Source organism: Brevundimonas denitrificans, assembly GCF_030160755.1.
Classification (GTDB): Bacteria; Pseudomonadota; Alphaproteobacteria; order Caulobacterales; family Caulobacteraceae; genus Brevundimonas; species Brevundimonas denitrificans.
The window spans coordinates 1-53666 of record NZ_BSOY01000008.1; the positions used below are offsets into that span (position 1 = coordinate 1).

The window sequence follows — 53666 nt, forward strand, 5'->3', positions numbered from 1 at the left end:
GGCGGCGGCGTCAGCGACGGCCCCGGCGGCGCGGACGCGGCTGGGCTTGCGCGACGGATCGGAGAGGGCCGAGCCCGAGGCGCCCTTGTGGATCGGGGCCGAGGTGCGGCGGCCCGGGATCGGCGCGGGCGTCGACACCGTATTGCCCGTCGGCAGATTCTCGGGCCGGATATGCTCGGCCAGCATCTCGCGGATGACGCGGGGACCGACCTCCTCGACCGAGCCGACCGGCAGGGTGCCGAGCTGGAACGGTCCATAGGCCAGGCGGATCAGGCGGTTCACGGTCAGGCCGAGATGCTCCAGCACCTTGCGGACCTCCCGGTTCTTGCCCTCGGTGATCGAGACGCTGATCCACAGATTGGCGGGGGCGTTGCCCTCGGTCTCCTTGGCCTTGTCCAGCGTGGCTTCGATCGGGCCGTAGCGGACGCCGTCGACAGTCACCCCGTCCTTCAGCGAATCCAGCTGCAGCTGGCTGACCCGGCCGCGAGCCCGGGCGCGGTACTGTCGGACCAGTTCGGTCGAGGGCAGTTCCAGCGCGCGGCTCAGCTCGCCGTCATTGGTCAGCAGCAGCAGGCCCTCGGTGTTCAGATCGAGCCGGCCCACCGACAACACCCGCGGCAGGCCGCTGGGCAGGGCGTCGAAGACGGTCGGCCGTCCGGCCGGATCGGTGTGCGAGGTCAGCAGACCGGCGGGCTTGTGATAGCGCCAGACGCGGGTCGCCTCGGCCGAGCCGATCGGCTTGCCGTCGACGGTGATGACGTCGTCGCGCGTCACCAGCACGGCGGGCGTGTCGAGGATCTTGCCGTTGACCGCCACCTTGCCGAGGCCGATCAGCCGCTCGACCTCACGGCGCGAGGCGATGCCGGCCCGGGCCATGACCTTGGCGATACGCTCGCTGCGTTTCGGACCTTCATCAACCTTCGGACCGGCCTTGCCGTCCTTCACGAACGGCTTGCCGCCCGGCTTGCCAAAGGATTTGCCGCCTTTCGGCGGGCCGCGATCGTCGCTGGTCTCGACGCGCTTGACGTAGGGTTTGCGGGGGCCGTCGCGGCTGTCGTCTTGACGCGGGCGCGGCTTCTTGTCGTTGTCTCGGGGATGGCTGGCCATGATGAGCGGTTCATGCACATGGCCTTGGCGTGTGCGCAAGCGGCGGCGGACGCGGGAGAGACTCCCGTAGGCTGTTTGATCGTCGACGAATCGACCGGCGAGGTCGTCGCCGAAGGCCGCAACGGCCCCATCGGCGCCCACGATCCGACCGCCCATGCCGAGATCGTCGCCATGCGGGCGGCGGCCGCGAGACTGGGAAACTACCGACTGACAGGCCTTACCCTCTATGTGACGCTCGAGCCCTGCGCCATGTGCGCCGGGGCTATCAGCCACGCCCGCATCGGCCGGCTGGTCTGGGGCGCCGACGATCCCAAGGGCGGGGCGGTGGCGCACGGCCCGCGCTTCTTTGACCAGCCGACCTGCCACTGGCGGCCCGCGACCGAGGGCGGGGTCCTGGCCGCCGAGGGCGGCGAGCTGCTGCGCGCCTTCTTCCGCGCCCGCCGCAAGGGAACGGCGGCGCCTGATGTACGTTAATCCGCCGGGCCGCACGGCTCAGCTTGTTCGAGAGTCCGTATGAAGTCCCTGGTCCTGGTCGCCGCCCTCACCTGCCTCGCGACCGCCGCCTGCGGTCAGAAGCCGCAGGATGCGCCGACAGACGGGGATTCCGTGCGCGAGCGGGCGCAGGAGGCCCAGACCGCGCGCCGCCGCACCGGCGCCGAGGCGCAGGACCGGGCCCTCAACCGGGTCATCCGCACCGTCTATCTGTGCAACAACAGCGAGCGCCTGTCCGTCGATTTCGACAACCCGCGCCAGATGGCGACGGTGCGCAACTCCAGCGGCGAGGCCGTGGACCTGTACCAGGAGCGGGCCGCCGAAGGCATCTGGTACAAGGCCTCGGGCTATGAACTGCGCGGCGAGGGCGTCATGGCGACCTGGACCTCGGACGGCCGTCCCCCGACCGATTGCCGGGCCGTCGACTAGCCGAACGCCGCCAGCCTCGCATCCAGCCGCGCCCGGACCGCGGGCCAGTCGTCGTCGAGAACGGCGAACTGGGCGGTGTCGCGAATCCGGCCCTTGAAGGTGATCTTGTGCTTGCGCAGCACGCCCTCGTCGCGCGCGCCCAGCTTGCGGATCGCGGCCTGGCTGCCCGGATTGATGGCGTCGGTGAGGATCTCGACCCGGACCGCGCCGCCGTCGAAGGCATGGCCCAGCAGCAGTCGCTTGCAGGACGGATTGACCGGCCCACCGCGCGCCTCCGGCCTGTAGAAGGTCGAGCCGATCTCGCAGCGGCGATAGTCGGGCTTGATCTCGTAGAGGCTGGTCGTGCCGACGATCGCGCCGTCCTCCCGCCGCCGCACGGCCCAGGCGATGCGCGTCCCCTGCGCCATCGCCCGTAGCGCCGACGCCCACCAGCCGCCGAAATGCGGGCCGTAGCCGGCGGCGACCATGATGTCCCAGGACGCCGCGTCGCAATCCAGCGCGGCGCACACCTCGCCTTCCAGCGAAGCTGTCAGGGGCTCCAGCCGCACGAAGCGGTTTTCCAGCGGGACGACGGCCAGCACCATCGGAGTGTGGCTCATGACGCGCCTTCGGTCTTCAGAAACGCCGCGACGGCGGCGCGATGGACGGCCTTGTCGACAAAGGCCTCCCCGATGCCGCGGGCCAGGATCAGGGTCAGACCTCCGCCCTCCGCCTTCTTGTCGCCAGCCATGCGGGTCACCAGCGCCTCCGCCGAAAAGGCCCCGACGGCGTCCAGTCGGGTCGGCAGGCCCGCCGCCGCCATGACCGCCTCGACCCGCACCGCATCCTCGCCCGAACACAGACCGTTGGTCGCGGCAAACCGGAACGCCAGCGCACAGCCCAGGGCCACCGCCTCGCCATGGGTCAGTTTCGTCTCGTCAAAGCCAAGCTCGGCCTCGATGGCGTGCCCGAAGGTATGGCCGAGGTTGAGCAGGGCGCGCCGCCCGACTTCCTTCTCGTCCTCGCCGACGATGGCGCTCTTGATCTCGATCGACCGGACCACCGCGCGGGTCAGGGCGGCGGGATCCCCTCCGGCGCCGACGGCTCCCTCTCCAGCCAGCCAGTCGAAGAAGGCCGGATCGCAGATCAGGCCGTGCTTCAGCACCTCGGCCCAGCCTGAGCGCAGCTGGCGCGGCGGCAGGGTGGCCAGCAGGTCGATGTCGGCGACCACCAGCCTTGGCTGATGAAAGGCGCCGACCAGGTTCTTGCCGCGCGGGGTGTCGATCGCCGTCTTGCCGCCGACCGAGGAATCGACCTGGGCCAGCAGGGTCGTGGGAACCTGCACGAAGTCGATGCCGCGCATGAACAGGGCCGCCGCCAGACCCGCGAGGTCGCCCACGACGCCGCCGCCCAGGGCCACGATCAGGTCGCGCCGGTCGAGGCCGAAGGCCAGCAGCCGGTCGATCACCCGCTCCAGCTCGGCGAAGGATTTCGAGGCTTCGCCGGGCGGCACGGTCAGCAGCCGGGCACGGACCCCGGCGGCCTCCAGCGCCGCCAGCACGGCCGGTCCGTGCAGGGCGGCGACGGTCTCGTCCGTGATAATGACGGTCCGGCCCTGCGCGAGGGCGGCGATCCGTCGGCCCAGATCGGGCAGCAATCCCCGGCCGATGACGACGTCATAGGCCCGGAAACCGCCACCGGAGACGGTGATGACCGTGCTCATGCCGCCGCCTCGGTCCAATAGGCTTCGAGGGCGCGGACGATGCCGTCGACCGCCTCTCCATGGGCGCCGCTGGCGACGTCCACGATCACGTCGGCGCAGGCGTAGAAGGGATAACGCACCTCGGCCATGGCTTTCAGCGCCTCCATCGGATCCCGGCCGCGCAGCAGCGGACGGGTGTCGCGCCGTTGCACCCGGCTGGCCACAGTCTCGAGGTCGGCCCGCATCCAGACCGTGACGGCGCGCGCCTTGAGCTCGGCCCGGGTTTCCGGATTGAGCACCGCCCCGCCGCCGGTCGCCAGCACCATGCGCGGCGCATGCAGCAGGCGCTTCAGCACCCGCGCCTCCCCGGCCCGGAATTCGGATTCACCGAGCTGTGCGAAGATGTCGGAGACGGTCATGCCCGCCGCCGCTTCAATCTCGATATCGCCGTCCGCGAAAGGCAGGCCCAGCCGTTTGGCCAGCCGGCGCCCGACCGTCGATTTGCCCACCCCCATCAGCCCGACCAAGGCTATGGTGCGGTCATGAACGGGAATCGGTTCGTCATCGCTCGCCACGGGGCTCATGACCGGCCTCGCGAGAGGCGGCTGGACGGCGACGGAACGGGCGGCGGCAGGCACGGCATCACCCCACCACCCTCTACACCAAGCGCCGCTGTCGCAAAGCGCTCCCGCGCATGAGCACGCCGCAGGTCGAGGCCTTTCTGGAAATGATGGCCGTCGAGCGTGACGCCTCGCCCCACACCCTGTCCGCCTATGGCCGGGATCTGGCCGACGCCGAAGCGGGGATCGCGGGCGGTCTGATGCGCGGCGACGAGGTCGGGGTCGAGGCCTGGTTCGCCGATCTGGGCCGCCGCGGCCTGTCCCCGGCCACCCAGGCGCGGCGACGCTCGGCGGTGCGGCAGTTCTATCGCTTCGCTCTCGGCGAGGGTTGGCGGGCCGATGATCCCTCGCGAAGACTGGATGCGCCGAAGCAGGGGCGGAGCCTGCCCCGGACGCTGGACGGCGAGGAAATCGAGCGACTCCTCAAGGCGGCGGCGCAGCATGACGGCGCGGCAGGGGTGCGCATGGTTGCGCTGGTGGAGCTGGCCTACGCCTCGGGGCTGCGCGTCTCGGAACTGCTGGGGCTGAAGGTCGAGGCCGTCCGGCGCGACCCTGCCTTCCTGATCGTGCGCGGCAAGGGCGGCAAGGAGCGGCTGGCCCCGCTGAACGCCTCGGCGCGGGCGGCGGTCAGGACCTGGCTGGTCGCCCGCGACGCCGCCCGCCCGGAGAAGGCTCCGGACAGCCCGTGGCTGTTCCCCTCGGCCTCGGCCAACGGCCATCTGACCCCGCGCCGCTTCGCCCAGTTGCTGGATCAGGCCGCCGTCGACGCCGGCATCGACCCGGCCCGGGTCAGCCCCCACGTCCTGCGCCACGCCTTCGCCACCCATCTGCTCGAAGGCGGGGCCGACCTGCGGGTGGTCCAGACCCTGCTGGGCCACGCCGACATCGCCACGACGCAGATCTACACCCACGTCGCGACGGACCGCCTGGCCCAGGTGGTGCGCGACAAGCACCCCTTGGCGCGGGATGAGTGAACCGCGATGTCCGTCCGTTCAAACTATCTGACAGCCCTCACCCTGCATGTCTTTGCGGTGCTCGCCTACGCCTTGGTCCCGGCGTTCCCGCTTGTCCTGAAGGGCTGGTACTTCCCCGGTTTCATCCTGCTGGCGCTAGCGGGCCTCTGGATCAGCTTCGCCTTTGCCTGCCCGGCGTGCGGCTTGTCGGTGGCCTGGCGCAAGATTCCATTCAACGGCAAGACCCTGTATGGCCACGTTCCATGGCCGCCCCGGCGCTGCAGCGGCTGCGACGAACCGTTTAAGGACTGAACCCGTGCTTGCTCCCCGGCGTTGACCTGACTAGGTTCCGCCGCCTTCCGATGCGCCACGCGGCGCGCCTGTTCCGGACGCCTGATGGCCGTGCACTACCTCGAGTTTGAAAAGCCGATCGCCGATCTGGAGGCGAAGATCGAGGAGCTGAACCTGCTCTCCTCGACCTCCGGCTCGTTCGACGCCGAGGTCGAACAGCTGCGCAAGAAGGCCGAGCAACTGCGCCGGAAGACCTACGCCAGCCTCGATCCCTGGATGAAGACACAGGTCGCGCGCCACCCGCAGCGGCCGCATTTCGTGGACTATGTCGAGGGGCTTTTCACCGACTTCGTCGAGCTGAAGGGCGACCGTCAGTTCGGCGACGACCAGGCCATCATCGGCGGCCTCGCCCGGTTCCGCGGCGCGCCCGTCGTGCTGATGGGCCATGAGAAGGGCCACGACACCCAGACCCGCGTCGTCCACAATTTCGGCATGGCCCGGCCGGAAGGCTACCGCAAGGCGGTGCGGCTGATGGATCTGGCCGAGCGTTACGGCCTGCCGGTCCTGACCTTCGTCGACACCGCCGGCGCCTATCCGGGTCTCGGCGCCGAGGAGCGCGGCCAGGCCGAGGCCATCGCCCGCTCCACCGAACGCTGCCTGACCCTGGGCGTGCCCTCCATAGCCACCATCACCGGCGAGGGCGGCTCCGGCGGGGCCATCGCCATCGCCGCCGCCGGCCGGGTGCTGATGCTCGAACATTCGATCTATTCGGTCATCTCGCCCGAGGGCGCGGCCGGCATCCTGTGGCGCGACGGCGCCCGGGCGCGCGACGCCGCCATGGCCATGAAGATCACCGCCCCCGACCTGGTCGAGCTGAAGATCGTCGACCGGATCATTCCCGAGCCTGTGGGCGGGGCGCATGCCGACCGAGAAGCCGCCGTCGCCGCCGTCGGCGACGTCCTGGCCGAGGAGTTGGCGGCCCTTTCGGGCCTGACGCCGGACCAGTTGCGCAAGGCCCGGGCGGACCGCTTCTACGCCATCGGCCGCGCAATCTAGCGAGGTCGGTCGCACCGTCGCGGATCCATTAACCACTCCGCCACTCTGACGTGTCAGCCTCTTCGTCATGTACGCGTTCTGGTCTTTCCCCGCTCGACTCCCTTCGCCATGAGCGATCTTGGTGAAACACTGCGCGACAGCGCCGTGATCAATCTCGCCGCCGCGGTGACCATGGTGGTGGACGATTCGGGCTTCGCGCTCGACCTGACGGCCCAGGCCCTGCTCGGGTTCGGAATCCGGACACGCTATGCATGCCGCAGCGCGGCGGAAGCGATCGAGATACTGCAGGACAATCCCGTCGATCTGCTGGTCGTTGACTGCGAGATGCCGGACATGGACGGTTACGAGCTGGTTCGCTGGCTGCGCCGTTCAGGACTGGATCCGAACACCTTCGTGCCGGTGATCATGACCGCCCCGCACCTTCGGCGCTCCCGCGTAACCGAGGCCCGGGATTGCGGCGCGAGTTTCGTCATCACCAAGCCGTTCAGCGCCACAACCCTGCTGGAACGGATCGTCTGGGTCGCGCGCGACAGCCGGCCCTTTCTTGAGGTCGGCGACTATTTCGGCCCCGACCGCCGGTTCCGTGAGATGAAACCTCCCGGCGAGGAGCGCCGCGCCTCCGTGATCCGCAAGGCCCAGTTCGAGGCGGCCAGGAACGAGACAGGCGCTCGGGAGACCCAGGCATGACGGTCATCACCCACGCGCGGCGCAAGTCCAATCTGGCGAAGATGATCGACTCGGCCGGCGGCGTCAGCGTCGGCGTGGCCCTGGCCGCCGCGCGCGCGAACATCGAAAAGAAGCGCGCCGAAGCGATGGAGATCGTCGAGGCCCAGGTGACGGCGCTGGAGGCCGTTCCGGTTCCCGCAACGCCCGGCGAGGCGCCGTCCCGACTCGAGCAGGCCTACCACACCGCCACCGGCGTCATAGACGCGGCCGGGCCGTTTGAGCTCCGGGATATTTGCCAGGCCGCCGCGGGTCTGTGCGATCTGATCGACGCCGCGCCGGCGGGCGGCAAGTTCGACTGGCGAATCGTCACCGTCCACGCGCAGTCGCTTCGGCTGTTGCTGACCTTGCCGCCTGAGGCGATCGAGGCGCGGGTTCGGGTGCTGGACAGCCTGCGTCAGGTGGTCAATCGCAAGACGGCTCAGACCGGCTGACGCTCCGTCCGCGCGCCGCGCGTCTGTTTGCGCCACAGGGCCGCATACTCCCCGCCCAGATGCGCCACCAGTTCGTGGTGGGCGCCGCGCTCGACGATCCGTCCGGCCTTCAACACCAGTATCTGGTCGGCGTCGGCGATGGTGGACAGCCGGTGCGCGACGACCAGGGTCGTACGGCCCGTCCGGGCCTTTCGCAGCGTCTTCTGGATGGCGGCCTCGGTGCGGCTGTCCAGCGCGCTGGTGGCCTCGTCGAGGATCAGGATGCACGGATCGGCCAGCAGGGCGCGGGCGATGCCGACGCGCTGGCGCTCCCCGCCGGACAGTTTCAGGCCGCGCTCGCCGACCCGGGTCTCCATGCCTTCGGGCAGCTCCCGAATGAAATTGGCCAGCTCGGCCGCTTCTGCCGCCGCCCAGATGGCGGCGTCGTCGGCGTCGGGTCTGGCGAAGCCGATGTTGGCGCGGATGCTGTCGTTGAACAGGGCCACGTCCTGCGGCACCAGGGCGACGGCGGCGCGCAGGGAGGCCTGGGTGACCTGCCGCGCGTCCAGCCCGTCGATCAGCACCCGGCCCTCCTGCGGGTCCAGCAGCCGCAGGGCCAGTTTGACGATGGTCGACTTGCCCGATCCGGACGGCCCGACCAGCGCCGTGGTCGTGCCCGGCGGGGCGATGAAACTGACATCCTCCAGCCCGTTGGCGCGGGCGTCGTGGCGGAAGCCGACATGTTCAAAAGCCAGGGCCGCGCCGCGCGCATCGGCCGGACGGGGCAGCGACACGGCGTCAGCGGCGTCCGCGACCTGCGGCGTCTGCCGCGTCACCTTCGACATCTCTTCCATGTCGATGAAAGACTGACGGATTTCCCGATAGGCGAAGCCGAGAATGTTCAAGGGCGCATAGAGGGAGATCATGATCAGCACCGCCGCCATGACGTCTCCCGGCCCCATCCGGCCGGCCGCCGCCTCGAACCCGGCCATGACCGCCATGACGGCCAGGCCGATGTTCATGATCACCGCCTGCATGATGTTCAGCATGGCGAGCGAACTGTTGGCCTTCAGCGCCGCGCGCGTGTAGTCGCCCAGCGCCCGGTCATAGGCGCCGGCGGCCCGGGCCTCGGCCCCGAAGGACTTGACCGTCTCATAGTTCAGCAGGGCGTCGACCGAGACGCCCGCGGCCTCGGTGTCGGCGGCGTTCATCTCCCGCCGGTGCTCCAGCCGCCAGTTGGCCAGGGCGAAGGTCGAGGCGGAGTAGATGGCGACCACCGCCACCGCCACCGCCCCGAACCGCCAGTCATAGCGTCCGGCCAGAACCCCCGCGGCCAGCACCAGTTCGACGCCGGTCGGGATCAGGTTGAAGGCCAGGATGCGCAGCAGGAAATCGACCGCCCGGGCGCCCCGATCCATCGTCCGGGACAGCGAACCGGACCGCTTGGTCTGGTGGAAGTTCAGCGACAGGCTCAGCGCGTGGGCGAAGGTCTCGGTCGCGGCCCGCCGCTGGGCGGCCGACCGCACCGGGGCGAAAACCACGTCCGAGGCGTTGGGCGCGATGGCGGACAGCAGCCGGACAAAGGCCCAGCCCACGGCGAAGCCGGCGAAGCCCATGCCGACGGCGACCGCCGCGCCCTGTCCGGCCGCGAGATGATTCACCGCCGCGCCGAGGACCAGCGGCCCCAGCACGCCCAGTCCCTTGCCGCCCAGGGTCATGCCGATGGCGGCGATCAGGCGCAGCCGCAGCTGGGGCGCGTTGGAACGGCCGACCAGCCGGATCAGATCACCCAGGGCCCGCCAGGCCGGCGGTCCGTCCGCGACCGGCCCCGGCGTTCCCGCCTGAGCCGCCTTTGCGACGGAATCCCCTCGTCGTCCCGCCCGCTCGCCTCGCATTGCCATGCGCGCAGATATGGACCGCGCCGTCGGATGCGCAAAGGGCGGGCTGACGAAAGGCCCACGTCAGTTTCGGTCGCAGGCCCGCGAACGGCCCCTGCCCCGCCGCGTCCGACTCCTGTAAGTCCGTCCCATGGCTCGTGACGGCGCAATCTATGTCTGCCAGGCCTGCGGGGCCGTCCATGGCAAATGGTCGGGCCAGTGCGGGGCCTGCAACCAGTGGAACTCCATCGTCGAGGAGAGCCGCTCGGCCCCTCCGGGCGCGATGAAACCCGCCACCGGCGCGGCGGCGCGCGGACGTGGCGTGCAGTTCGAAACCCTGCAGTCCGACACGCCCGAGCCGCCGCGCATCATCACCGGCGTGGCCGAGTTCGACCGCGTCTGCGGCGGCGGCGTGGTGCCCGGCTCGGCCATATTGCTCAGCGGCGACCCCGGCGTCGGCAAATCGACCCTGCTGCTGGACGTGGCCGGCCGCGCGGCCCTGTCGGGGCGGCGCGTGGCCTATATCTCGGGCGAGGAGGCGGTCGAGCAGATCCGGGCCCGGGCGAAGCGGATGGGCCTGCAGAAGGCCCCGGTCGAACTGGCCTCGGCCACGGCGCTGCGCGAGATCCTCGCCACGCTGAAGCGCGAGAAATTCGACATCGTCATCGTCGATTCGATCCAGACCCTGTGGTCCGACGCCCACGAGGCAGGGCCGGGCTCGGTGACCCAGGTCCGCGCCTGCGCCGGCGAGATGGTGCGGCTGGCCAAGTCGCAGGGCGTCGCCGTCATCCTCGTCGGCCACGTCACCAAGGACGGTCAGGTCGCCGGTCCGCGCGTGGTCGAACACATGGTCGACGCAGTGCTGAGCTTTGAAGGCGAGCGCGGCTATCCGTTCCGCATCCTGCGCGCCGGCAAGAACCGCTTCGGCGCCACCGACGAGATCGGCGTGTTCGAAATGGGCGACGCCGGCCTGCGCGAGGTGGCCAATCCTTCCGCCCTCTTCCTCGGCGAGAGCAAGGACCGGGCCCCGGGTGCGGCGGTGTTCGCCGGCATCGAGGGCTCGCGGCCCGTGCTGGTCGAGATGCAGGCTCTCGTGTCCAAATCGGCCTATGGCACGCCGCGGCGGGCCGTGGTCGGCTGGGACACCGGGCGGCTGGCCATGGTGCTGGCCGTGCTCGAGGCGCGCTGCGGCTTCGGCTTCGGCGACCAGGACGTCTATCTGAACGTGGCCGGGGGCCTGCGGATCAACGAACCGGCGGCGGACCTCGCGGCCGCCGCGGCCCTGATCAGTTCGGCGACCGACACGCCCCTGCCCCAGGGCTGCGTCGTGTTCGGCGAGATCAGTCTGTCGGGCGAGATCCGCGCCGTCGGCCGGGCCGAGGCGCGGCTGCGCGAGGCGCAGAAGCTGGGCTTCGACCGGGCCCTGACCCCGCCCCTGACCGTCAAGCACAAGGGCGTCGGGGTGACATCGGTGACGCGGCTGACCGAAGCGGTCGAACGAATCTCGCAAAACCGCTATTGAGGTCGGGCAGACTGCAGTTCGGGCGCGCATGACCGGTTTCGACGTAATCGCCATTCTGGTCATCCTCGCCTCGGCGGCGGCCGGCTGGGTGCGCGGCGGCACGCGCGAGATCATCACCCTGCTGAGTTTCGTCCTGGCCGCCTTCATCGCCCTCGTGGCCCTGCCGCTGACGGCGCCGCTGGGGCGGGCGCTGGTCGATCCGGACTGGGCCGGCACGATCGCCGCCGCCGTCGCCTCCTTCCTGCTGATCTATTTCGGCATCCGCATCTTCGGCTCGGTCCTGTCGAAACGGGCCCAGGCCCATCCGCAGCTGGGCGGCGTCGACCGCATTGTCGGCGTCTTCGTCGGGGCGGCGCGGTCGCTGGTCCTGCTGGGCGCCATCCATCTGGTCGTCGTCGCCGCCATGCCGGGCGAGCGCACCCCGCGCTGGCTCAGCGAGGCGGCCCTGCGGCCAGTCACCGCCGGCGCCGCGCGGATGATCCAGATCGTCCTGCCGGGCATCGGCCGGGGCGCCGACGCCCTGACGCCGGTCGTGACTTCGTCCGTGAACGAGGGCTTTTCCGGTGAAGAAGCCTTGCCCTCGCCCCAAACAAACAATACTCCGCCGCCGTCCGCCGCCGACTAGCGTTCCCAGCATCATCGGAGCCCCACGATGAGCAGTCCCGTCCATTCCATCGCTGACCCGGTCGTTCACCGGGCGCATCACCGCGACGCCGACGACGACCGGCCGCGGCTGGAGTGCGGCGTCTGCGGCGTCTGGGGCGCGGAAAAGAACGCCGCCTCGTCCATCGTCGCCCTCGGCCTGCACGCCCTGCAGCACCGCGGACAGGAAGCCTGCGGCATCGCCAGCGTCAACGACACCCGCTTCCACACCGAGCGGCACATGGGGCTGGTCGGCGAGGCCTTCGGCGGCACGGATCTGTCGGAACGCATGCCGGGCTCGGCGGCCGTCGGCCATACCCGCTATTCCACCGCCGGCGGCAGCTTCCTGCGCAACATCCAGCCGATGTTCGCCGATCTCGACCAGGGCGGCATCGCCGTCGCCCACAACGGCAATCTGACCAACCACCTCTATCTGCGGAACCAGCTGGTCGGCGAAGGGGCGATCTTCCAGTCGACCTCGGACTCCGAGGTCATCCTTCACCTCATCGCCCGCAGCCGTAAGGCCAAGATCGTCGACCGGTTCATCGACGCCATCGGCCGGATCGAGGGCGGCTACGCCCTGGTCTGCGCCACCCGGTCCAAGCTGATCGGCGCGCGCGACCCGCTGGGCATCCGCCCGCTGGTGCTGGGCCGTCTCGGCGACGCCTGGGTCCTGGCGTCGGAAACCTGCGCTCTCGACACCATCGGCGCGACCTTTGAACGCGACGTCGAGCACGGCGAGGTCATCATCATCGACCATGAGGGGCTGAAGTCGCTCAAGCCCTTCCCGACCCGCGAGGCGCGGCCCTGCCTGTTCGAATATGTCTATTTCGCCCGCCCGGACAGCGTGGTGAACGGCCGCTCCGTCTATGGGGTGCGCAAGCGGATGGGCATGAAACTGGCCCGCGAGCATGCGGTCGAGGCCGATGTCGTGGTGCCCGTGCCCGACTCGGGCGTGCCGGCCGCCCTCGGCTATGCCCAGGAGAGCGGCATTCCCTATGAGATGGGGATCATCCGCAGCCACTATCTCGGCCGCACCTTCATCCAGCCCAGCCAGGGCGCCCGCCAGAAGGGCGTGCGGATGAAGCACAGCCCCAACCGGTCGGTGCTGGAGGGCAAGCGGGTGGTGCTGATCGACGATTCCATCGTGCGCGGCACGACCTCGGTCAAACTGGTCCGCGCCGTCCGGGCCGCGGGCGCGGCGGAGGTTCACCTGCGTTCGGCCTCGCCGCCGATCCTGTGGCCGGACTTCTACGGCATCGACATGCCCGAGCGGGACCAGCTGATCGCCGCCAATATGACGCTGGAGGAGATGCGGGCCCACCTTGAGGTCGACTCCTTGGGGTTCCTGTCGGTCGACGGCCTGTATGAGGCCATGGAGGCCGGTCCGCGCGATCCGCGCCAGCCGCAGTTCACGGACCACTATTTCACCGGCGAATACCCGACCCGCCTGCTGGACCGCGAGATCGAGGAAGGCGGGCGCGAGGTCGCCGCCCGGCAACTTTCCCTTCTGGTCAGCGCTTAAACGCCACAAAGTTCCGCACAGGACGCGCCATGATCCAGCTCGGCTATTTCACCATGGACACCGAAAACATCGAAAAGGCGCGGGCCTTCTATTCCGCCCTGTTCGGCTGGACCTTCGACGAAGCCGAGTCGCATCCGAACTACGCCCATGTGGAGGGCGGTCAGCCTTCCTTCGGCTTCACCAAGGTGGAGCGGGCCAAGGACAATCCGCACCTGTATTTTCGCGTCGACGACGTCGAGCGGCTGTGCGCCCGGGTGGTCGAGCTGGGGGGCAAGGCGGCCATACCGTCCGAGACGCCGTCCGGCGTCACGGCCGTGGTCTGCGACGACCAGGGCGTCAGCTTCAGCCTGTGGCAACCGGCCCCCGGCTTCTAGCTTCCGCCGGGCCGACGGGCGCGCTATCAGGCCCGCCATGACCGACCTTCCTCTCAAAGACCGCATCGCCCTCGTCGTCGGAGCCTCGCGCGGCATCGGCTATGAGAGCGCCCTGGCGCTGGCCCGGGCCGGCGCGCATGTCATCGCCACGGCGCGGACGGTCGGGGGGCTGGAAGAGCTGGACGACGCCGTCTTCGCCGCCACCGGCAAACACGCCACCCTGATCCCGTTCGACCTGGTCGACGGCGGCGCCATCGACCGGCTTGGCGGGGCCATCTACGAGCGGTTCGGCCGGCTGGACGTCTGGGTGCAGGCGGCGGCGACCATGGGGGCCTCGGGCCTGACGCCGGTCAGCCACGCCGACCCGCGCATCTGGGCCAAGGTCGAGAAGACCAATTTCACCGCCGTCTATCGCCTGATCCGCTCGCTGGAGCCGCTGCTTAAGGCCTCCGACGCCGGACGGGCCGTCTATCTGACCACCAGCGTCGCCGCCGCGCCCAGGGCCTTCTGGGGCCTGTACGCGGCGACCAAGGCGGGGGCAGAGGCTCTGGTCAAATGCTGGGCTGACGAAATCGAATCGACGCCGATCCGGGTGTCGATCGTCGATCCGGGCCGGATGCGGACGGCGATGCGGGCCCAGGCCTTTCCGGGCGAGGATCCGCAGGACGTCATCCATCCGTCGGCCATCGGCCCGCTGATCGTCGAGCTGGCGCGCGGCGATCTGGAGCCACCGCTGGAGGTGAGTTTCAGGGACTGGAGCGCGGGGCCGGGCGTGGCGGCGCTGATCTGATCCGCCTCAGTCCGGGCGGAAGGTGATCGCGTACTGCACGATCCTGCCCGGCTCGCCCCCCTGCATATCCGCGCGAATCGTCAGGTCGGGCGCCGCAAGCAGGGCGGCCTCGCCGAAACCGAATCCGGGCGGCGTCTCGGCATGGACGATGCAGTCCGTCAGCTTGCCGGCGGGCGCGACCCGACATCGCAACACCACGACCCCTGTCACGCCCTGACTGTAGGCCTCACGCGGGTAATGCAGGCGCACGGGATCGGGCTGCCAACTGGCGGCGAGCCTCGTCTCGACCACCGGCGCACAGGCCACAGCCGAGAGCGCGGGCAGGATCGCGATCAGTCGGCGCATTTCCGGCCCTTATTTCTTCGGCAGGTGCTTCTGCCCCGTCCGCACCCGGCCTGACCGCGACACCTGACGCGCCCCGCCCCGCGCGCCCTTCTGGACGGCCACGGACGAACCGGCCTTCTTGTTGGCGCTGGCCTTGAGCCCGGCCAGAGGCTTCAGCTTGGTCTTGCCGGCCTTCTTCTGCTCCAGCGCCTTGCCGGGCAGATTGGACAGCATCTCGGCGCGCTCGGCCTTCTTGATGACCTTGCGCGGCGCGGTCTTGGCGTCGCCCTTGTAGCGTTCGGGCCCCGATTTGGAGCCGCCCGGCGCATAGGGATTCTCGCTGCCCGACTTGACCAGCAGGCGGATCGGCGTGCCGGGCAGGTCGAAGGATTCGCGCAGGTTGTTGACCAGATAGCGTTTGTATTGCTCGGGCATGGACTCGGCGCGGCTGGCCATCAGCACGAAGGTGGGCGGCCGGGCCTTGGTCTGGGCCATGTATTTGGGCTTGATCCGCTTGCCGTCGACGGCGGGGGGCGGATGCCTCTGGGTGGCCAGCGCCAGCCAGGTGTTGAGGTCCTTGGTCTTGACCTTGACCGACCAGGTCGCGTGGGCCTGAAGCACGGCGGGCATCAGGCGCTCGACGCCGCGACCGCTGTGCGACGACAGGGCGACGAAGGGCGAGCCCTTCAGCTGGGGCAGCTTGTCCTCGGCCATCTGGGTCAGCTTGGCCAGTTTCGACTGCGGCTCGGTCTCCAGGTCCCATTTGGCGGCGACATAGACCAGCGCCCGGCCCTCGCGCTCGACCAGATCGGCCAGTTGCAGGTCCTGGGTGTCGAAGGCGTCGTCCTTGTCCATGACCAGCACGACCACCTCGGCGAAGGTGATGGCGCGGATGGTGTCGGCGACCGACAGCTTCTCCAGCTTCTCCTGCACCCGGGCCTTGCGGCGCATGCCGGCGGTGTCGACCAGACGGATGTTCTGGCCTTCGTATTCCCAGTCGACCGAGATGGAGTCGCGGGTGATGCCGGCCTCGGGGCCGGTCAGCATCCGGTCCTCGCCGATCAGGCGGTTGATCAGGGTCGATTTGCCGGCGTTGGGTCGGCCGATGATGGCGATGCGGATCGGCTTGTCGGGCTCGTCGACCTCTTCGACGAAGATGTCGGCGCTGGCGGCGACGATGGCGGCGTACAGATCGGCCATGCCCTCGCCGTGCTCGGCCGAGATGGCGACCGGCTCGCCGAAGCCGAGCGAATAGGCCTCGCCGATGCCGCCGCCGCTCTCGCGGCTCTCGGACTTGTTGGCCAGCAGGATGACGGGCTTGTGCTGTTTGCGCAGGCGGTCGGCGAAGATCTGGTCCAGCGAGGTCACGCCCTCTCGGGCGTCCATCATGAACAGGATCAGGTCGCCGTCTTCCAGCGCCGCCTCGGTCTGTTCCCGCATCCGCGATTCGAGGCTGTCGTCGGTGACGTCCTCATAGCCGGCGGTGTCGATCAGCGTCAGGTCCATGTCGCCGATGTTGCCGTCGGCGTAGCGACGGTCGCGGGTCACGCCGGGGCGATCGTCGACGAGCGCGAGGCGCTTGCCGACAAGACGATTGAACAGTGTCGACTTGCCCACATTGGGGCGGCCGACGATGGCGACTTTGAGAGCCATGTCGGCCTTCTAACGCAGATTGAGGGTCCGGTGTCAGCGAATGCTGACGAGGTCGCCCCTGTCGGTGAGAACATACAGGGCGCCGTTGTAGGCGGCCGGAGCGATATACACGGGTCCGCCCAGGCGGATCGAGGCTGTCTGGGCGCCCGTCTTGGGATCGAAGGCGACCAGTTCGCCGTCCGAATTGGTCAGCACCAGCCGGTTGGAGGCCATCAGCGGACCCGACCAGACCGGCCGCACCGTGCGGTCGAAGAAGCCGAACATGCCGCCCTCCTGGCGGACGCGGCCCTCGTTGAGATCGCGGGTCCAGTAGATCTGGCCGCTGTCGCGGTTGATGACGGTCAGTTCGCCTTCCTTGGACACGACATAGACCACGTCGCCGACCGGCAGGGGCGCATTGACGCCGGCGATCGGCAGAGGCGCCCATTTCGGCTGGCCCGAGCGGATATCCATCGCGGACAGCACGCCCGAGTGGCTGACGGCGTAGACGACGCCGCGGCTGATCACCGGGCGGCCGGCGATGTCGCGGATTTCCGACAGGGCGCTGGTCCGGCTCGTGCGCGACAGGACCTGCTGCCACAGCGACTGGCCGGTCGAGGCGCGCAGGGCCACGACTTCGCCGGACGAGAAGGGCGCGATCACCGTGTCCCCGACCACCGCCGGGCTGGAGGCGCGCATCAGGCGGGCGGGCTCGGGGATGCCGCGATAGGACCAGTCCTGACGGCCGGTCGCGGTGTCGAAGGCCTGAATCTGGTTCTCGACGTCGACCACGAAGACCCGGCTGCCCGAGACGGTCGGGGCGCCGTGGATCGGCACATCGACCGGGGTGGACCAGATCACGGCGCCGGAGGCCTGATCGATGGCGGTCACGGTGCGATAGCCCGAGGACACGAAGACCTTGCCGCCGCCGACCGCGACGCCGCCGCCGAAGCCGCCGCCGTCAGACCGGCCGCCCATGCCGAGGAAGCCGGTGCGGCGCGAATCCTCGGCCGGCTTGATGTTGGTCCGCCAGGCCTGGGCGCCGGTTCCGGCGTCGAGCGCCGAGACGCTGGCCTCGCCGTCCAGCACGAAGACGCGGCCATTGTCGGCCACGACCGGAGCCATGACCTGTCGCGTGCGCGACGAACCGGCCCCGATGCCGCGACGCCAGGCGACGGTGAATTCGGCGCCCGCGATCACATGTTCGACTGCATTCTCGGCGTTTCCGCCCGGCTGGGTCCAGGCGGTCGCCGCCTGGGGCCCGGGGATGAAGAAGTCGCGGCCCGACAGGGCGGCCGACGGAACCAGCGCCTGTTCGAACTCAAGCACCGAAATCCGCTGGCCCTCGGTGGCGGTGGCCTGGGGCGAGTTGTCCCGGCCGAGGCCGAACGGCAGCATCCCCTGCACCGTGCTGCACGAGGCGAGGGTGACGGCCAGACCGCTCAACAGGGCGACTTTAAGCACGCGATTCATGGGGTACGTCCTGAAAGCGGGGATCAAGGGCGGGCCGGAGCGGCGGCGGGCGCCGCCGGGGCCGCCGGAGCCGGCGGGGCGACGGGAATGGCGGCCTGGGCGCGCACGATGGCGGCGAGGCCGGGCGCGCCGCCCGCGTCGATCGCCGCGATGGCGAGGTCGGCGCGCTGGGTGACGATTTCGGGGGTGTCCAGACCGTTCTTGAGCAGCACGAGCGCCTCGCGGGCCGGGGCGACCTGACCGTGCTGCAGACGGGCCATGGCCAGGGCTTCCAGAGCGAAGGCGCTGAACGGGCGGTCCTCCCTGGCGAGGGGTTCGAGTCGGGCCTCGACCTGTTCCAGGGTTTCGCTGTCCATGGCCAGCCAGGCGGCCTTGAGCGCGGCGGGATCGGAGAGCAGCGGGTCGCCGGACGCCCTGGCCGCCTCGTCCAGCAACGCGATCGCGTCGGGAACGCGGTTGGCGGCGAGGGCGATGCCGGCGCGCTGGCTCAGGGCCATGGCCTTGTAGGCGCTGTTGCCGTCCTTGGCCGCCTGGACGAAGGCGGCGTCGGCCCCGACCGGATTGTTGGCCTCGAGCGATTCCAGACCGCGGTCATAGGCGACCGAGGCCTTGTCGGCCTTCGACGTCTGCCAGCTGTCCCAGCCCCAGAAGGCCAGGGCGGCGATCAGGGCGACCAGAAGCACGCCGCCCGCGACGGGCAGCCAGGTGCGGGCCAGCCGCTTGTAGCGGTCGGAGCGAAGCTCCTCCTCGACCTGCTCGAAGACATCAACCACGGATACGTCGCCCCCAGAAAACGGCTGTCAGGCCGCTGAAATTCAGTCCGGCCGGACCCTAGAGGGTCCCCTGCCCCGCCGCAACGCACGGCTTAGGGCGTGGCGGGCTTTTTCGAGAAGTAGGTCTCGACTTCGGCAGGAAAACGGCGGGCCTTCACGTCAGCGGCGTAAGTCGCCACGGCCCGGTCGATCTCGCCGCGCATATCGGCGTAGCGACGGACGAATTTCGGGGTCCAGTCGAACAGGCCCAGCATGTCGGGCGTGACCAGGATCTGGCCGTCGCAGGCGGATGAGGCGCCGATGCCGATCGTGGGTTTGTCGATGGCCAGGGTGATGTCGCGGGCCAGCCCCTCGGCCACGCCCTCGACCACCACGGCGAAGGCTCCGGCGTCCGCCGTGGCCTCGGCCTCGCTCAGGACGCGCAGCCGCTCCTCGTCGGTCCGGCCCTTGGCCTTGAAGGCCCCGTCGGTCAGCACGGCCTGGGGCCGCAGGCCGACGTGGCCCATCACCGGAATGCCGCGCTGGACCAGATAGGCGATGGTTTCCGCCACGGTGGGACCGCTTTCGACCTTCACCCCCTGGGCGCCGGTCTCCTTCATCACGCGGGCGCAGTTCTGGTAGGCCTGCTCCTTGCCGCCCTCATAGCTGCCGAACGGCATGTCGATGACCACCATGGCCCGGCGCGAGCCGCGCATGACGGCCTGGCCGTGCATGATCATCATCTCCAGCGTCACCCCGACGGTGTTGGGCATGCCGTGGACCACCATGCCGACGCTGTCGCCGACCAGCAGCAGGTCGCAGTGGTCGTCCAGCAGGGCGGCCGTCGGGGCGTCATAGGCGGTCAGGCAGACGATCGGCTCGCCGCCCTTGCGCGCCCGGATGTCGGGCGCGGCGATGCGTTTGACCGCTTCCTGCTTCTGGCTGGACATGGGGAGGTCCTCCTGTTGGGACCTCCTAGATAGTCGCCGCGGTCCGCCCCGTCATCCCTCGGGAAGACGGGGCGGCGGATCACATGTCCTGCGACAGCTTCATCACCCCGGCGGCGGCCACGGCGATCAGGGCCCCGGCGGCGATCCAGAACATCTGCATCCCGCCCATGGAGCCCAGCTCCAGATTGGCCAGGCCCAGCTGGTCGAGACCCGTCTGAACCGCGCTCTGGGTGTTGAACGAGACGCTGCGGATCCCCTGACCCAGCGCATTGCCGGCCACGACGCCGTCGCCGGCGCCCAGGTTGACGCTCATCGTTTCGCGCACCGCCACAACGCCGCCGATGACGCCGGCGAGGCCGAGGGCGAGGAAACGGATGTGCGAGCCCTTCTGCAGTTTCTGCTCGACCCGGGCGGTGAACAGGGCGGCGTCCGGCAGCTGGGGCGAGCGAGCGAACAGGCGCTCGATCTCAGGATCGAACTCGTCAGCCGACATGCTGCGCGCTCCCCAGGGGCTGTCCGGGCGGCTGGAGCCGCGCACGGAGTTTATCCAGACCACGTTTGACATGAGACTTCACCGTGCCGAGTGGCAAATTGAGGGCGGCGGCGATCTCTGGATGCGCCATGCCGGCCCCGTGACAAAGGGAGACACACAGTCGTTCGGGCTCGCTGAGCGCCTTGAGGGCTTCGTCGAGATCGACCAGGCCCGCATGATCGGTCGCGGGCGCGGCGTCTTCGTTCTCGACCTCGGCGACATAGCGGGCTTCCTTGGCGACCCGCTTGATGTAGAGGCGCGCCGCGATCCGCTTGACCCAGGCGGCGAAGGTGCCCTCGCCGCGGAATTCGGCGCAACGCTCGAACGCCTGGATGAAGGCGTCCTGGGCGATGTCGTCGGCGAGGGAGGCTTGCGCCCCCATCCGCCGCAGGAGTCCGCGCACCGCCGAGCCGTGGCGACGCACCAGTTCTCCGAACTCCCGCCGTCCGCCCGCCGCCGCAAGGGCGGCGAGCTCGACGTCGTGCCGGTCGACCAGGGATTGGGTCATGATGGTTCCCCCTGTCCGCCCGATCTCAGTCCTTGTTCTTGTTGAAGAAACTCAGGACGATGAAGGCCAGGCCGATGGTGACCGGGATGGCGGCGATGCCCAGCAGGCCGTCGCCGACATTGTCTTCCCACCCGCCGTTCAGCGAGCTGAAATCGTTGATCAGGCCGAACGCCGCGATACCGATGCCGACCGCCAGCCAGATGACCCCACGGCGGATGTCGCGGGTCCGCGACGGCAGGTTCTTGGTGACGTCCTTGGTCAGGGCGTCGAGGACCTCGGGCGGCAGGTCCTGGCCCTTGTCGATGGCGCGACGGACGGTTTCCTGGGTTTCGCGACGCTCGCGGAACTTCAGATAGGTCGGGCCGAAGATGATGGCGGTGATGCTGCCGAAGATCGACAGAATGGCCACCAGCGGGATGAAGTCTTCCATTGGGGTATCCCCTCTCGTTCGAAACCGGAGCGTGATGCCTCGGCCTTCTGACGACAAGAGGCATTGGCGGCGGCGTACAGATGCGAAACCGCAGGTGAAACTTTCGTAAGGCCGGCGAAACCGCCTAGAAGGGCGGATCAAGGGAGCCGCCATGATCGACCGTCGCATCCTGCTGGCCGGGCTGGCCGCCGCGCCGATGGCCGCCTGCGCCTCGGCTCCCCCGTCGGCCGGGGCGGCGCGCGGTTCCGAACTGACGCTGGTCACCTTCAACATCTGGCACAATCAGGGCGACTGGGCCGCACGCCTGCCGTTGCTGGTCGCCGCCATCAGGGCCGAGAACCCCGACGTCATCGGCCTGCAGGAAGTGCTGGAAGACGCCGCCGTCGGCCTGCCCAACCAGGCCCGGACGATCGCCGACGCCCTGGGCGGCTATTCGGTGCAGTTCGTCTCCACGGATCCGGAGGGCGCCCCGCGCCGCTACGGCAACGCCCTGCTGAGCCGCCTGCCCGTGATTGGAACCGATTCCCGCAAGCTTCAGCCGCTGGACGACTATCGCACCGCTCTCCGGGTCCGCGTCTCGCTGGGCGAGCGGGCGGTGGACGTCGTCAACACGCACCTCGCCTGGCAGGCCGATGCGGCGGCCGTGCGCGCGCGCCAGATCGCCGACCTGGTCTCCATGTTGCCGCAGGACGGCGCGCCCCTGATCGTCATGGGCGACTTCAATGCGGTGCAGGAGGATGCGGGACTGGCCGCCCTCACCGGCCCGCGTTTCTTCAGCGCCCTGCCGCGCGGAACGACGGCAACGACCCTGAACCCGGCCAAAGGTCATCCGAACCGGGTCATCGACCACATCTTCGCCGAGACAGCCGGCTTCGCCCCGGTGCGCGCCTCCGTGATCGGCTCAGAGCCGGTGAACGGCGAATATCCGTCCGACCATTTCGGCGTGGCGGCGACCGTCAGCGTGCGCTGAACGGGGTCCTCAGACCGCCCCTGAAACGTCGCGACAGCCACAGGGCGGCGATGGCGGTGACCGCGGCCCCGGCCAGCATGGCGGCGGCGGGCTGGAGCGCGGCGCCCAGACTGTCGCTCATCGGCCCGACCACCGGAATCAGCGCCCACAGCACCGCCACCGCGGCCACCGCCCAGGGCACGAGGGCGCCGACGGTCATCCACGCCCGGCGCAGGGCGATGGCTTGGGCCATGCGGGCCTGAAAGGCGTAGTCGCGCGCGGGCGGGGCCTCGGCGGCGAACAGGGCGGACAGTTTCTGTTCAGGCGTCATCCGGACCTCCCAGCGCCTTGAGCAACCGCGCCCGTCCGCGTGCAACATGCGACTTCACCGTGCCCAGCGGCAAGCCCAGGGCCATCGAAGCCTCGCCATGCGACCAGCCGTCGGCCAGGCACAGGGCCACGCAGGCGCGCACATCCGGGGGCAGCTCCGCCATCGCCGCCGTGACGGACATCCGGTCTTCGGGCGAGATTCCGGCGGGCGTTTCGACCGTCTCCAGCCAGATATTGTCGCGGGCGGCGCCGCGCCGCGACGACCGGATGCGGTCCTGAGCCTTGCGCCATGCGATGCCGCACAGCCAGGCGCGGACCCCGGCCGGCTCCTTGAGCGATCGTAATGACCCCCAGGCCGCCAGAAAGGCGTCCTGCGCCACATCGTCCGCCTCGGCCCAGCCGCCGCCCAGCATCCGCCGCAGGAAGCCGCGCACCGACGCCTGATGCCGTTCGATCAGGCGTGAAAAGGCCGCGTCCGAGCCGGCGAGCGCGCGGCTCACCAGCTCGGCGTCGGTCTGTAGTCCCCCCATGGCCTGCGTCCCCGGTCAGCATCAGGCCCCCGGGCCGCGTCCGCCGCTGCGCAGGGCCGAGACCAGCGAGGCCAGGCACAGGGCGCCCAGGACGAAGCTGACAATCAGGAAGGCGTCGCCCGCGCCATAGATGTCGGACCAGCTGGCATAGGCGAAGCCGGCGGCCATGACCCCGAACAGCACCACGGAGAACCACGACCCGTCGCCCGGGCGGCCAGCCTGATTGCGGGTCTGCCAGGCGTCGTCGTCGGCGTCGATCGGCCGATCCAGCACCTTCAGCAGGGCGGCGGGCGGCTCCTGCCCCTTCTCGGCATAGGTCTGGATCAGCTTCAGCGTGTCTCTCTGACGCCGGTAGTTGAGCAGGCTCGAAAAGCCCGAGGCCAGGAACCAGCCGAGCGGAAAGATCAGCCACCAGTAGGAACGGAACAGGTCTTCCATCGTCATCACCCCTCGTCGCGCCAGGCCCATCGCCCTCGCTTTCATAGGGTAGTCGGCGCCGGCGTCGCCAGTGGATGCGCCCGGATGGATTTTTCCGACGCGGCGAGGAATGATCGGCGTGCAACGTCGGTCGCCGCCCTGCGTTGGCAAGCGGCGCCCCTTCCACCCCCGACCGGAACCATCCCATGGCTCAGATCACCTATCGCATCGTCGAACACGACGGAGGCTGGGCCTATCGGGTCGGCGACACCTTCTCCGAGACCTTTCCGGACCACGACTCCGCCCGCGCCGCGGCCGTGGCGGCGTCGCGCGAACAGAAGGTCCCCGATGAGGACACCCTGATCGAATATGCCGACCCGTCGGGTAACTGGATCACCGAACGCGCCGACGGCCACGACCGGCCGGAGGTCGACGTCGAGGGCTAGGTCAGGACCGACGCGTACCGCTCCGGCTTGAACCCCACCAGGGTCCGGTCGCCCGTATCCAGCACCGGCCGTTTGATCATCGACGGCTGGGCCAGCATCAGGGCGACGGCCTTGTCCGCATCCAGGTCCGCCTTGTCGGCGGCCGGCAAAGCCCGGAAGGTCGTGCCGGCTCGATTCAGCACCGTCTCCCAGCCGTGCTCGGCGACCCAGGCCTCCAGCCGCGGCCGGTCGATCCCGGCCTTCTTGTAGTCATGGAAACTGTGGGCGACGCCGTGCTGATCCAGCCAGACACGGGCCTTCTTGACGGTGTCGCAATTGGGGATGCCGTAAAGGGTCAGGGTCATGACGCCTGTTTGCCCAGCGCCCCCGGGAATCGCAAGGCGGCGCCCGGGGTTTGCATTTAACTCTCTGGTTTAATATAGGAGATTGGCCAGCAAAGGAGAGCCGCCATGACCGCCCTGCCCCCGCGTCAGAAGATCATCCCCTGCCTCTGGTTCGACAAACAGGCCGAGGAGGCCGTCAGCTTCTACGTCTCGCTGTTGCCGGACTCCCGCATCGACGCCGTCATCCGATCGCCCGGCGACTACCCGAGCGGCAAGGCCGGCGACGTCCTGCTGGTCGAGTTCACCCTTGGGGGCAACCGCTATACCGCCCTGAACGGCGGGCCGCATTTCAGCTTCACCGAGGCCATCTCCCTGCAGATCGACTGCGAGGACCAGGCCGAGGTGGACCGGCTGACCGAGGCCCTGTCGGCCGTGCCCGAGGCCGAGCAGTGCGGCTGGGTCAAGGACCGCTACGGCCTGTCGTGGCAGATCGTCCCCTATGCGATGAACCGCTACCTCGCCGATCCCGACCCGGCCGTCCGCAGGCGCGTGTTCGAGGCCATGATGCATATGAAGCGGCTGAACATCGCCGAGCTTGAACGCGCCGTGCGCGGCTAGTCGTCATCCGCTTCCCGGCTGCCGGCGACAACGGGTGTCGGCGGGCCCGCGAGCGCCATGTTCAAAGCCTCGCGATCCAGTCCGTTCTCCCACTTGGCCACCACGATCGTGGCCACGGCGTTGCCGATGAAATTGGTCAGGGCGCGGCATTCGCTCATGAACCGGTCGACGCCGAGGATCAGGGCCATGCCCGCCACCGGCACGCTCGGCACCACCGCCAGCGTCGCCGCCAGGGTGATGAACCCGGCCCCCGTCACGCCCGCCGCGCCCTTGGAGCTCAGCATGGCCACGGCCAGCAACAACAGCTGGTCGCCCAGCGACAGCTCCACCCCGCAGGCCTGGGCGATGAACAGGGCCGCCAGCGTCATATAGATGTTGGTGCCGTCCAGATTGAACGAATAGCCCGTCGGCACGACCAGCCCGACCACCGACCTGTCGCAGCCGGCGCGGCCCATCTTCTCGATCAGGCTGGGCAGGGCGGCTTCGGACGACGAGGTGCCGAGCACCAGCAGCAGCTCCTCCTTCAGGTATCGGATCAGTTTGAAGATCGAGAAGCCGTTGAACCGCGCGACGGCGCCCAGCACCACCACCACGAACAGGGCCGAGGTCAGGTAGAAGGTGGCCACCAGGGCCGCCAGATTGATCACCGACTCGATGCCGTAGCGGCCGATGGTGAAGGCGAAGGCCCCGAAGGCCCCGATCGGCGCCGCCTTCATCAGGATGGCGACCAGTTTGAAGAAGGCCTCCGACACGCTCTCCAGCACCGTCATCACCGGCTGGGCCCGCTCGCCGATGACGGCCAGCGAAATGCCGAACAGAATGGCGAAGAACAGGACCTGCAGGATTTCGCCGCCGGCGAAGGCGCCGACCACGGTCTCGGGAATGATGTTCATCAGGAAGGCGACGATGTCGGTGTCGTGCGCCTTGGCGACATAGGTCTCGACCGCCGCCGGATCCAGCGTCGCCGGGTCCACGTTCATGCCCGCCCCGGGCCGCACCACATTGGCCACAATCAGGCCGACGACCAGGGCCAGGGTCGAGAAGGTCAGGAAATAGGCGAAGGCCTTGCCCACCACCTTGCCCAGCTTGCCCAGGTCGCGCAGGTGGGCGATGCCGGTGGCCACGGTCAGGAAGATCACCGGGGCGATGATCATCTTCACCAGCCGGATGAAGGCGTCGCCCAGCGGCTTCAGGCTTTCGCCGAAGACCGGCCAGAAATGCCCGATCAGGGCCCCGAGGCTGATGGCGACCAGCACCTGGAAATAGAGATGGGTCCAGATCGGCTTGCGCGCCGGGGGCGGCAGGGGCGCGGCCGGCCCCGGCACGGCGACGCCGGGCGCAACCTTCGTCACGGTCGGGGCGCGCTTGCGAACCCCGGCGGATGTCGTGGGCTTGCGCGCCATGGCCGTCCCCTCCCCTCGCGGCCCGGTGGCCACGACTCGCGGACGTCAGCCTAGAGCGACTGCCCGTCGGTTCACAGCCTCAGGCCGTCGCCACCCGCGCGAGGTCGGCGGTGATCCGTTCGGCCACCTTCAGCCGGTCCGCCGCCGTGTCCCACTCGCCCTTGACCACGATCTTCTGGTCCGGCCGGATCTTCCAGAAGGCGTGGTTCTTCTGGATCAGCCCGACCAGCCCCATCGGATTGGGGAAGGCGTTGTTGCGCAGGGTCAGCACAGCTCCCTTGGGCCCGATGTCGATGCGCTCGATACAGGCCGTCTTGCAGTTGGCCTTGATGCCGACGATGCGCAGCAGCTGTTTCGCCTCGTCCGGCAGCGGCCCGAACCGGTCGATCAGTTCGGCGGCCAGCGCCTCGCGCGTCTCGGAGTTTTCGGCGTCGGACAGGCGACGATAAAGACTCAGACGAACATTCAGGTCCGGGACGTATTCCTCTGGAATCAATACAGCTGCGCCGACATTGATCGCCGGCGACCAGCCGCGGTCGACGACCCCGCCGCCCTCGCCCGACTGGCGCAGCTCGGCGACCGCGTCCTCCAGCATCTGCTGGTACAGCTCGACCCCGACCTCGCGGATATGGCCCGACTGTTCGTCGCCCAGCAGATTGCCGCCGCCGCGCTGGTCCAGATCGTGGCTGGCCAGCTGGAAGCCGGCGCCGAGGTTGTCCAGCGACTGCAGCACCTGCAGCCGCCGCTCGGACGACAGGCTCATCGGCTTGTTCGGCGGCGTGGTCAGATAGGCGAAGGCCCGCGCCTTGGCCCGCCCGATCCGACCGCGGATCTGGTGCAGCTGGGCCAGGCCGAACATGTCGGCCTTGTGCACGATCAGGGTGTTGGCCGTCGGCACGTCCAGCCCGCTCTCGACGATGGTGGTCGACAGCAGCAGGTCGTAGCTGCCGTCGTAGAAGGCGCTCATCACGTCTTCCAGCTGGGTCGGCGACATCTGGCCGTGGCCGACGACGAATTTGATCTCGGGCACCTTCTCGCGAAGGAACTGCTCGATGTCCGGCAGGTCCGACAGGCGCGGCACGACATAATAGGCCTGACCGCCGCGATATTTCTCGCGCAGCAGGGCCTCGCGCACCAGCACCGGATCCCACGGCGTGACATAGGTCCGCACCGCCAGACGGTCGACCGGCGGGGTGGCGATGATCGACATCTCGCGGATGCCCGACAGCGCCATCTGCAGCGTCCGCGGGATCGGCGTCGCCGTCAGGGTCAGCAGGTGGACGTCGGCGCGGAGGCCCTTCAGCTTCTCCTTGTGCTTGACCCCGAAATGCTGCTCTTCATCAACGATAACAAGGCCCAGATCCTTGAACCCGACCTGATCGCTCAACACCGCATGGGTGCCGACGACGATCTCGAACGAGCCGTCCTTCAGTCCCGCCCGCGTCTCGGCGGCATCCCTGGCCGTCACCATCCGCGACAGGTGGCGCACCTTGACCGGCCAGCCGGCGAACCGCTCGCTGAAGGTCTTGAAATGCTGCCGCGCCAGCAAGGTCGTCGGGCAGACGATGGCCACCTGCTGGCCGGTCATGGCCACGACGAAGGCGGCCCGCAGCGCCACCTCGGTCTTGCCGAAGCCGACGTCGCCGCAGATCAGTCGATCCATCGGCGTGCCCTTGCCGAGGTCCTCCAGCACGTCGCCGATGGCGTTCAACTGGTCGTCGGTCTCCTCATAGGGGAAGCGGGCGCAGAATTCGTCGAACAGGCCGTGCGGCGGAACGATCGGATCCGAGCTGCGCAGCGACCGCTTGGCGGCAAGGGCGATCAGCCCCTCGGCCATGTCGCGCAGACGGGCCTTGGCCTTGGCCTTGCGCGCCTGCCAACCGGCGCCGCCCAGCCGGTCCAGCTGCGCCCCGTCGGTCTCCGAGCCGTAGCGGGTCAGCAGGTCGATGTTCTCGACCGGCAGATACAGCTTGCTGTCGCCGGCGTAGAGCAGCTCCAGGCAGTCGTGCGGCGCCTGCTGGATCTCCAGCGTCTTCAGGCCCTCATAGCGGCCGATGCCGTGGTCGAGGTGGACCACAAGATCGCCGGTCGTCAGAGCGGAGGCCTCGGCGAGGAAGTTCGACGCCCGCCGCTTCTTCTTCGGCCGCGCCAGCCGGTCGCCCAGCATGTCGGTCTCGGAGATGACGGCGACGGCTTCCGTCTCGAAGCCATGTTCGACCGGCAGAACCCCGCGCAGATAGATGTCCTTCGGCGCCGTCTGGACATCGGCCCAGTTGCGCACCGCGACGACGTGCTCCAGTCCGTGGTCGGCCAGCATGGCCGCCAGACGCTCGGACGAGCCCTCGGTCCAGGAGGCGAACAGCACCCGTTTGCCCGCCGCCTTCAGCGCCTGGGCGTGGCGCGCCACGGCCTCGAACAGATTGACGCTGTCCTGGGCCCGTTCGGCGGAGAAACTCCGCCCCAGCCGGCCGCCGGCGTCTTCGCCGGGTCCGTGGAAGGGCGACAGCCGCCGCACCCAGCGGCCGGCCAGTGCGTTGTTCCAGTCGCTCTCGCCCAAATACAGCCGCTCGGGCGGCAGGGCGCGGTAGGCCGCCCCGCCCTTGCCCATGGCGGCGTCGCGCCGGGCCTCCCAGGCGTCGCGGGTCAGGTTCCAGCGCTCGCTCCGCGCCGCCTCGACCTGGTTGTCGAGGAACAGGCGGGCATCGTCGGGCAGGTAGTCGAACAGGGTCTCCAGCCGGTCGTAGAGCAGCGGCAGCCAGTGCTCCATGCCCTGCCGCCGCGCGCCCTCGCTGATGGCCGCGTAAAGCGGATCGTCGCCGGCCGCGCCGAACAGGGCCAGATAACCGGTGCGGAAACGGGAGATGCTGTCGGCGTCCAGCAACGCCTCGGAAACGGGCGCCAGATGCACCTCGCGCCGCTGGCCGGTCGAGCGCTGGGTGTCGGGATCGAAGGTGCGGATCGACTCCAGCTCGGAGCCGAACATGTCCAGACGCACCGGCTCCTCGAAGCCCGGCGGATAGACGTCGATGACCCCGCCGCGGATGGCGAACTCGCCCTTTTCCGAGACAGTCGAGGCGCGCATATAGCCGTTGGCCGCGAAATAACGCTCCAGCGCCGCCGTATCGAGGTCGAGGCCGACCGTGGTCTGGAATCCCGCCCCGTTGGTCACCTCGCGCGGCGGCGTGCGCTGCATGGCGGCGCCGACGGTGGTGACCACCAGCATCGGTCTTCGGTCTCCGGGCGCGCGCTGCGCCAGCCGGGTCAGGGCCGCCATCCGCTCGGCCGAGACCGACGAGGTCGGGCTCAGCCGGTCATAGGGCAGGCAGTCCCAGGCCGGGAATTCGACGATCTCGATGGCGTCGGCGAAGAAGCCGAAAGCCTGAACGAACTCGCCCATGCGGGCGTAATCGCGGGCCACGAACAGGCCGACGCCGCCCTCGGCCTTCAGCCGCTCGGCGACGACCAGGGCGTCGAGCCCCTCAGGCGCGCCGCCCAGCTCCTGGTCGCTGCGTTGGGGAAGGGCGCCGTCCATCAGCCGGCCCCCTCGGCCACGGCCGCGGCGACATGGTCGCGCATGAAGGTCCGCAGCTTGAACATCAGAGCGGTGTCGTGCGCCGCCGGCGTCGGCTCCGTTCCGGTGATCCAGGCGTAGATCCGGTGATCGTCGTCCTCGGCCAGCAGGGCCTCGAGGCAATCCAGTTCGCCTTCGTCGAGCGTCGGCCCGACCTGATCCACGAAGGGACCGAGTACGAGATCGGCCTCGCGGAATCCACGCCGCCACGCCCGGAAGGTGATCCGGCCCAGTCGTTGCTTCAGACGTGCGTCAATATCGGCCACAAGGTTCCTTGCCCGGTCGGTCAGGTTCAATCGCGCAGCGGAGATAGCGTTCCACACGCGGTTTCGCCAGCTATGCTGTCGTCGCATGCGGCCGCAGATTCTCTTTCCCCTGTTCGCGGAGGTTTCCAGCCTGAAGGGCGTGGGGCCGAAGATCCTGCCGCTCGTCCAGAAACTGGCCGGGCCGCTGGTCCGGGACCTCCTGTTCCTCTCGCCCTCCGGACTGATCGTGCGCCGGCCGATGACGGCGGCGAACGCGGTCGAGGGACAGGTCGGGATCTTCGAAGTCGTGATCGACCGGCTGATCGTCCCCGGCAAGCCCGGCGTCCCGATCAAGGTCCGCGCCTCGGATGACACCGGCTTCGTCCACATGATCTGGTTCGGCGGCTCGGCCCAGCACATCGACCGCCTGTTGCCCAGGGGCCAGAAGCGGCTGGTCACCGGCAAGGTCGAACGCTATCTGGCCGAGGTCCAGATCGTCCATCCGGACATCTACACGCCCGAACAGGCCGGCGAGATCGCCGCCATCGAGCCGGTCTATCCGGCGACCCAGGGCCTCTCCTCGCGGGTGGTCCGCAAACTGGTGCAGACGGCGCTGACGCATGCGCCGGAGCTGCCGGAATGGCAGGACCCGGCCTGGATGGCGAGGAACCGGTGGCCGGGCTGGCGCGCCGCGCTCGAGACCCTGCACGCGCCGACCTGCGAGCCCGAGCTGGAGCCCGACGCTCCGGCCCGCCAGCGGCTGGCCTATGACGAACTGCTGGCCCATCAGCTGGCTCTCGCCCGGCGCCGACGCGCGCGCCAGATCACCCCGGGACCGCGGATCACGCCCGGCGAGGCCTCGGCCCATCTTCTGGCCGCCCTGCCCTTCGACCTGACCGGCGCCCAGGTCCAGGCCGTGGCCGAGATCCGCCGCGACCTGGCCTCGGGCGAACAGATGGGCCGGCTGCTCCAGGGCGACGTTGGTTCGGGCAAGACCGCCGTCGCCGCCCTGTCGCTGGGCGACACGGCGGCCTCGGGTTTCCAGGCCGCCTTGATGGCCCCCACGGAAATCCTCGCCCGCCAGCACTGGCAGCGCCTCGCGCCGATGCTCGAGGCCGCCGGGGTCCCCACCATCCTGCTGACCGGCCGCGACACCCCCGGCGAACGCCGCGCCCGCCTGGCGGCGCTGGCCTCCGGCGAGGCCAGGGTCGCCATCGGCACCCACGCCCTGTTCCAGGACGCCGTCCGCTTCGACCGGCTGGCGCTCGCCGTCATCGACGAACAGCACCGCTTCGGGGTCAACGAACGCCAGCGGCTGCAGGCCAAGGGCGATCCGCGCACCGGCGGGGTCCATCTGCTGACCATGTCCGCCACGCCGATTCCGCGGACGCTGGAGCTGACCCAGTACGGCGAGCTGGAGGTGTCGCGCCTGACCGAGAAGCCGCCGGGCCGTACCCCCGTCACCACCGCCGTCCTGCCTCTGGCCCGCATCGGCGAGGTGGCCAAACGGCTCAAGGCGGCGATCGACAGCGGCGCCCAGGCCTACTGGATCTGCCCGTTGGTAGCCGAAAGCGAGGCCATCGATCTCGCCGCCGCCGAGGCCCGCGCCGCCGACCTGCGCCGCATCCTGAAGGTCGAAGTGGGTCTGGCGCACGGCCAGATGCCGGGACCGGAACGCGAGGCGGTCATGGCCGATTTCGCAGACGGCCGCATCCCGTTGCTGGTCGCCACCACCGTGGTCGAGGTCGGCGTCGATGTGCCCAACGCCACCATCATGGTCATCGAACACGCCGACCGCTTCGGCCTGGCCCAGCTGCACCAGTTGCGCGGCCGGGTCGGGCGCGGGGCCAAGGCCAGCGCCTGCATCCTGCTGTACGGCGGCGGCGACGACGGGCTCGGGGAGACCGCGCGGCTGCGACTTGAGACCCTGCGCCGCACCGAGGACGGGTTCGAGATCGCCGAGGAGGATTTCCGCCTGCGCGGCGGCGGCGATCCGCTGGGTCTCAAGCAAAGCGGCTTCCCGGCCTATCGCTTCGCCGACCCGATCCGGCACCGGTCGTTGCTGCTGGCGGCGGCCGACGATGCGCGGCTGGTGCTGGGCCGCGATCCGGACCTGACCTCCCCGCGCGGCGAGGCGGTCCAGGTGCTGGAAGCCCTGTTCGACTGGCGCAACGACCGGCCGGGGATCGACTAGGCGGGCAGACGTGCCTGCCAGACGGCCAGCCGCGCCTGAACATCGGCTTCAATATCGCCATAGAACAGATTGTAGGGACGGGATTTTCTTCGGTCCGCCCAACTCCCGGTCTCACGGAACGACTCGGTCCTCGGCTCGGTGTGGCGCAGCAGGCCGTCGCGGCACTGGGTGGCGATCTCGCGGGCCATCAGGGCCGGCCGCACGCCCCATTCCAGCCCGGTGGCGTTGGTCGCCCCCTGATGCAGCCGGGCCTCGACCGGAGATGTGTCGGTCGAACCGGTCACCGGGTTGACGCACAGGGCGGCGCGGCCCGCGAGGTCAACCAGCCGCCCCCGTTCGTCCCAGACCAGCGCCCGCCGCAGCCGGCGCCGTCCCGCCCCGTCATTGCCCTCGCTGACCGGCGACCAGGCCACGATGCAGCCGACCCGGGCGCGGCTGTGGCAGGCCGGAACCTGCGGCGACAGGCCATCCACAGCGACCACGACATCCATCAGATAGGCGGCGACCAGCCGCGCGCGCAGGGCGGGGTCGTCGGCCACCCGCTCGCGCACCAGCCGCTCGACCAGATCGCCGCCCTGCTCCACGCCGGCCAGTACAATGGGGCCGTCCGGGTGGCGCGCGATCCAGGCGTCAAAGGCGGCGGCGATGTCGCCCCAGGCGAAGGCCCGCGCCTCGCGCGCATCGTCGCGCAGCGTCAGCCGCGTGTAGAGGCTGCCCTGACGATAGCGCGGCGCGCTGATCTCCCCCGCCCGGGCGAACGGCCCCGCATAGTTCGGCAGGACGACGCGTTTCAGCCAGGCGTCGGCTTTCGGGTCTCCGATCGGCCCGTTCCATTCGCGGCCGCCGTCATAGGTGGTGGAATGCACGAAGAAGACCGCTGCCGGACCGGCCTCAGGCGCCCGGGCGTCGCGCAGCGCCCAGGCCGTCGGGTCCCGGTAGTCGGGCGCCGGCGGGGGCGTATAGGTCTGGAACGGCGCCTGCGGGTCGAGACTGGCTCTCAGGATGTCGCCGCGCCACACCGCCACCGCCGTGGCCAGTACCAGCACGACGGTCAGGCCGATCCAGCCGACCCATTGGCGCAGGCTCATCCGGCCGATCGTCATCGATACGGGTCCGCCGTGGCCAGGAAGGCCTGGACGTAGCGACGAACGCCTTCCTCCAGCGGCGTCGACTGCCCCTGGAAGCCCGCCGTCCGGACCCGGTCCATCCGGGCCTCGGTGAAATACTGGTACTTGTCGCGGATGCTCTCGGGGGTGTCGACATATTCGACACGGGGCGGCTTGCCCGCCGCCGCGAAGGTGGCATGGGCCAGGTCGAGAAAGGACCGCGCCTGTCCCGAACCGGCGTTGAAGATCCCCGAGACGTGCGGCGCGTTGAGCAGCCATTCGACGATGTCGACCACATCGTCGACGAAGACGAAGTCGCGCATCTGGCCGCCGTCGGCGTAGTTCGGATTGTGCGAGCGGAACAGGGTGACCGGCTCGTCGGCCTGCACCTTCGGCCAGATCTGGGCCACGACCGACTTCATCCCGCCCTTGTGGCCTTCGTTCGGCCCATAGACGTTGAAGAATTTCAGCCCCGCCCACTGGCTGGGCGACTGGCCGCGGTCCGACTGGCGCGCCGCATACTGGTCGAACAACATTTTCGAGTAGCCATAGGCGTTTAGCGGCCTGAGCGACGCCAGCGCTTCAAGGCTGTCGTCATCCTCGAACCCGCCGTTCCCGTCGCCATAGGTCGCCGCCGACGAGGCATAGATCAGCCGGGCGTCGCGCAGGCTGCACCAGTCCCAGATGTCCCGCGACAGGCTGAAATTAGTGCGCAGGATCAGGTCCGCATCCGGCTCGGTGGTCGAGGAAATGGCCCCCATATGGACCACGGCCTCGATCGAATCCGCGTGCCGCTCCAGCTGTTCGAACAGCTCCTCCGGCTGCCAGAAGTCGGCGATCGGGTGTTTGGCGATGTTCTTCCACTTGCCCAGCGATGCGTCTTCCAGACGGTCGCAGACGACCACGTCCCGCCGGTCCTCGGCGCATAGCCGGGAGACGACGTTGGAGCCGATGAAGCCCGCGCCGCCGGTGACCACGATCATGCGCCGGCTCATGTTTCGTCCTTCATCTTCTCGATCGTCTTCGTCGTCGAATAGCCGTCCTCGAACGTGGCCAGTCTGACCTCGCCGCCCCAGCTCTCGACCAGATCGCCGCCGACCACCCCCTCGCGGGTGTAGTCCGCCCCCTTGATCAGCACATCGGGCCGCAGCCGCTCGATCAGGGCGATGGGCGTCGGGTCGTCGAAGGCCGTCACCCGGTCCACCGACTGCAGCCCGCCGATGACCACCGCCCGGCTGTCCAGATCATTGATCGGCCTGCCCTCGCCCTTGAGCCGCCGCACCGAGGCGTCCGTGTTCAGCGCCACCACCAGCCGGTCGCACCAGCCGCGCGCCTGGGCCAGATAGGCGACGTGGCCGCGGTGCAGGATGTCGAAACAGCCGTTGGTGAAGCCGACCTTCAGCCCCTGCCGCTTCCAGCCCTCGACCACATGCGCCAGCTCCTCCAGCGGCATGACCTTGGCGTGGGCCCCGGCGGCGTGCTGGCTCATCTCGGCGTCGATCAGCTCGGCCGGGGTGACCACCGCCGTGCCGGCCTTGCCGACCACCACGCCCGAGGCGAGGATGGCGAACTCCACCGCCGTCTCCAGCGAGGCGCCCGCGCCCAGCGCCAGACCCAGGGCCGCCAGACCGGTGTCGCCGGCGCCCGAGACGTCGAACACCTCCCGCGCCCGGCCCGGGAAATGCCGCACCGGCCCGCCGCGCCGCATCAGGCTCATGCCCTTGCCGGCCCGGGTGACCACCACCGCCTGAACCGTCGTAGCGTGCAGCAGCGCCTTCAGCGCCGCCTCGATCTCGGCGTCGGTCTCCACCGGCAGACCCGTGGCCCCGGCCAGCTCGCTGGCGTTTGGCTTGATCAGATCGACCGCGCCATAGCGGGCGAAGTCGCGCCCCTTGGGGTCGACCACGACCGGCGCGCCGGACTCTTCCGCCGCCGCCAGCGCCTGGGCGATCACCAGGTCGCTGACGACACCCTTTGCGTAGTCAGACAGCAGATAAACGTAAGCGCCCGTAAAGGCTTCGCTTTCATCGCCCATCAGGGCGGCGGCCTCCTCGTCGAGCCGCAGCAACTGCTGACCCGCGGCGACGAAACGCGTCTTGACGATGGTGGCGACCCCGGAGCGCCGTTCGATCGCATCCTCGATGCCCGGCTCCGCCGCGACCAGCGCCGCCAGCTCGTCTCCGGCCGCGTCCCGGCCCGCTACGGCGCCCAGTCGCGCGATCCCGCCCAGCGCCGCGACGTTGCGCGCCACATTGCCGACGCCGCCGGGCATGGCCGTGATCCGGCGGGTGCGCAGGACCGGGATCGGGGCCTCGGGCGAAATCCGGCTGACCTCGCCATAGACATACCGGTCCAGCATCAGGTCGCCGACGCAGGCGACCTTGACCCCCCGGACCCGCTCCAGCAGGGCCTGCAATTGTCCGAGATCGAGCGTCCGTTCAGCCATGACCCTGGCCTATCGGATTCACGCGGCCTTCGCCATCCGCGCCTTGGTCAGGTCGTCATAGGCGATCAGGTCGGCGGCCAGCGCCTCGAACTGGTCCAGCGGCACCATGTTCGGACCGTCGGACGGCGCGTTGTCGGGGTCCTGGTGGGTCTCCATGAAGACCGAGTCAACGCCCACGGCCACGGCGGCCCGCGCCAGCACCGGCACGAACTCGCGCTGCCCGCCCGAGGACGTCCCCTGCCCCCCCGGCTGCTGCACGCTGTGCGTCGCGTCGAACACCACCGGGCAGCCGATCTCGCGCAGGATCGGCAGCGACCGCATGTCGCTGACCAGGGTGTTGTAGCCGAAGCTGGCCCCGCGCTCGCAGGCCATGACGTTCGGATTGCCCGCGCCGACCACCTTGGCGATGACGTTCTTCATGTCCCAGGGCGCGAGGAACTGTCCCTTCTTGATGTTGATCGCCTTGCCGGTGGCGGCGGCGGCCAGCAGCAGGTCGGTCTGGCGACAGAGGAAGGCCGGGATCTGCAGCACATCCACCGCCTGGGCGGCGATGCGGCAATGCTCCTCGGTGTGCACGTCGGTCAGCACCGGCAGGCCCGTGACCTCCCGGATCTCGGCGAAGATCGGCAGCGAGCCCTCGAGGCCGAAGCCCCGGGCGGCGGTCGCCGATGTGCGGTTGGCCTTGTCGAAACTGGTCTTGTAGATGACGCCGACGTTCAGCCGCTCGCCGATCTCCTTCAGCGCATGGGCCATCTCCAGCGCGTGCTGGCGGCTTTCCAGCTGGCACGGGCCGGCGATGAAGACGATGCGTTGTCCGCCGCCGATGGAAACGGGGCGCTTCAGCCCGTCCTTGATGTCGATGATGGCGTTTGGCTTGGACAAGGCGGATTTCCCGGAGTTGCGGCTTGGCGACGCGCGGCTGATGCCGCACTTGTGCGGCGATCAGGTGGCGTCGAACACTGAGGTTCGCAAGCTATCAGGAGCCCGCACGCATGACCACCGAGGCCGGAGACAGACCCGTCATCCTGTGGTTCCGCCAGGACCTGCGCCTTGCCGACAACCCCGCCGTCGTCCACGCCGTTGAGACGGGCCGCCCGATCCTGCCGCTCTATATTCTCGACCAAGGCCCTGCGACGCTTCAGACGGGCGCAGCGTCCCTGTGGTGGCTCGACAAGTCCCTGCGCGCGCTGGACGCCTCGCTGCGTGCCCGCAGCTCCCTCCTCATCCTGCGTCGCGGAGACAGCGAGGCCGAACTCCGCCGCCTGATCGACGAGACCGGCGCCGACGCCGTCTTCCTGAACCGCCGATTCGAACCCGACGCCTTCGCCCGGGACGCCGACATCGCCCACGGGCTCCAGGCCGACGGCGTGGCCTGCAAGGGCTGGAACGGAACCCTGCTGGCCCGGCCCGGGTCGGTGCTCAATGGATCCGGCCAGCCGTACAAGGTCTTCACACCCTTCCACCGGGCCCTTCTGGCCGCCACTGTCGCCCCGCCGCCTGCGCCTGCGCCCGCCGACATCCGGACGCTGCCTGAACCCGCTTCTGATGACATCGACGCCTGGGGCCTGCACCCCACCCGCCCGGACTGGTCGCACGGCTTCAACTGGACGCCCGGCGAAGCGGGTGCGGAGGTCGCTTTGGCGACCTTCCTGTCACGCGGCCTCAAATCCTACGGCAAGGGTCGCGACATCCCGGCCGAACCGGCGACCAGCCGCCTGTCGCCCCATCTGCATTTCGGCGAGATCAGTCCATGGCGTGCCGTCGAAGCCGCCCGTTCCGCCGCCGCCGACGGCCGCGCGCCCGCCGCCGAGGCGGACAAGTTCGTCGCCGAGATCGGGTGGCGCGAATTCTCCGCCCACCTGCTCCACGCCTTCCCGCAGATGACCGACAAGGCCTTCCGGCCCGAGTATGACGCCATGCCCTGGCGTGACGACCCTGCCGCACTCGAAGCCTGGAAGCGCGGCCAGACCGGCTATCCGGTCGTGGACGCCGGCATGCGCGAGCTGTGGGCGACAGGCGTCATGCACAACCGGGTGCGCATGATCGTCGCCTCCTTCCTGATCAAACACCTGCTGATCGACTGGCGTGAAGGCGAGCGGTGGTTCCGGGATACGCTGGTCGACGCCGATCTCGCGTCGAATGTGCAGAATTGGCAGTGGGTTGCTGGATCCGGGGCCGATGCTTCCCCGTACTTCCGAATCTTCAATCCGGTGACGCAGGGGCAGAAATTCGATGCAGACGGCCGATATGTTCGCCGGTGGGTCCCGGAACTCCGCGGAGTCCCCGACCGCTGGCTCCACGCGCCCTGGACCGCGCCGCCCGAGGTCCTGCGCGACGCCCGCGTCAGGCTCGGCGGGGACTACCCTCGTCCGATCGTCGATCACGACGCCGCCCGCAAGCGTGCGCTCGCTGCGCTCGGGACCATCGTCGCCGCTCGTGCCGCCGAAGGGGATTGACGGGCGGACCGCCGATACCCAACCTTGCCAGTCATGACGTCGGTCACCGCCGAGCGCATCGAAACCGCCGCCCGCACGCCGCGCGGGTTCACGCTGCTGCTACGCCTGCTGGCCGCCAACTGGACCTTCGGCCGGCTCACGGTCCTGCTCCCCAACGGCGAGACCCACCTGCTTGACGGCCCGCAGCCGGGACCGGCGGCCATCTTCGACATCAAGGATTACCGCTTCGCCCGCCGCGTGCTGGCCTCGGGCGATATCGGTTTCGCCGAGGCCTATATGGCCGGCGAATGGGAAAGCCCGCAGCTCGCCGCACTGCTGGAATCCTTCGCCCACAACTATGAACACATCCGCCGGCTGGCGGACGGCAATCCGCTGATGCGGGCGATCAACTGGCTGTCGCACCGGATGAACCGCAACAGCCGGTCCGGGTCGAAGAAGAACATCCACGCCCACTACGACCTCGGCAACGCCTTCTATGCGTCCTGGCTGGACTCGACGATGACCTATTCGTCGGCCCGCTTCACCCGCGCCGGCATGGCGCTGGATGCGGCCCAACGCGAGAAATACGCCTCCCTCGCCCGGCTCATGGACCTGCGGTCCGGCCAGTCCGTGCTTGAGATCGGCTGCGGCTGGGGCGGGTTCGCCGAGTTCGCGGCCCGGGAGGTCGGCGCCCGGGTCACCGGCATCACCATCTCGCAGGAACAGTATGACTTCGCCCGCCAGCGGATATTCAACGCTGGCCTGGCCGAAAAAGCCGATATCCAGCTGATCGATTATCGTGACGTCCAGGGCCGGTTCGACCGCGTCGCCTCCATCGAGATGTTCGAGGCCGTGGGTATCGAATACTGGCCGGCCTATTTCGGCAAGATCCACGACGTGCTCGAGCCCGGCGGCCGCGCCGGCCTGCAGATCATCACGATCGAGGACGCCCTGTTCGGCGGCTACAACAAGCGCACCGACTTCATCCAGAAATACATCTTCCCCGGCGGCATGCTGCCGTCGGAGGAGAGTCTCAAGCCGGTCATCGACCGCGCCGGCCTCGAATGGCGCACCGTCGAGCGGTTCGGCCAGGACTACGCCGACACCCTCAAACTCTGGGACGAGCGTTTCCAGGCGGCCTGGGGCGACATCCGGCGCATGGGCGGCTTCGACGAACGCTTCCGCCGACTGTGGCGCTTCTATCTCGCCTATTGCGAGGCCGGATTCCGCTCGGCCCGGACCGATGTGATCCAGCTGGCGCTGACCCGCGCCTGACCGATTCCCCGGTCGGTGCTAGGCTGTCGGCATGGCCTCTCCCCTGATCTCAACCGCCGACCTCGCCGCCCGCCTCGGCGCGCCCGCGCTGCGCCTTGTCGACGCCAGCTGGCATCTGGACGGGCGCGACGGCCGGCCGGATTTCGAGGCCGCCCGCCTGCCCGGCGCCGTCTTCTTCGATCTCGAGGCCAGTTCCGATCCGGACAGCCCCCTGCCGCATATGCTGCCGACGCCCGCCTTGTTCGCGGCGCGGATGGGCGGGCTCGGCATCGCGGCGGACGACAGCATCGTGGTCTATGACACGGTCGGCATCCGCTCTTCCGCGCGGGCGTGGTGGATGTTCAAGGCCATGGGCGCGCCGGACGTCCGCGTCCTCGACGGCGGTCTGCCGAAATGGATCTCGGAGGGCCGGCCGATCGAAACGGGGCCCTCGACGCTGCCCGCGACCTCGACCTTCACCCCCCGCCCCCGGCCGGAGATCGTCGCCGACATCGACGCCGTCCGCGCCGCCCTTCAGGCCGGCGAGCAGGTGCTGGACGCCCGCGCCGACGACCGGTTCGCGGGCCGGGCCGCCGAGCCGCGCGCGGGCCTGAGGTCCGGACACATGCCGGGCGCCCTCAACCTGCCCTTCCCCGGCGTTCTCAACCCCGACGGCACGATGAAGCAGGGCGAGGCGCTGGCGCGGGCCTTCAGCGCGGCCGGCGTCGATCTGGACCGCTCCGTCGTCACCACCTGCGGCTCCGGAGTCACCGCCGCCATCCTCAGCCTCGGGCTCGCCGTGCTGGCCAGGCCCTCGCGCCTCTACGACGGCAGCTGGGCCGAATGGGGCGGACGGGCGGACACCCCAGTGGCGTCCGCCCCCGCCGCCTGAGCCTCAGTTCGCCGGGGCAACGTCCGGCAGTTTGAGGTCGTCCGGCACGATCGCATCGCTCTCGCCGCGCGACACCACCGTCGCCGCCACCAGATCGCCGGTGACGTTCAGGGTCGTGCGGCACATGTCGAGGAAGCGGTCGACGCCGAGGATCAGGCCGATGCCCTCCGCCGGCACCCCGACCATCACGAGGATCAGGGCGATAACCGGCAGCGATCCCGCCGGCACGCCGGCCGTGCCGATGCCGCCGAGGATGCAGACCAGCATCACCACCAGCTGCTGCTGCAGGTTCAGGTCGATGTTGAAGAACTGGGCCAGGAACAGGACCGTGACCCCCTCGAACAGGGCCGTGCCGTTCTGGTTGGCCGTGGCCCCCACGGTGAGCACGAAGCGCGAGATGCGACGCGGCAGCTTCAGCTTCTCTTCCGCCGCCTTGATCGCGATCGGCAGGGTGGCGTTGGACGAGGCGGTGGAGAAGGCCACCACGAAGGGCTCGCGGACGCCGTTGGCGAACTTCAACGGGTTCATCCCGCCGAAAATCCAGACCAGCAGCGGATAGACGATGAACATGTGGATCGCCATCGCGCCTACCGCCACGCCCGCATAGGCGCCCAGCTTGAGCAGAAGCTCCCAGCCGAACACCGCCGAGAGGTTGAACATCAGGGCGGCGATGGCGATCGGAGCCAGTTTGATGACGAGGTTGATCAGCTTCATCATCACCTCGAACAGGCCCTGCAGCGTCTGCTGAAGGGCGTCCGTGGCCGGCGACTTGGCCATGACCATGCCGATGCCGAAGATCAGGGCGAAGACCATCACCGGCAGGATCTGGTTCTCCGCCGCGGCGGTGACGACGTTGGACGGGATCATGTCGAGGAAGAACTGGCCCGCCTCGATCGATTTGGGCGCATTGCCGACGATGGCCGAAGCCCCTTCGGCGCCCTGGGCCAACAGCTGCTGCGCCAGCAGGGGATCGACCCCGTCGCCGGGACGGAACCAGTTGACCATGCCCAGGCCGATGCCGACGGCGATGGCCGAGACGAGGATGGTGAAGACCAGGGTCTTGAAGCCGACCCGGCCCAGCGATTTCAGATCGCCCATCTCGGCGACGCCGACCGCCAGGGCCGCGAACAGCAGCGGCAGGACCAGCATGAACAGCAGGCGCAGGAAGATCTGGCCGACCGCCTGGATGATGTCCATCACCCACGGCAGCACCTCAAGGCCGTTCAGGTTGACGTAAAGCCCCCCGCCCATGCCGGCGGCGAAGCCCAGCAGCATCCAGAGATAAAGCGGGATCCCGCCACGTTTCGTCGTTTCCATCTTTCCCCCTGGCGCCTGTCCCGGCGTCCTATCGAATCGGCAAGGCGTAGATCAGCCCCGCCGGTCTTGCGTTCCATTGTGCGTTAAGCCCACGGGCCAGGTCGAGCGAGGAATCCGTCCCGACGTTACGCGAGAAGATTTCACCGTAGTTGCCCTCGGCCTCGATCGCCGCCTTCGCCCAGTCCTTGCGCAGGCCGAGCATCGGTCCGGCCTCGCCCTCGACGCCGAGCAGGCGGCGGACGGCCGGATTGGGAGAGTCCTCGGCCATCTGGTCTGCATTATCGCTGGTGACGCCCAGTTCCTCGGCGAGAATCAGGGCGTTCAGGGTCCAGCGCACGATTGAGGTCCAGGCCTCGTCGCCCCGCTTGACCGCCGGCCCGAGGGGCTCCTTGGAGATCACATCCGGCAGTATGGCGTGCTGTTCCGGATTGGACATCGTGGTCCGCGCCGCCGCCAGGGCGGAAATGTCCGCGCTCAGGGCATCGCAATCCTCCCGCGCATAGGCCGCCCGCGCCGCTTCCTCATTGGCCCCGACCACCGGCGTGTATTCCAGCGACCGGGCGCGGAACCAGTCCGCCACGTTCAGCTCCGTGGTCGACGAGCGCTGCACGCACACGCGTGCGCCGTTCAGTTCGGCGGCCGTGGCCAGATCCAGCGACCGGCGCACCAGAAAGCCCTGACCGTCATAGTAGTTGATCCCGGCGAACCGCACCCCCTCCTGGGCCTCCCGCGTCAGGGTCCAGGAGGTCGAGCGCCACAGCACATCGACCCGGCCGCTGCGCAGCGCCTCGAACCGCTGGCTGCCCGTCAGGGGCACGAAGCGGACGGCGTTGGCGTTGCCCAGGACCGCCGCCGCCAGGGCGCGGCAGAAGTCGGCGTCAAAGCCGCGCCATTCGCCGCGATTGTCCGTATAGGCGAAGCCGACGAGTCCCTCATGAACGCCGCAGTTCAAACGTCCGCGCCGCTTGATGGCCGCCAGGGTCGGGCTGGCGAACTCCGGCGCGGCGGTCTGGCTTTGGGCCGCCGGGTCGGCGCCGTCTCCGGCCTCGCCCGCACGCTCGCCGCGCCCGCAGGCGGCGAGGGTCAGGGCCAGGACGGCGAATAGCGCAAACGCGGCGCCGCCCGCCGTCTTTCGCCCCGTCGATTGTGCCCGCATCCGCGCCTCGCCGAAATTCGTCAGACCTTGCGCCCCGCCTGCTTTAGAGGCCTTTGAAGGCTGAACCGCAACCCTCCGTTCCGGCGCGCATGACTGATCGAACCGACCGCACCCGCCTGATCGCCTCCGCCACCCGCCGCGGCAAGGGCCGCCGTCCGGTCGCGCCGCCGATCGAGCGGGCCTCGACCCTCCTCAACGACACGCCCGGCGCCATGCGCGACGACAGCCAGGGCCCGGTGTACGGCATCGAGGACCTGTCGGCGGCCCGCGAACTCCGCGACCTGCTGTGCGACCTCGAAGGCGCCGCGGACGCGTGGCTGGTCCCGTCCGGCCTCGCCGCCGTCACCGTGCCCCTGACCGCCCTGCTGCGTCATGGCGACGAGGTCCTGACCACGGACGCCCTCTACGGCCCGAGCCGGCGATTTCTCAGGCGGCATCTGGGCGCGCGCGGGATCACGACGGCCTTCCACGCCGCCGGCGCCGCGACCGATGACATCCTCGCGGCGATCACGGACCGAACCCGCCTGCTGCTTATCGAATCGCCCGCCTCCCTGACCTTCGAGATGCTCGACGTCCCCGCCCTCGCCGCCGCCTGCCGGGCGCGCGGGGTCCTGACCGTGATGGACAACACCTGGGCATCGGGTCTCGCCTTCAAACCACTGGCGTTTGGCGTCGACGTCAGCGTCCAGGCCGTGACCAAATATGTCGCCGGCCATTCCGACCTGCTCATGGGCTCCATCGCCGTCGCCGATCCGAAGGTCGGTCGGGCCATCGCCGAGACGCTGGAGGACCTCGGCTGGCGGGTCTCGCCCGACGACGCCTGGCTGGCCCTGCGCGGCCTGCGCACCCTGCCCCTGCGCTATCTGGAACAGGCCCGTTCGGCCCGCATGGTCGCCGACTGGCTGAACGCCCGGCCCGAGGTCGCCGAAATTCTCTATCCCGCCCTGCCCGGCGCGGCCGGCCACGACCTGTGGGCGCGCGACTACGCCGGCGCCGCCTCCCTCTTCGGCGTGGTGATGCGGGGCGGCGGCGAAGCCGCCGCCCACGCCCTCATGACAGCCCTCAAACTGTTCGGCCTCGGCTACTCCTGGGGCGGCTTCGAAAGCCTGATCACCCACGAGACAGGACAACTGTCGGGCCGGCGATGGCCGCCTGTGCTGGCGGGGCAGCTCCTCCGCCTGCACGTCGGCCTCGAAGACCCGCACGACCTGATCGCCGACCTCGAAAGCGGCCTTGCCGCCTGGCGCGCCGCGCTCAGCTGACCCGGGCGGGCCCGCTGGCCGGCAGCCGCGTCACGATCCAGCCGCCCAGCAACGGCGCCGCGACGGCCGCGATCTGCATCCACAACGGATGCGGGATCATCAGGATGTTGGCGACCCCGCCCAGCACGATCAGGCCCACGATCACCCATCCGGCCCAGTCCTTGCGCGACAGACGTCGGGCCAGCCAGCCGCCGGCCAGGGCTGCCGCGAACCAGGCGAACACCACCCAGGCCTTGGCCGCCAGCGAGGCCGAGGCCACCATCTGCTTCAGGTCTTCAGGATCCGCCGGATCGAGGCCTGCGGGCGGCGGCATCGCCGCGTGACCGGCCATCTCCAGCCCCATCAACACCGCGAAGGCCAGCAACACGCCGGCGACGATTCCCAGAACAGTCCTCAACATTGAACGTCCCCTCCAGAACATCTGGGGGAACCCTAGCGGCTCGCGGCGCCGGCGACAGCTGAAAATTGCTCCGCCGACCGTGGCGCGCCCAGCAGGACTCGAACCTGCAACCGTCCGCTTAGAAGGCGGGTGCTCTATCCGGTTGAGCTATGGGCGCCCAGGAACCGCGCGCCTCAAGTAGCGCGAAGCGCGGTTGGCGCAACAGACGTCAGTGCGTCCAGGGCTGTTTGCGGCCGGTGGCGAAATTGTCGGCATAGGCCTTGAGGATCACCGGCGGGTCCTGCGGCTCATGCAGGCGGAAAGGGATGCCGTGCCGCTCGGCATAGGCCACGGCCTCCTCGGCCGAATCGAAGCTCAGCCGCACCTGGCCGTTCATGTCGCTGGAGCTGGTCCAGCCCATCAGCGGGTCGATGGTGCGCGCCGACGCCGGTTCGAACTCGAGCCGCCAGCCTCTGGACGAGGCCTTGCCCGACTGCATCGCGGTCTTGGCGGGGCGATAGATGCGGGCGAGCATGACCAATCCTCGTGACGACGGCGGGCGGACCCGCGCGGAGCCCAGATACCGCGCGGCCAGCGCCGGGTCCAGCGCCCGACGCGCATCGTGTCGCTTCGGAAGGCCCGCATTCGGACCGCGGGCGATCCGGACGCGGCGCCGGCGATGGACTTCCCCTCGCCGATTGCGGTGAAGCAAGGCGCCCCGGCCGAATCACGTGCAGATTGGCGGACGACGACTCTGTTCCGGGGACCGCCGATGACCGCCTCCGCACCCGACGCTCAACCCGCCCACCAGGCCTACAGCCGCGTCTCGATCGCGCTGCACTGGCTGATGTTGATCCTGCTGGCGGCGGTCTTCGCCTGTATCGAGTTGCGGGAGAATTATCCCCGCGGCAGCGACATCCGCGAGGGCCTCAAGACCTGGCATTTCATGCTGGGCCTGTCGGTCTTCGTCCTCGTCTGGATCCGGCTGATCGCCCGGTGGCGGACGCCATGGCTGGCGTCCGAGGCCGGCTGGACCCGGTGGCCGGCCGCCGCCGTGCATGTCGCCCTCTATGCCGGGATGATCGCCCTGCCGCTGCTCGGCTGGCTGGTTCTCAGCGCCGAGGGCGACGCCATTCCCTTCTTCGGCCTGTCTCTGCCGCCGCTGATCGCCCCGGACAAGGACCTGGCCGAACGGCTCGAGGAGCTGCACAAGACGATCGGAGAAGCCGGCTACTGGCTGATCGGGCTTCACGCCGTGGCCGCCGTGTTCCACCACCATGTGCTGAAGGACGGAACCCTGCGACGCATGCTGCCCATGCTTCGCTGACTCGCGCTCAAGCAGTGAGCCGCCGCGCGGCGAACGATAGCGCTCAAAGGAAATTGGTCGGAGTGAGAGGATTCGAACCTCCGACCCTCTGGTCCCAAACCAGATGCGCTACCAGGCTGCGCTACACTCCGGCGGCGGGCTTTCGCATACTCGACGCCGCGCCGCAACGCGCTGGACGACTATTCGGCGAAGAAGGGGTGGCTGACCTTGTCGCCGGGCCGGGCCCCGATCTCGTCGGCGCGGCCGGCGCGCAGCTCCAGCACGCCGCTGGCGGGTCCGTTCGAGGGGATGATGGCGTCGGACTGGGGCGTGGCGTTCTTCGCGATCGAGACGATCCGGCCGCGCGGGTCGATATAGATGATGTCCAGCGGACTGGGCGTATTGCGCATCCAGAAGCCGCGCTCGGCCACATCGGGGAACTGGAACAGCATGCCACGGTCGTCAGGCAGGGGTTCGCGCTCCATCAGGCCGCGCTGACGTTCCGCGTCGTCGTCGGCGATCTCGACCATGAAGCGGTGCTCGCCGCTTGAGGTGGTGATGGTCAGCGGCTCGAGCGGATCGCCCTTGGCGTCGCGCGGCGTTCCCGCTCCGGCGCAGGCCGAAACCAGCACAAGGGCGAGCAGGGCTCCCGGAAGTCCAAGACGGTTCAACATCGCCAATCCACCCTCACTGGGGCGGATGATCATCCGCCCGGTCTGATTTCCGCGACCACCAGCCCCTTTGGGCCCTCGGCGAATCGCACCGAAACCGTCTCGCCGGGCAGCAGGTCATCCAGCCCGCAGCGGCGCAACGTCTCGACATGGACGAAGATATCCCCCGGTTCGCCGTCGCGCACCACGAAACCGTAGCCCTTGGTGCGATTGAACCATTTGACGACCGCGGCCTCCATCGGCGCGCCGGACGTCAGTCCGTCGGGTTCCAGACCGGCGCGGTGCGTCTGCCGGAGACCTTCATAGCCGGTGCGGCGCGGCGCGGCGGCCAGCTCGGGGTCAGCCTCACCGATGTCGTGGACCTCGGTGACCTGCCAGCCCTTGGGCCGACGGGCGCATTCGCAACTGATCGGAGCGCCCTCGGCCGCGACATCGCGACCGGCGTCACGCAGGCTGGAGATGTGCAGCAGCACATCCTTCATGTCGGTCAGGGTCGGGTCATCCGGCACGATGAAGCCGTATCCCTTGCCGGGATCGAACCATTTCACCCGGCCCGCGATCCGGACCGTCGCGACTGTCTCAACGCCCTCGTAGTCCGACACAGTCTTCCCCCTGCCCGCTATCCGAGCGGACGGCGCTTATTTAACACGGTTCTGTGAACCCCGGAAAAGCGAAAAACGTCGGTTTCGCAGCAAAAGCGAAAAGAATTCGCTCAGACGCGCACTGCGCCTCGGTCGAGCAGCAGACGAATCTTCCGCACCAGGTCGGTTTGACGGTAGGGTTTGGCGATCAAATCCCGTTCAGGACGCTGACTGGCGTGATCCTGGGCCCGGTCGGCCCAGCCCGTTGTCAGCAGAACGGGCGTCCCGGGTCTGAGTCGCGCGACCTCGGCGGACAAGCCCACGCCATCCAGATCGCCGGGCATGACGATATCGGTGAACAGCAGGTCGAAGGCCAGGCCGGCCTCCAACATCGCCAGGGCTTCGGCCGCGTCGCCTGCCGTGTGAACGACAAAGCCCGCATCGACCAGCAGGGTCTCGCCCATGACCCGAACCTCGGCATTGTCCTCGACCATCAGGATGGTCGCCTCCACGACGGGCTCATCGACGGCGGAAGAGGTTTCGGACATGTCGACAAACCGGATCATCGTCGCCGTCCGGGACACGGACATGGCAGCGCAACGCACCAGACCCCGAAAGGCTCGGCCTCACACCCGATCGGAGATGTCGGGACCCCCGCCTCATATGCTTTCAAAAGGGCCTCCGGGCCCGGCTGACACGCCAGCCCCCCTCAGCGCGCCGGTTCGCTCATGAGCCTGTAGCCGACCCCTGGCTCGGTCTCGATCAGTCGGGGATGAGCGGGGTCGCCTTCCAGCTTCTGGCGCAGCTGGCCGATGAGCACCCTCAGATACTGGGTGTCATCCTTGTGGGCAGCGCCCCACACGGCCGTCAGCAGGGCGGCGTGCCCGATCACCTTTCCGGAGTGGCGGGCGAGGTTGGCCAGAACCTCATATTCCTTGGGGGTCAGCCGGACGGGGGCTCCGCCACGGGTCACCAGTCGGCGTTCCAGGTCGATGACCACCTCGCCGATCGTCAGCGGGCCCGCATGATCGTGTCGATCAACGGGCTGGCGAAGGTGGGCGCGCAGGCGGGCGAGAAGTTCGCCCACCCCGAATGGCTTTTCGACATAGTCATCGGCGCCCAGATCCAGCGCCTCGATCTTCTCGGCCTCGCGATCACGGGCCGACAGGATGATGATCGGCTTGACGAAAAATTCCCGCGCCCGAACCAGAACGTCCTTGCCGTCCATATCCGGAAGGCCGAGGTCGAGCACCACGGCGTCGGGGCTCCACAGGGCGATGCCGCGCAGGCCTTCCTGGCCGCTGTCAGCCCGTTTCGGCTCATAGCCGGCGGCGTCCAGAGCCGGCGACAGGAATCGGTGGATTTGCGGTTCGTCGTCGATGACGAGGATGCGGGGTCTGACGGCAGACATGGGGCTCTATAGCAGGTCCCGATGGGTGGCGATGGACTTGGGCAGGCTGATCAGGATGCGGGTGCCCCGGTCGTCGAGGATCGGGCTGGCGGCGGCGATCCGGCCGTTCATCGCCTCCACGAATCCCTTGGCGATGGCGAGGCCCAGCCCTGCGCCTTTCGAGCGATCCGGCTGCTCCTCCATGCGCCGGAACTTGTCGAACACCAGCTCCAGCTCGGCGGTCGGAATGCCCTTGCCCTCATCCTCGATGCTGATGACCACCGAGCCCCGGTCCTCATAGGCCGCCAGTTCGATGGCGGAGCCGTCGGGACTGAAGGCGATGGCGTTCTCCAGAATATTGACCAGCGCCTGTTCCAGCAGACCCTGATCGAGGCTGACCATGCTGAGCTGGGCGGGAAAGTCACGGGTCAGCCGACGTGAGCCGAGCCGACGGGAGACCCGTTCGGCGGCTGCGTTCAGGACGTCGCGCACATCGGTCCAGTCGGCCTTGATGTTGAGCGCCCCGCCTTCGAGCCGGGTCATGTCCAGCAGGTCGCCGACATAGCGGCTCAGGCGTTCGGCCTCCTCCCGGATGCTGAGCAGCAGATCCTTGCGCACCTCGGGCTTCAGGGTCGGACCATAGTCGATCAGGGTGGTGGCGGCCCCGAGCACGGTCGAGAGCGGGGTGCGCAGGTCGTGGCTGACCGAGTTCATCAGGGCTCCGCGAAAGCGATCTGCGCGGCGCAGGGTCTCGGTCTCGACGGCGTCGCCTGCCAGCTGCGCCCGTTCCAGCGCCACGGCGCCCTGTTCCAGCAAGGCCAGGGCCAGCCTTTCCTCGTCCGAGCCGGGCGCGAGGGCGTCGGCCTCGATCCCCGCCACGCCCGAGCGGGACCGGACCCCCTGAAGCGGACGGAAGGTCCAGCTCGTCTGGGGAAGCGTCCCCGTGCCGTGTCCGGCCGGCTCGCCACGCTCCCAGGCCCAACGGGCGGCGGCCATGGCGGCGGCGCCCAGCTTTTCCAGTTCCGGTGCGCCCGCGACCGGGGTGATGTCGCCGTCGCGGGGCAACAGGACGATCGTCTTGGCCCCGGCGGCGGCGGCGGTCTGTTCGGCCAGCACCCGGGCGGCGCCGAGCTGGTCCTCGGCGGCGGACAGGGCCTGGCTGGCGGCAAGCAGGGCCGACACCGCCGAGGCGCGTCGCTGGGCGCTGCGCGCCTGGTCCCGCACCCGGCCGGCCAGGCTTCCGGTCGCCAACGCCACCGCCCAGAAGGCGAGCAGGGTCAGGATGTCGGTCGGCGAGCCGATGGCGAAGCTGTAGCGCGGCTCCAGGAACAGGAAGTTGTAGACCAGGAAGGCGACCGTCGCCGCCGCAAGCGCCGGGCGCAGGCCGTAGAGGACGCCGGCCGCCAGCACAGCGGACAGATAGATCACCCCCAGGTCGACCCGTTCGAAGGTGCGGTCCAGAAACAGGGCCAGGGCCGTGGCCACGCCGATGAAGCCGGCGCCGACGGCATAGCCGCGCCAGTGGAGCGACCGGGCGATCACCGGCGCTTCCTTCTCCGGACGCCCCACCGGCGCCCCACCGGGCTCCGTGACGATATGGATCGCCACGCCCCGGGCCGACCGCAGCAACCCGGCGGCGAGCGACCTGCCCAGCAGTTCGCTGATGCGGTTATCCCGACCCTTGCCGATGACGATCTGGGTGACGTTGTTGCGATGAGCGTAGTCCATCACCGCCCTGACCACGTCGTCGCCGGTCAGGACGATCGTCCGGCCCCCGAGCTGCTCAGCCAGCATGAAAGCCTGGCTCAATCGGGCCGCGCTCTCGGGACCCGAGACCGGCCGGTTCGGCCGTTCGACATGGGCGACGGTCCAAGGCGCATCCATCATCATGTCGGACAACCGACGACCGGCGCGAACCAGCGAGGCGGCGATGGCGTCGCCCCCGACCAGAACGAGAATTCGCTCCCCCGCCGCCCACGGACCCTCCATGCCGCGTTCGCGCAGGGTCGCCAGAAGCTGATCGTCAATCGTCTGCGCCGCCCGCCGCAGGGCCATCTCGCGCAGGGCGGTCAGGTTCTCGACCTTGAAGAAATTCTCCGAGGCGAGGCGCGCGGTCTCCGGGACATAGACCTTGCCCTCAGCCAGCCGCTTGCGCAGTTCGTCGGGCGTGATGTCGACGACCTCGATGTCGTCGGCCCCGCTCAGGGCGCTGTCGGGCACGGCCTCGCGCTGGCGCACCCCGGTGATGCGCAGGACCACGTCGGACAGGCTTTCCAGGTGCTGGACGTTCAGCGTGGTCCAGACGTCGATGCCGGCGGAGAGGATTTCCTCCACGTCCTGCCAGCGCTTGGGATGGCGCGATCCGGGGACGTTGGAATGTGCGTATTCATCGACCAGCAGCAGGCCGGGCTTCCGCTCCAGCGCCGCGTCGATGTCGAACTCCATCAGGACGCGGCCCTTGTAGTCGATCGGCCTGCGCGGCATCACCTCCATCCCGCGCAGCAGGCTCTCGGTCTCGCGCCGGCCATGGCTCTCGACCACCCCGACAACGACGTCGCCGCCCTCCGCCTTTCGGCGTCGGGCGGCTCGCAGCATCTCATAGGTCTTGCCGACCCCCGGCGACATGCCGAGAAAGACCTTCAGTCGACCGCGTTTCGGTCGCTTGGCGGCGACCTTCGAGGGGTCGGGAGGGGGCGACGTCTCCGGCAAATCAGCTCGCGGCGGGGAAGCGGGCGTCCAGCGCCCGGTTGGTCAGCATCACATTGACGCGCGGCTGGCCGATGAAGCCGAACAGGGCGCCCTCGGTGTTCTGGTCGATGACCTGCTGCACCACGCCCACATCCACACCTCTCGCCTGCGCCACGCGCGCCGCCTGCAGGCGAGCGTAGGCCGGGGAGATGTGAGGGTCGAGGCCCGAGGCGGAGGTCGTCACGGCGTCGGCGGGGATGGCCGTCGCGCCCGTGTCGGCCCGGATGGCGTCGGCGTCGGTCTTGATGCGCGCGGCCAGGTCCGCGTTGAGGGGCCCCAGGTTCGAACCCGACGAGGCCGAGGCGTCATAGCCCTCGCCGGCGGCCGAGGGACGCGGGTGCAGATAGCGCGCCTCGGCGAACGACTGGCCGATGAGCGCCGAGCCGAGGACCTGGCCCTCCCCGTTCCGGACCAGGCTGCCGTTCGCCTGGGTCGGGAAGGCCCATTGTGCGACCCCGGTGATGGCCAACGGATAGGCGACGCCGAGCAGAAGGGTGAACAGGGCGACCATGACGATCGCGGGACGCAGTTGGCTGAGCATCGTCATCGTCCTCTAGAAGGCCGCCTTCAGCGAAACCACGGCGCGGCCGCCGTAGATGTCGCCGAAGCCGTGCTCGTCGGTGTCGTGGTAGCGGACATCGACGGCGAGGTTGTCGGTCAGTTGCCGGGCCGCTCCGAGGTTCCAGGTCGTGTGGTCGAAGTCCGAGGACAGGAACTGGCGTCCGATGACGCCTGAAACCGTCCATCTGTCGGCTGGAGAGAAGCTCGCATTGGCCTCGACGTATGTCGCCTCGTCCTCGGCCGCGCCGAAGAAGTCCGGCGACCAGTAGACGGCGGCGCCGATGGTGGCGGGACCGAAGGCGCGCGAGGCCGCGACCTTGGCCTCCACATAGTCGTAGTCCGCGCCGCTCGGTTGGCCGGTGTAGAAATAGCCGACCGCGCCGAAGTCCCAGTTCCAGCCCGCGAACTCCGGGCGGACGCCGGCGTACGCGTCGATCTCGGCATTGGTGTCGGGATCGCCGGGGAAGGCGACGTTGGAGGCCCAGGCGCCGGCGTAGAAGCTTCCGCTGGTGAGGTCGACGCCGCCCGAAATCGCGGCGTCCTCCTCGGTCTGGCTGACGCCCCGGAAGACGTAGTCGGAACTGGCGGCGACGTTCCAGGCGATTGACGGGCTTGAGGGTTCAGCGGCCGTCTGGGCGTCGGCCTGGGAGGCGATGCCCAAGACGACCAGGCCGACCAGGCAGGCGCCGGCGACCCAGATGTCGCGGCGACCGGAAGCCTTGAACCGGGTTTTGCGGGTCATGAAACTCACTCCTTGGATCTGGGGGTCACGCCAGGCCGAGGCCGGAGATGACGATGTCGATGAGTTTGATGCCGACGAACGGCGCGACGAGGCCGCCGAGGCCGTAGATCAGCAGGTTGCGGGACAGCAGCGCCCCGGCCCCGATGGCGCGGTATTTCACGCCGCGCAGGGCCAGGGGGATCAGGGCGACGATCACCAGGGCGTTGAAGATCACCGCCGACAGGATGGCGCTCTGCGGGCTGTGCAGCCCCATGACGTTGAGCGCGCCGAGCGCCGGCAGGGCGACCACGAACATCGCCGGGATGATGGCGAAATATTTGGCCACGTCGTTGGCGATCGAGAAGGTCGTCAGGGCGCCGCGGGTGATCAGCAGCTGCTTGCCGACCTCGACGATCTCGATGACCTTGGTCGGGTCGCTGTCGAGATCGACCATGTTGCCGGCCTCGCGCGCGGCCTGGGCCCCGGTCTGCATGGCCACGCCGACGTCGGCCTGGGCCAGGGCGGGCGCGTCATTGGCGCCGTCGCCGCACATGGCGACCAGCCGACCCTTGGCCTGTTCGGCCTTGATGAGGCGCATCTTGTCCTCGGGCGTCGCCTCAGCGAGGTAGTCGTCGACCCCGGCTTCCGAGGCGATGGCGGCAGCCGTCACCGGGTTGTCGCCGGTGATCATCACGGTGCGCAGGCCCATGCGGCGCAGGTCGGCGAACCGCTCCTTCATGCCGGGCTTGATCACGTCCTTCAGGTGGATGATCCCGACCAGGACGCCGTCCTCGACCACCGCCAGCGGCGTACCGCCAGAGCGGGCGATGCGGTCCACCGTATGGTGGAAATCGGCCGGGGCGTCGGCCTCGGTCAGCTTCAGGGACTTGAGCACAGCGTCGACCGCGCCCTTCCTCCAGGACTTGCCGTCCACGTCCACGCCCGACTGGCGGGTCACCGCCGAGAAGGCGATTGCCCTTGCCCCGGCGGGCAGGTCGACGGCCAGACCGGCGTTGCGGCCCAGTTCGATGATCGAGCGGCCCTCGGGCGTCTCGTCGGCCAGGGAGGCCATGACGGCGGCGCGCATGGCCGCTTCGGGCCGGACGCCCGGCACAGGAATCACCTCGGTGGCCATGCGGTTGCCGAAGGTGATGGTGCCGGTCTTGTCGAGCAGCAGGGTGTCGACGTCCCCGGCCGCCTCGACCGCGCGGCCTGATGTAGCCAGCACATTGACCTTCAGGAGACGGTCCATGCCGGCGATGCCCACGGCGGACAGCAGGCCGCCGATGGTTGTCGGAATCAGCGTGATGAACAGGGCC

General features: G+C 69.3%; 57 protein-coding genes and 2 tRNA genes (1 of these 59 running past the window's edge). 21 read left to right on the forward strand and 38 right to left on the reverse strand.

Translation table 11 applies throughout. The annotated features are described in order from the left end of the window. Positions 1-1107 (reverse strand): pseudouridine synthase (locus QQJ79_RS03105; protein ID WP_284221006.1); only part of this gene is annotated, 1107 nt, incomplete at its 3' end. Here QQJ79_RS03105 and tadA point away from each other — a divergent pair. Both tadA and QQJ79_RS03115 read left to right on the forward strand, forming a co-directional pair. Next, entirely contained in the window at positions 1096-1581 is a 486-nt protein-coding gene (gene tadA, locus QQJ79_RS03110) for a tRNA adenosine(34) deaminase TadA (protein ID WP_284221008.1), read from the forward strand. The genes QQJ79_RS03105 and tadA overlap by 12 nt on opposite strands. A 39-nt stretch (positions 1582-1620) precedes the next feature. Next, positions 1621-2028, forward strand: a complete 408-nt coding sequence (locus QQJ79_RS03115) for an MliC family protein (protein WP_284221010.1) — start codon at positions 1621-1623, stop codon at positions 2026-2028. Here the strand turns inward: QQJ79_RS03115 and QQJ79_RS03120 are convergent. From QQJ79_RS03120 to QQJ79_RS03130, 3 genes are read right to left on the reverse strand one after another with little or no spacing between them, the layout of a single operon-like run. Continuing rightward, a complete protein-coding gene (locus QQJ79_RS03120) occupies positions 2025-2627 on the reverse strand; it encodes a GNAT family N-acetyltransferase (protein ID WP_284221012.1) in 603 nt (200 codons plus the stop codon). The genes QQJ79_RS03115 and QQJ79_RS03120 overlap by 4 nt on opposite strands. Beyond that, entirely contained in the window at positions 2624-3730 is a 1107-nt protein-coding gene (aroB, locus tag QQJ79_RS03125; RefSeq protein WP_284221014.1) for a 3-dehydroquinate synthase, read from the reverse strand. The genes QQJ79_RS03120 and aroB overlap by 4 nt, the downstream gene beginning before the upstream one ends. Next, positions 3727-4293: a shikimate kinase gene (locus QQJ79_RS03130; RefSeq protein WP_284221016.1), complete on the reverse strand. Its 567-nt coding sequence runs from the start codon at positions 4291-4293 to the stop codon at positions 3727-3729. The genes aroB and QQJ79_RS03130 overlap by 4 nt, the downstream gene beginning before the upstream one ends. A gap of 110 nt (positions 4294-4403) precedes the next feature. Between QQJ79_RS03130 and QQJ79_RS03135 the strand changes: the two genes are divergently transcribed. The 5 genes from QQJ79_RS03135 to QQJ79_RS03155 all read left to right on the forward strand — a co-directional run bounded on the left by QQJ79_RS03135 (position 4404) and on the right by QQJ79_RS03155 (position 7786). After that, on the forward strand, positions 4404-5303 hold the full coding sequence (locus tag QQJ79_RS03135) for a site-specific tyrosine recombinase XerD (protein WP_284221018.1): 900 nt from the start codon (positions 4404-4406) through the stop codon (positions 5301-5303). A gap of 6 nt (positions 5304-5309) precedes the next feature. Then, entirely contained in the window at positions 5310-5594 is a 285-nt protein-coding gene (locus tag QQJ79_RS03140) for a hypothetical protein (protein ID WP_284221019.1), read from the forward strand. 84 nt (positions 5595-5678) lie between these two features. Then, positions 5679-6629, forward strand: a complete 951-nt coding sequence (locus tag QQJ79_RS03145; RefSeq protein WP_284221022.1) for an acetyl-CoA carboxylase carboxyltransferase subunit alpha — start codon at positions 5679-5681, stop codon at positions 6627-6629. A 108-nt stretch (positions 6630-6737) separates the two neighbouring features. Further along, a complete protein-coding gene (locus tag QQJ79_RS03150) occupies positions 6738-7316 on the forward strand; it encodes a response regulator (RefSeq protein ID WP_284221028.1) in 579 nt (192 codons plus the stop codon). After that, positions 7313-7786, forward strand: coding sequence for a chemotaxis protein CheE (locus QQJ79_RS03155; RefSeq protein WP_284221030.1), 474 nt, complete (start codon positions 7313-7315; stop codon positions 7784-7786). The genes QQJ79_RS03150 and QQJ79_RS03155 overlap by 4 nt, the downstream gene beginning before the upstream one ends. Here QQJ79_RS03155 and QQJ79_RS03160 read toward each other — a convergent pair. Continuing rightward, positions 7774-9660 carry an ABCB family ABC transporter ATP-binding protein/permease gene (locus QQJ79_RS03160; RefSeq protein WP_284221125.1) on the reverse strand — a complete coding sequence of 629 codons (1887 nt, stop codon included), beginning with the start codon at positions 9658-9660 and terminating at the stop codon, positions 7774-7776. The two genes, QQJ79_RS03155 and QQJ79_RS03160, sit on opposite strands and share 13 nt — an antisense overlap. Positions 9661-9793: 133 nt before the next feature. On the opposite strand from QQJ79_RS03160, the gene radA reads away from it, so the two are divergent. The 5 genes from radA to QQJ79_RS03185 are packed head-to-tail and all read left to right on the forward strand — an operon-like array spanning position 9794 to position 14495. After that, positions 9794-11164: a DNA repair protein RadA gene (radA, locus tag QQJ79_RS03165; protein WP_284221032.1), complete on the forward strand. Its 1371-nt coding sequence runs from the start codon at positions 9794-9796 to the stop codon at positions 11162-11164. A 28-nt stretch (positions 11165-11192) separates the two neighbouring features. Further along, entirely contained in the window at positions 11193-11789 is a 597-nt protein-coding gene (locus QQJ79_RS03170; protein WP_284221034.1) for a CvpA family protein, read from the forward strand. A 27-nt stretch (positions 11790-11816) separates the two neighbouring features. Further along, the gene (gene purF / locus QQJ79_RS03175) at positions 11817-13331 is read left to right on the forward strand and encodes an amidophosphoribosyltransferase (RefSeq protein ID WP_284221036.1); all 1515 of its coding nucleotides are present in this window, start codon (positions 11817-11819) and stop codon (positions 13329-13331) included. 29 nt (positions 13332-13360) lie between these two features. Then, positions 13361-13705, forward strand: coding sequence for a VOC family protein (locus QQJ79_RS03180; protein ID WP_284221037.1), 345 nt, complete (start codon positions 13361-13363; stop codon positions 13703-13705). Positions 13706-13742: 37 nt separating this feature from the next. Next, positions 13743-14495, forward strand: a complete 753-nt coding sequence (locus tag QQJ79_RS03185) for an SDR family NAD(P)-dependent oxidoreductase (protein ID WP_284221039.1) — start codon at positions 13743-13745, stop codon at positions 14493-14495. Positions 14496-14501: 6 nt separating this feature from the next. Here QQJ79_RS03185 and QQJ79_RS03190 read toward each other — a convergent pair whose 3' ends face one another. From QQJ79_RS03190 to QQJ79_RS03225, 8 genes are all read right to left on the reverse strand, one after another. Further along, positions 14502-14840, reverse strand: a complete 339-nt coding sequence (locus QQJ79_RS03190) for a TonB family protein (protein ID WP_284221041.1) — start codon at positions 14838-14840, stop codon at positions 14502-14504. Positions 14841-14849: 9 nt separating this feature from the next. Next, the gene (gene der, locus QQJ79_RS03195) at positions 14850-16472 is read right to left on the reverse strand and encodes a ribosome biogenesis GTPase Der (RefSeq protein ID WP_284221042.1); all 1623 of its coding nucleotides are present in this window, start codon (positions 16470-16472) and stop codon (positions 14850-14852) included. Between the two features lie 33 nt (positions 16473-16505). Then, on the reverse strand, positions 16506-17924 hold the full coding sequence (locus QQJ79_RS03200) for a PQQ-like beta-propeller repeat protein (RefSeq protein WP_284221043.1): 1419 nt from the start codon (positions 17922-17924) through the stop codon (positions 16506-16508). A gap of 23 nt (positions 17925-17947) precedes the next feature. After that, complete coding sequence (locus QQJ79_RS03205; protein WP_284221044.1) at positions 17948-18697, reverse strand: tetratricopeptide repeat protein; 750 nt, start codon at positions 18695-18697, stop codon at positions 17948-17950. A gap of 92 nt (positions 18698-18789) precedes the next feature. Then, positions 18790-19626, reverse strand: coding sequence for a 3-methyl-2-oxobutanoate hydroxymethyltransferase (gene panB, locus QQJ79_RS03210; protein ID WP_284221045.1), 837 nt, complete (start codon positions 19624-19626; stop codon positions 18790-18792). Between the two features lie 79 nt (positions 19627-19705). Then, the gene (locus tag QQJ79_RS03215) at positions 19706-20119 is read right to left on the reverse strand and encodes a hypothetical protein (protein WP_284221047.1); all 414 of its coding nucleotides are present in this window, start codon (positions 20117-20119) and stop codon (positions 19706-19708) included. After that, the gene (locus QQJ79_RS03220) at positions 20109-20666 is read right to left on the reverse strand and encodes an RNA polymerase sigma factor (RefSeq protein WP_284221049.1); all 558 of its coding nucleotides are present in this window, start codon (positions 20664-20666) and stop codon (positions 20109-20111) included. Before QQJ79_RS03220 ends, QQJ79_RS03215 begins: the two co-directional genes overlap by 11 nt. A 25-nt stretch (positions 20667-20691) precedes the next feature. After that, entirely contained in the window at positions 20692-21096 is a 405-nt protein-coding gene (locus tag QQJ79_RS03225; RefSeq protein WP_284221050.1) for a DUF6249 domain-containing protein, read from the reverse strand. Positions 21097-21247: 151 nt separating this feature from the next. Between QQJ79_RS03225 and QQJ79_RS03230 the strand changes: the two genes are divergently transcribed. Next, positions 21248-22066, forward strand: a complete 819-nt coding sequence (locus QQJ79_RS03230) for an endonuclease/exonuclease/phosphatase family protein (protein WP_284221052.1) — start codon at positions 21248-21250, stop codon at positions 22064-22066. Here QQJ79_RS03230 and QQJ79_RS03235 read toward each other — a convergent pair. Genes QQJ79_RS03235 through QQJ79_RS03245 form a run of 3 tightly spaced genes read right to left on the reverse strand, consistent with a single transcriptional unit; the run spans position 22053 to position 23349 of the window. Beyond that, positions 22053-22376 carry a hypothetical protein gene (locus QQJ79_RS03235; protein WP_284221053.1) on the reverse strand — a complete coding sequence of 108 codons (324 nt, stop codon included), beginning with the start codon at positions 22374-22376 and terminating at the stop codon, positions 22053-22055. The genes QQJ79_RS03230 and QQJ79_RS03235 overlap by 14 nt on opposite strands. Further along, a complete protein-coding gene (locus QQJ79_RS03240) occupies positions 22366-22905 on the reverse strand; it encodes an RNA polymerase sigma factor (RefSeq protein ID WP_284221056.1) in 540 nt (179 codons plus the stop codon). Before QQJ79_RS03240 ends, QQJ79_RS03235 begins: the two co-directional genes overlap by 11 nt. Positions 22906-22926: 21 nt before the next feature. After that, the gene (locus tag QQJ79_RS03245) at positions 22927-23349 is read right to left on the reverse strand and encodes a hypothetical protein (protein WP_348521769.1); all 423 of its coding nucleotides are present in this window, start codon (positions 23347-23349) and stop codon (positions 22927-22929) included. A gap of 179 nt (positions 23350-23528) precedes the next feature. On the opposite strand from QQJ79_RS03245, the gene QQJ79_RS03250 reads away from it, so the two are divergent. Further along, entirely contained in the window at positions 23529-23768 is a 240-nt protein-coding gene (locus QQJ79_RS03250) for a hypothetical protein (RefSeq protein ID WP_284221058.1), read from the forward strand. Here the strand turns inward: QQJ79_RS03250 and QQJ79_RS03255 are convergent. After that, the gene (locus QQJ79_RS03255) at positions 23765-24112 is read right to left on the reverse strand and encodes an ArsC family reductase (RefSeq protein ID WP_284221060.1); all 348 of its coding nucleotides are present in this window, start codon (positions 24110-24112) and stop codon (positions 23765-23767) included. The two genes, QQJ79_RS03250 and QQJ79_RS03255, sit on opposite strands and share 4 nt — an antisense overlap. A gap of 105 nt (positions 24113-24217) precedes the next feature. On the opposite strand from QQJ79_RS03255, the gene QQJ79_RS03260 reads away from it, so the two are divergent. Continuing rightward, positions 24218-24709, forward strand: a complete 492-nt coding sequence (locus QQJ79_RS03260) for a VOC family protein (RefSeq protein ID WP_284221063.1) — start codon at positions 24218-24220, stop codon at positions 24707-24709. Here QQJ79_RS03260 and QQJ79_RS03265 read toward each other — a convergent pair. From QQJ79_RS03265 to QQJ79_RS03275, 3 genes are all read right to left on the reverse strand, one after another. Then, entirely contained in the window at positions 24706-26112 is a 1407-nt protein-coding gene (locus QQJ79_RS03265; RefSeq protein ID WP_284221064.1) for a dicarboxylate/amino acid:cation symporter, read from the reverse strand. The genes QQJ79_RS03260 and QQJ79_RS03265 overlap by 4 nt on opposite strands. A 79-nt stretch (positions 26113-26191) precedes the next feature. Beyond that, the gene (mfd, locus tag QQJ79_RS03270; RefSeq protein WP_284221065.1) at positions 26192-29644 is read right to left on the reverse strand and encodes a transcription-repair coupling factor; all 3453 of its coding nucleotides are present in this window, start codon (positions 29642-29644) and stop codon (positions 26192-26194) included. Next, a complete protein-coding gene (locus QQJ79_RS03275; RefSeq protein ID WP_284221066.1) occupies positions 29644-29949 on the reverse strand; it encodes an FAD assembly factor SdhE in 306 nt (101 codons plus the stop codon). Before QQJ79_RS03275 ends, mfd begins: the two co-directional genes overlap by 1 nt. An 85-nt stretch (positions 29950-30034) precedes the next feature. On the opposite strand from QQJ79_RS03275, the gene recG reads away from it, so the two are divergent. Continuing rightward, a complete protein-coding gene (recG, locus tag QQJ79_RS03280; protein WP_284221068.1) occupies positions 30035-32122 on the forward strand; it encodes an ATP-dependent DNA helicase RecG in 2088 nt (695 codons plus the stop codon). On the opposite strand, the gene QQJ79_RS03285 is transcribed toward recG, so the two are convergent. Genes QQJ79_RS03285 through kdsA form a run of 4 tightly spaced genes read right to left on the reverse strand, consistent with a single transcriptional unit; the run spans position 32119 to position 36556 of the window. Then, positions 32119-33225: a DUF3089 domain-containing protein gene (locus QQJ79_RS03285; protein ID WP_284221070.1), complete on the reverse strand. Its 1107-nt coding sequence runs from the start codon at positions 33223-33225 to the stop codon at positions 32119-32121. The two genes, recG and QQJ79_RS03285, sit on opposite strands and share 4 nt — an antisense overlap. Then, positions 33222-34223, reverse strand: coding sequence for an ADP-glyceromanno-heptose 6-epimerase (gene rfaD / locus QQJ79_RS03290; RefSeq protein WP_284221072.1), 1002 nt, complete (start codon positions 34221-34223; stop codon positions 33222-33224). The genes QQJ79_RS03285 and rfaD overlap by 4 nt, the downstream gene beginning before the upstream one ends. Next, entirely contained in the window at positions 34220-35674 is a 1455-nt protein-coding gene (gene rfaE2, locus QQJ79_RS03295; protein ID WP_284221074.1) for a D-glycero-beta-D-manno-heptose 1-phosphate adenylyltransferase, read from the reverse strand. The genes rfaD and rfaE2 overlap by 4 nt, the downstream gene beginning before the upstream one ends. Before the next feature lie 18 nt (positions 35675-35692). Further along, entirely contained in the window at positions 35693-36556 is an 864-nt protein-coding gene (kdsA, locus tag QQJ79_RS03300) for a 3-deoxy-8-phosphooctulonate synthase (protein ID WP_284221075.1), read from the reverse strand. A 110-nt stretch (positions 36557-36666) separates the two neighbouring features. Between kdsA and QQJ79_RS03305 the strand changes: the two genes are divergently transcribed. Genes QQJ79_RS03305 through QQJ79_RS03315 form a run of 3 tightly spaced genes read left to right on the forward strand, consistent with a single transcriptional unit; the run spans position 36667 to position 40255 of the window. Continuing rightward, on the forward strand, positions 36667-38130 hold the full coding sequence (locus tag QQJ79_RS03305; RefSeq protein ID WP_284221077.1) for a cryptochrome/photolyase family protein: 1464 nt from the start codon (positions 36667-36669) through the stop codon (positions 38128-38130). A 33-nt stretch (positions 38131-38163) separates the two neighbouring features. Further along, positions 38164-39384, forward strand: a complete 1221-nt coding sequence (locus QQJ79_RS03310; protein WP_284221080.1) for an SAM-dependent methyltransferase — start codon at positions 38164-38166, stop codon at positions 39382-39384. A 31-nt stretch (positions 39385-39415) separates the two neighbouring features. Then, positions 39416-40255 carry a sulfurtransferase gene (locus QQJ79_RS03315; RefSeq protein ID WP_284221085.1) on the forward strand — a complete coding sequence of 280 codons (840 nt, stop codon included), beginning with the start codon at positions 39416-39418 and terminating at the stop codon, positions 40253-40255. Between the two features lie 3 nt (positions 40256-40258). Here QQJ79_RS03315 and QQJ79_RS03320 read toward each other — a convergent pair whose 3' ends face one another. Further along, positions 40259-41572, reverse strand: a complete 1314-nt coding sequence (locus QQJ79_RS03320) for a dicarboxylate/amino acid:cation symporter (RefSeq protein WP_284221087.1) — start codon at positions 41570-41572, stop codon at positions 40259-40261. A 28-nt stretch (positions 41573-41600) separates the two neighbouring features. After that, entirely contained in the window at positions 41601-42728 is a 1128-nt protein-coding gene (locus tag QQJ79_RS03325) for an amino acid ABC transporter substrate-binding protein (protein WP_284221088.1), read from the reverse strand. An 89-nt stretch (positions 42729-42817) separates the two neighbouring features. Between QQJ79_RS03325 and metC the strand changes: the two genes are divergently transcribed. After that, positions 42818-43990: a cystathionine beta-lyase gene (metC, locus tag QQJ79_RS03330; protein WP_284221090.1), complete on the forward strand. Its 1173-nt coding sequence runs from the start codon at positions 42818-42820 to the stop codon at positions 43988-43990. Here metC and QQJ79_RS03335 read toward each other — a convergent pair. The 3 genes from QQJ79_RS03335 to QQJ79_RS03345 all read right to left on the reverse strand — a co-directional run bounded on the left by QQJ79_RS03335 (position 43983) and on the right by QQJ79_RS03345 (position 44904). Next, positions 43983-44390, reverse strand: coding sequence for a hypothetical protein (locus QQJ79_RS03335; protein WP_284221092.1), 408 nt, complete (start codon positions 44388-44390; stop codon positions 43983-43985). The genes metC and QQJ79_RS03335 overlap by 8 nt on opposite strands. Before the next feature lie 80 nt (positions 44391-44470). Next, positions 44471-44547, reverse strand: a tRNA-Arg gene (locus QQJ79_RS03340). Between the two features lie 51 nt (positions 44548-44598). Next, entirely contained in the window at positions 44599-44904 is a 306-nt protein-coding gene (locus tag QQJ79_RS03345; RefSeq protein WP_284221095.1) for an ETC complex I subunit, read from the reverse strand. Between the two features lie 237 nt (positions 44905-45141). Between QQJ79_RS03345 and QQJ79_RS03350 the strand changes: the two genes are divergently transcribed. After that, on the forward strand, positions 45142-45696 hold the full coding sequence (locus tag QQJ79_RS03350; RefSeq protein ID WP_284221097.1) for a cytochrome b: 555 nt from the start codon (positions 45142-45144) through the stop codon (positions 45694-45696). 54 nt (positions 45697-45750) lie between these two features. On the opposite strand, the gene QQJ79_RS03355 is transcribed toward QQJ79_RS03350, so the two are convergent. From QQJ79_RS03355 to kdpB, 9 genes are all read right to left on the reverse strand, one after another. Next, positions 45751-45827 (reverse strand) — tRNA-Pro (locus QQJ79_RS03355). Between the two features lie 48 nt (positions 45828-45875). Further along, positions 45876-46349 carry a DUF192 domain-containing protein gene (locus QQJ79_RS03360; RefSeq protein WP_284221099.1) on the reverse strand — a complete coding sequence of 158 codons (474 nt, stop codon included), beginning with the start codon at positions 46347-46349 and terminating at the stop codon, positions 45876-45878. A 29-nt stretch (positions 46350-46378) separates the two neighbouring features. After that, positions 46379-46948: a cold-shock protein gene (locus tag QQJ79_RS03365; RefSeq protein WP_284221101.1), complete on the reverse strand. Its 570-nt coding sequence runs from the start codon at positions 46946-46948 to the stop codon at positions 46379-46381. 110 nt (positions 46949-47058) lie between these two features. Continuing rightward, entirely contained in the window at positions 47059-47493 is a 435-nt protein-coding gene (locus QQJ79_RS03370) for a response regulator (protein WP_284221104.1), read from the reverse strand. A gap of 143 nt (positions 47494-47636) precedes the next feature. Continuing rightward, a complete protein-coding gene (locus QQJ79_RS03375) occupies positions 47637-48338 on the reverse strand; it encodes a winged helix-turn-helix domain-containing protein (RefSeq protein WP_284221106.1) in 702 nt (233 codons plus the stop codon). Positions 48339-48344: 6 nt separating this feature from the next. After that, positions 48345-50942: a DUF4118 domain-containing protein gene (locus QQJ79_RS03380; RefSeq protein WP_431307567.1), complete on the reverse strand. Its 2598-nt coding sequence runs from the start codon at positions 50940-50942 to the stop codon at positions 48345-48347. An 85-nt stretch (positions 50943-51027) separates the two neighbouring features. Next, a complete protein-coding gene (kdpC, locus tag QQJ79_RS03385; protein ID WP_284221110.1) occupies positions 51028-51606 on the reverse strand; it encodes a potassium-transporting ATPase subunit KdpC in 579 nt (192 codons plus the stop codon). Between the two features lie 12 nt (positions 51607-51618). Then, positions 51619-52368, reverse strand: coding sequence for a TorF family putative porin (locus QQJ79_RS03390; protein WP_284221111.1), 750 nt, complete (start codon positions 52366-52368; stop codon positions 51619-51621). Positions 52369-52393: 25 nt separating this feature from the next. Continuing rightward, a protein-coding gene (gene kdpB, locus QQJ79_RS03395) for a potassium-transporting ATPase subunit KdpB (protein ID WP_284221113.1) crosses the window boundary here: on the reverse strand, positions 52394-53666 show its 3' portion. It continues 797 nt past the right edge of the window; only the last 1273 of its 2070 coding nucleotides appear in the window; its start codon lies beyond the right edge, outside the window; it ends in the stop codon at positions 52394-52396.

What these genes read in the sequence shown, in the direction of transcription:
- tadA (WP_284221008.1), top strand. Translation starts at nt 1,096, where the DNA reads ATGGCTGGCCATGATGAGCGGTTCATGCACATGGCCTTGGCGTGTGCG.
- QQJ79_RS03115 (WP_284221010.1), top strand. Translation starts at nt 1,621, where the DNA reads ATGAAGTCCCTGGTCCTGGTCGCCGCCCTCACCTGCCTCGCGACCGCC.
- QQJ79_RS03120 (WP_284221012.1), bottom strand. Translation starts at nt 2,627, where the DNA reads ATGAGCCACACTCCGATGGTGCTGGCCGTCGTCCCGCTGGAAAACCGC.
- aroB (WP_284221014.1), bottom strand. Translation starts at nt 3,730, where the DNA reads ATGAGCACGGTCATCACCGTCTCCGGTGGCGGTTTCCGGGCCTATGAC.
- QQJ79_RS03130 (WP_284221016.1), bottom strand. Translation starts at nt 4,293, where the DNA reads ATGAGCCCCGTGGCGAGCGATGACGAACCGATTCCCGTTCATGACCGC.
- QQJ79_RS03135 (WP_284221018.1), top strand. Translation starts at nt 4,404, where the DNA reads ATGAGCACGCCGCAGGTCGAGGCCTTTCTGGAAATGATGGCCGTCGAG.
- QQJ79_RS03140 (WP_284221019.1), top strand. Translation starts at nt 5,310, where the DNA reads ATGTCCGTCCGTTCAAACTATCTGACAGCCCTCACCCTGCATGTCTTT.
- QQJ79_RS03145 (WP_284221022.1), top strand. Translation starts at nt 5,679, where the DNA reads ATGGCCGTGCACTACCTCGAGTTTGAAAAGCCGATCGCCGATCTGGAG.
- QQJ79_RS03150 (WP_284221028.1), top strand. Translation starts at nt 6,738, where the DNA reads ATGAGCGATCTTGGTGAAACACTGCGCGACAGCGCCGTGATCAATCTC.
- QQJ79_RS03155 (WP_284221030.1), top strand. Translation starts at nt 7,313, where the DNA reads ATGACGGTCATCACCCACGCGCGGCGCAAGTCCAATCTGGCGAAGATG.
- QQJ79_RS03160 (WP_284221125.1), bottom strand. Translation starts at nt 9,660, where the DNA reads ATGCGAGGCGAGCGGGCGGGACGACGAGGGGATTCCGTCGCAAAGGCG.
- radA (WP_284221032.1), top strand. Translation starts at nt 9,794, where the DNA reads ATGGCTCGTGACGGCGCAATCTATGTCTGCCAGGCCTGCGGGGCCGTC.
- QQJ79_RS03170 (WP_284221034.1), top strand. Translation starts at nt 11,193, where the DNA reads ATGACCGGTTTCGACGTAATCGCCATTCTGGTCATCCTCGCCTCGGCG.
- purF (WP_284221036.1), top strand. Translation starts at nt 11,817, where the DNA reads ATGAGCAGTCCCGTCCATTCCATCGCTGACCCGGTCGTTCACCGGGCG.
- QQJ79_RS03180 (WP_284221037.1), top strand. Translation starts at nt 13,361, where the DNA reads ATGATCCAGCTCGGCTATTTCACCATGGACACCGAAAACATCGAAAAG.
- QQJ79_RS03185 (WP_284221039.1), top strand. Translation starts at nt 13,743, where the DNA reads ATGACCGACCTTCCTCTCAAAGACCGCATCGCCCTCGTCGTCGGAGCC.
- QQJ79_RS03190 (WP_284221041.1), bottom strand. Translation starts at nt 14,840, where the DNA reads ATGCGCCGACTGATCGCGATCCTGCCCGCGCTCTCGGCTGTGGCCTGT.
- der (WP_284221042.1), bottom strand. Translation starts at nt 16,472, where the DNA reads ATGGCTCTCAAAGTCGCCATCGTCGGCCGCCCCAATGTGGGCAAGTCG.
- QQJ79_RS03200 (WP_284221043.1), bottom strand. Translation starts at nt 17,924, where the DNA reads ATGAATCGCGTGCTTAAAGTCGCCCTGTTGAGCGGTCTGGCCGTCACC.
- panB (WP_284221045.1), bottom strand. Translation starts at nt 19,626, where the DNA reads ATGTCCAGCCAGAAGCAGGAAGCGGTCAAACGCATCGCCGCGCCCGAC.
- QQJ79_RS03215 (WP_284221047.1), bottom strand. Translation starts at nt 20,119, where the DNA reads ATGTCGGCTGACGAGTTCGATCCTGAGATCGAGCGCCTGTTCGCTCGC.
- QQJ79_RS03220 (WP_284221049.1), bottom strand. Translation starts at nt 20,666, where the DNA reads ATGACCCAATCCCTGGTCGACCGGCACGACGTCGAGCTCGCCGCCCTT.
- QQJ79_RS03225 (WP_284221050.1), bottom strand. Translation starts at nt 21,096, where the DNA reads ATGGAAGACTTCATCCCGCTGGTGGCCATTCTGTCGATCTTCGGCAGC.
- QQJ79_RS03230 (WP_284221052.1), top strand. Translation starts at nt 21,248, where the DNA reads ATGATCGACCGTCGCATCCTGCTGGCCGGGCTGGCCGCCGCGCCGATG.
- QQJ79_RS03235 (WP_284221053.1), bottom strand. Translation starts at nt 22,376, where the DNA reads ATGACGCCTGAACAGAAACTGTCCGCCCTGTTCGCCGCCGAGGCCCCG.
- QQJ79_RS03240 (WP_284221056.1), bottom strand. Translation starts at nt 22,905, where the DNA reads ATGGGGGGACTACAGACCGACGCCGAGCTGGTGAGCCGCGCGCTCGCC.
- QQJ79_RS03245 (WP_348521769.1), bottom strand. Translation starts at nt 23,349, where the DNA reads ATGACGATGGAAGACCTGTTCCGTTCCTACTGGTGGCTGATCTTTCCG.
- QQJ79_RS03250 (WP_284221058.1), top strand. Translation starts at nt 23,529, where the DNA reads ATGGCTCAGATCACCTATCGCATCGTCGAACACGACGGAGGCTGGGCC.
- QQJ79_RS03255 (WP_284221060.1), bottom strand. Translation starts at nt 24,112, where the DNA reads ATGACCCTGACCCTTTACGGCATCCCCAATTGCGACACCGTCAAGAAG.
- QQJ79_RS03260 (WP_284221063.1), top strand. Translation starts at nt 24,218, where the DNA reads ATGACCGCCCTGCCCCCGCGTCAGAAGATCATCCCCTGCCTCTGGTTC.
- QQJ79_RS03265 (WP_284221064.1), bottom strand. Translation starts at nt 26,112, where the DNA reads ATGGCGCGCAAGCCCACGACATCCGCCGGGGTTCGCAAGCGCGCCCCG.
- mfd (WP_284221065.1), bottom strand. Translation starts at nt 29,644, where the DNA reads ATGGACGGCGCCCTTCCCCAACGCAGCGACCAGGAGCTGGGCGGCGCG.
- recG (WP_284221068.1), top strand. Translation starts at nt 30,035, where the DNA reads ATGCGGCCGCAGATTCTCTTTCCCCTGTTCGCGGAGGTTTCCAGCCTG.
- QQJ79_RS03285 (WP_284221070.1), bottom strand. Translation starts at nt 33,225, where the DNA reads ATGACGATCGGCCGGATGAGCCTGCGCCAATGGGTCGGCTGGATCGGC.
- rfaD (WP_284221072.1), bottom strand. Translation starts at nt 34,223, where the DNA reads ATGAGCCGGCGCATGATCGTGGTCACCGGCGGCGCGGGCTTCATCGGC.
- rfaE2 (WP_284221074.1), bottom strand. Translation starts at nt 35,674, where the DNA reads ATGGCTGAACGGACGCTCGATCTCGGACAATTGCAGGCCCTGCTGGAG.
- QQJ79_RS03305 (WP_284221077.1), top strand. Translation starts at nt 36,667, where the DNA reads ATGACCACCGAGGCCGGAGACAGACCCGTCATCCTGTGGTTCCGCCAG.
- QQJ79_RS03310 (WP_284221080.1), top strand. Translation starts at nt 38,164, where the DNA reads ATGACGTCGGTCACCGCCGAGCGCATCGAAACCGCCGCCCGCACGCCG.
- QQJ79_RS03315 (WP_284221085.1), top strand. Translation starts at nt 39,416, where the DNA reads ATGGCCTCTCCCCTGATCTCAACCGCCGACCTCGCCGCCCGCCTCGGC.
- QQJ79_RS03320 (WP_284221087.1), bottom strand. Translation starts at nt 41,572, where the DNA reads ATGGAAACGACGAAACGTGGCGGGATCCCGCTTTATCTCTGGATGCTG.
- QQJ79_RS03325 (WP_284221088.1), bottom strand. Translation starts at nt 42,728, where the DNA reads ATGCGGGCACAATCGACGGGGCGAAAGACGGCGGGCGGCGCCGCGTTT.
- metC (WP_284221090.1), top strand. Translation starts at nt 42,818, where the DNA reads ATGACTGATCGAACCGACCGCACCCGCCTGATCGCCTCCGCCACCCGC.
- QQJ79_RS03335 (WP_284221092.1), bottom strand. Translation starts at nt 44,390, where the DNA reads ATGTTGAGGACTGTTCTGGGAATCGTCGCCGGCGTGTTGCTGGCCTTC.
- QQJ79_RS03345 (WP_284221095.1), bottom strand. Translation starts at nt 44,904, where the DNA reads ATGCTCGCCCGCATCTATCGCCCCGCCAAGACCGCGATGCAGTCGGGC.
- QQJ79_RS03350 (WP_284221097.1), top strand. Translation starts at nt 45,142, where the DNA reads ATGACCGCCTCCGCACCCGACGCTCAACCCGCCCACCAGGCCTACAGC.
- QQJ79_RS03360 (WP_284221099.1), bottom strand. Translation starts at nt 46,349, where the DNA reads ATGTTGAACCGTCTTGGACTTCCGGGAGCCCTGCTCGCCCTTGTGCTG.
- QQJ79_RS03370 (WP_284221104.1), bottom strand. Translation starts at nt 47,493, where the DNA reads ATGATCCGGTTTGTCGACATGTCCGAAACCTCTTCCGCCGTCGATGAG.
- QQJ79_RS03375 (WP_284221106.1), bottom strand. Translation starts at nt 48,338, where the DNA reads ATGTCTGCCGTCAGACCCCGCATCCTCGTCATCGACGACGAACCGCAA.
- QQJ79_RS03380 (WP_431307567.1), bottom strand. Translation starts at nt 50,942, where the DNA reads ATGTCGCCGGGGGTCGGCAAGACCTATGAGATGCTGCGAGCCGCCCGA.
- kdpC (WP_284221110.1), bottom strand. Translation starts at nt 51,606, where the DNA reads ATGCTCAGCCAACTGCGTCCCGCGATCGTCATGGTCGCCCTGTTCACC.
- QQJ79_RS03390 (WP_284221111.1), bottom strand. Translation starts at nt 52,368, where the DNA reads ATGACCCGCAAAACCCGGTTCAAGGCTTCCGGTCGCCGCGACATCTGG.